Annotated in this window: 51 protein-coding genes, 7 tRNA genes and 2 pseudogenes; 7 read left to right on the plus strand and 53 right to left on the minus strand. The window is 67.9% G+C overall.

From position 1 onward, the window contains the following. Positions 1 to 702: 702 nt before the first annotated feature. The 14 genes from E3O54_RS02070 to pyrR all read right to left on the minus strand — a co-directional run bounded on the left by E3O54_RS02070 (position 703) and on the right by pyrR (position 17,771). The gene (locus tag E3O54_RS02070) at positions 703 to 2,151 is read right to left on the minus strand and encodes an RsmB/NOP family class I SAM-dependent RNA methyltransferase (protein ID WP_134400838.1); all 1,449 of its coding nucleotides are present in this window, start codon (positions 2,149 to 2,151) and stop codon (positions 703 to 705) included. Beyond that, on the minus strand, positions 2,148 to 3,065 hold the full coding sequence (gene fmt / locus E3O54_RS02075) for a methionyl-tRNA formyltransferase (RefSeq protein WP_104100522.1): 918 nt from the start codon (positions 3,063 to 3,065) through the stop codon (positions 2,148 to 2,150). Before fmt ends, E3O54_RS02070 begins: the two co-directional genes overlap by 4 nt. Beyond that, positions 3,066 to 5,156 carry a primosomal protein N' gene (locus E3O54_RS02080; protein WP_134400839.1) on the minus strand — a complete coding sequence of 697 codons (2,091 nt, stop codon included), beginning with the start codon at positions 5,154 to 5,156 and terminating at the stop codon, positions 3,066 to 3,068. A gap of 19 nt (positions 5,157 to 5,175) precedes the next feature. Continuing rightward, positions 5,176 to 6,369, minus strand: a complete 1,194-nt coding sequence (metK, locus tag E3O54_RS02085) for a methionine adenosyltransferase (protein ID WP_104100520.1) — start codon at positions 6,367 to 6,369, stop codon at positions 5,176 to 5,178. 167 nt (positions 6,370 to 6,536) lie between these two features. Then, positions 6,537 to 7,751, minus strand: a complete 1,215-nt coding sequence (coaBC, locus tag E3O54_RS02090; RefSeq protein ID WP_134400840.1) for a bifunctional phosphopantothenoylcysteine decarboxylase/phosphopantothenate--cysteine ligase CoaBC — start codon at positions 7,749 to 7,751, stop codon at positions 6,537 to 6,539. Between the two features lie 20 nt (positions 7,752 to 7,771). Then, positions 7,772 to 8,029, minus strand: coding sequence for a DNA-directed RNA polymerase subunit omega (gene rpoZ / locus E3O54_RS02095; protein ID WP_104100518.1), 258 nt, complete (start codon positions 8,027 to 8,029; stop codon positions 7,772 to 7,774). A 61-nt stretch (positions 8,030 to 8,090) separates the two neighbouring features. After that, on the minus strand, positions 8,091 to 9,011 hold the full coding sequence (gene gmk, locus E3O54_RS02100) for a guanylate kinase (protein WP_134400841.1): 921 nt from the start codon (positions 9,009 to 9,011) through the stop codon (positions 8,091 to 8,093). Then, positions 9,004 to 9,918 carry an orotidine-5'-phosphate decarboxylase gene (pyrF, locus tag E3O54_RS02105; RefSeq protein ID WP_174720170.1) on the minus strand — a complete coding sequence of 305 codons (915 nt, stop codon included), beginning with the start codon at positions 9,916 to 9,918 and terminating at the stop codon, positions 9,004 to 9,006. Before pyrF ends, gmk begins: the two co-directional genes overlap by 8 nt. Beyond that, positions 9,915 to 13,202, minus strand: coding sequence for a carbamoyl-phosphate synthase large subunit (carB, locus tag E3O54_RS02110; RefSeq protein ID WP_134400842.1), 3,288 nt, complete (start codon positions 13,200 to 13,202; stop codon positions 9,915 to 9,917). Before carB ends, pyrF begins: the two co-directional genes overlap by 4 nt. After that, positions 13,202 to 14,395 carry a glutamine-hydrolyzing carbamoyl-phosphate synthase small subunit gene (carA, locus tag E3O54_RS02115; protein ID WP_174720171.1) on the minus strand — a complete coding sequence of 398 codons (1,194 nt, stop codon included), beginning with the start codon at positions 14,393 to 14,395 and terminating at the stop codon, positions 13,202 to 13,204. Before carA ends, carB begins: the two co-directional genes overlap by 1 nt. After that, the gene (locus E3O54_RS02120; protein ID WP_134400843.1) at positions 14,379 to 14,912 is read right to left on the minus strand and encodes a hypothetical protein; all 534 of its coding nucleotides are present in this window, start codon (positions 14,910 to 14,912) and stop codon (positions 14,379 to 14,381) included. Before E3O54_RS02120 ends, carA begins: the two co-directional genes overlap by 17 nt. After that, complete coding sequence (locus tag E3O54_RS02125) at positions 14,905 to 16,254, minus strand: dihydroorotase (protein ID WP_134400844.1); 1,350 nt, start codon at positions 16,252 to 16,254, stop codon at positions 14,905 to 14,907. Before E3O54_RS02125 ends, E3O54_RS02120 begins: the two co-directional genes overlap by 8 nt. Further along, a complete protein-coding gene (locus E3O54_RS02130; protein ID WP_104100514.1) occupies positions 16,255 to 17,205 on the minus strand; it encodes an aspartate carbamoyltransferase catalytic subunit in 951 nt (316 codons plus the stop codon). After that, positions 17,205 to 17,771: a bifunctional pyr operon transcriptional regulator/uracil phosphoribosyltransferase PyrR gene (gene pyrR / locus E3O54_RS02135; RefSeq protein ID WP_104100513.1), complete on the minus strand. Its 567-nt coding sequence runs from the start codon at positions 17,769 to 17,771 to the stop codon at positions 17,205 to 17,207. Before pyrR ends, E3O54_RS02130 begins: the two co-directional genes overlap by 1 nt. Positions 17,772 to 17,941: 170 nt before the next feature. Here pyrR and E3O54_RS02140 point away from each other — a divergent pair, with 170 nt between their 5' ends. Beyond that, entirely contained in the window at positions 17,942 to 18,151 is a 210-nt protein-coding gene (locus tag E3O54_RS02140; RefSeq protein ID WP_134400845.1) for a hypothetical protein, read from the plus strand. A gap of 17 nt (positions 18,152 to 18,168) precedes the next feature. Here the strand turns inward: E3O54_RS02140 and E3O54_RS02145 are convergent, their stop codons facing one another. The 5 genes and pseudogenes from E3O54_RS02145 to cyoE form a co-directional block, all read right to left on the minus strand. Next, positions 18,169 to 19,158 (minus strand): DUF4190 domain-containing protein, encoded by a 990-nt coding sequence (locus E3O54_RS02145; protein WP_134400846.1) that lies wholly within the window; start codon positions 19,156 to 19,158, stop codon positions 18,169 to 18,171. 27 nt (positions 19,159 to 19,185) lie between these two features. Beyond that, a pseudogene (nusB, locus tag E3O54_RS02150) lies at positions 19,186 to 19,618 on the minus strand (transcription antitermination factor NusB). Then, positions 19,618 to 20,178, minus strand: coding sequence for an elongation factor P (gene efp / locus E3O54_RS02155; RefSeq protein WP_104100509.1), 561 nt, complete (start codon positions 20,176 to 20,178; stop codon positions 19,618 to 19,620). The pseudogene nusB and the gene efp overlap by 1 nt, the downstream one beginning before the upstream one ends. A 110-nt stretch (positions 20,179 to 20,288) precedes the next feature. Continuing rightward, a complete protein-coding gene (locus tag E3O54_RS02160) occupies positions 20,289 to 20,738 on the minus strand; it encodes a type II 3-dehydroquinate dehydratase (RefSeq protein ID WP_104100508.1) in 450 nt (149 codons plus the stop codon). Positions 20,739 to 20,784: 46 nt separating this feature from the next. Beyond that, complete coding sequence (cyoE, locus tag E3O54_RS02165; RefSeq protein ID WP_166784712.1) at positions 20,785 to 21,735, minus strand: heme o synthase; 951 nt, start codon at positions 21,733 to 21,735, stop codon at positions 20,785 to 20,787. 185 nt (positions 21,736 to 21,920) lie between these two features. On the opposite strand from cyoE, the gene E3O54_RS16175 reads away from it, so the two are divergent. Then, positions 21,921 to 22,097 (plus strand): DUF1508 domain-containing protein, encoded by a 177-nt coding sequence (locus E3O54_RS16175; protein WP_166784711.1) that lies wholly within the window; start codon positions 21,921 to 21,923, stop codon positions 22,095 to 22,097. A 128-nt stretch (positions 22,098 to 22,225) separates the two neighbouring features. Then, positions 22,226 to 22,960 (plus strand): signal peptidase I, encoded by a 735-nt coding sequence (lepB, locus tag E3O54_RS02175; protein WP_134400847.1) that lies wholly within the window; start codon positions 22,226 to 22,228, stop codon positions 22,958 to 22,960. A 455-nt stretch (positions 22,961 to 23,415) separates the two neighbouring features. On the opposite strand, the gene E3O54_RS02180 is transcribed toward lepB, so the two are convergent. The 14 genes and pseudogenes from E3O54_RS02180 to E3O54_RS02245 form a co-directional block, all read right to left on the minus strand. Beyond that, a complete protein-coding gene (locus tag E3O54_RS02180; RefSeq protein ID WP_134400848.1) occupies positions 23,416 to 23,916 on the minus strand; it encodes a histidine phosphatase family protein in 501 nt (166 codons plus the stop codon). 515 nt (positions 23,917 to 24,431) lie between these two features. Beyond that, a pseudogene (locus tag E3O54_RS16735) lies at positions 24,432 to 25,478 on the minus strand (aldehyde dehydrogenase family protein); the annotation flags it as partial. Between the two features lie 221 nt (positions 25,479 to 25,699). Continuing rightward, positions 25,700 to 26,479 (minus strand): hypothetical protein, encoded by a 780-nt coding sequence (locus E3O54_RS02190; RefSeq protein WP_134400849.1) that lies wholly within the window; start codon positions 26,477 to 26,479, stop codon positions 25,700 to 25,702. A 318-nt stretch (positions 26,480 to 26,797) separates the two neighbouring features. After that, positions 26,798 to 27,904 carry a 3-dehydroquinate synthase gene (gene aroB / locus E3O54_RS02195; protein WP_104100503.1) on the minus strand — a complete coding sequence of 369 codons (1,107 nt, stop codon included), beginning with the start codon at positions 27,902 to 27,904 and terminating at the stop codon, positions 26,798 to 26,800. Continuing rightward, positions 27,901 to 28,416, minus strand: coding sequence for a shikimate kinase (locus E3O54_RS02200; RefSeq protein WP_174720172.1), 516 nt, complete (start codon positions 28,414 to 28,416; stop codon positions 27,901 to 27,903). Before E3O54_RS02200 ends, aroB begins: the two co-directional genes overlap by 4 nt. A gap of 18 nt (positions 28,417 to 28,434) precedes the next feature. After that, complete coding sequence (gene aroC, locus E3O54_RS02205) at positions 28,435 to 29,640, minus strand: chorismate synthase (protein WP_104171053.1); 1,206 nt, start codon at positions 29,638 to 29,640, stop codon at positions 28,435 to 28,437. A gap of 5 nt (positions 29,641 to 29,645) precedes the next feature. Then, a complete protein-coding gene (locus E3O54_RS02210; RefSeq protein WP_241976722.1) occupies positions 29,646 to 30,566 on the minus strand; it encodes a shikimate dehydrogenase in 921 nt (306 codons plus the stop codon). Beyond that, positions 30,544 to 31,785 carry an endolytic transglycosylase MltG gene (gene mltG / locus E3O54_RS02215; RefSeq protein ID WP_134400850.1) on the minus strand — a complete coding sequence of 414 codons (1,242 nt, stop codon included), beginning with the start codon at positions 31,783 to 31,785 and terminating at the stop codon, positions 30,544 to 30,546. Before mltG ends, E3O54_RS02210 begins: the two co-directional genes overlap by 23 nt. Further along, positions 31,782 to 32,306: a Holliday junction resolvase RuvX gene (ruvX, locus tag E3O54_RS02220; protein ID WP_174720173.1), complete on the minus strand. Its 525-nt coding sequence runs from the start codon at positions 32,304 to 32,306 to the stop codon at positions 31,782 to 31,784. Before ruvX ends, mltG begins: the two co-directional genes overlap by 4 nt. A gap of 3 nt (positions 32,307 to 32,309) precedes the next feature. Next, on the minus strand, positions 32,310 to 34,964 hold the full coding sequence (gene alaS / locus E3O54_RS02225) for an alanine--tRNA ligase (RefSeq protein WP_134400851.1): 2,655 nt from the start codon (positions 34,962 to 34,964) through the stop codon (positions 32,310 to 32,312). A gap of 87 nt (positions 34,965 to 35,051) precedes the next feature. Further along, entirely contained in the window at positions 35,052 to 35,282 is a 231-nt protein-coding gene (locus tag E3O54_RS02230) for a hypothetical protein (RefSeq protein ID WP_104100499.1), read from the minus strand. Between the two features lie 131 nt (positions 35,283 to 35,413). Then, positions 35,414 to 35,791 carry a DUF948 domain-containing protein gene (locus tag E3O54_RS02235; RefSeq protein WP_134400852.1) on the minus strand — a complete coding sequence of 126 codons (378 nt, stop codon included), beginning with the start codon at positions 35,789 to 35,791 and terminating at the stop codon, positions 35,414 to 35,416. Between the two features lie 134 nt (positions 35,792 to 35,925). Beyond that, the gene (gene rpsD / locus E3O54_RS02240; RefSeq protein ID WP_104100497.1) at positions 35,926 to 36,555 is read right to left on the minus strand and encodes a 30S ribosomal protein S4; all 630 of its coding nucleotides are present in this window, start codon (positions 36,553 to 36,555) and stop codon (positions 35,926 to 35,928) included. 218 nt (positions 36,556 to 36,773) lie between these two features. Next, the gene (locus tag E3O54_RS02245) at positions 36,774 to 38,114 is read right to left on the minus strand and encodes a replication-associated recombination protein A (RefSeq protein WP_104100496.1); all 1,341 of its coding nucleotides are present in this window, start codon (positions 38,112 to 38,114) and stop codon (positions 36,774 to 36,776) included. Between the two features lie 175 nt (positions 38,115 to 38,289). Here E3O54_RS02245 and E3O54_RS02250 point away from each other — a divergent pair, with 175 nt between their 5' ends. From E3O54_RS02250 to E3O54_RS02260, 3 genes are all read left to right on the plus strand, one after another. Beyond that, entirely contained in the window at positions 38,290 to 39,090 is an 801-nt protein-coding gene (locus tag E3O54_RS02250) for a peptidylprolyl isomerase (RefSeq protein ID WP_134342471.1), read from the plus strand. Positions 39,091 to 39,179: 89 nt separating this feature from the next. Then, positions 39,180 to 40,412 (plus strand): DUF349 domain-containing protein, encoded by a 1,233-nt coding sequence (locus E3O54_RS02255; RefSeq protein WP_134400853.1) that lies wholly within the window; start codon positions 39,180 to 39,182, stop codon positions 40,410 to 40,412. A 105-nt stretch (positions 40,413 to 40,517) separates the two neighbouring features. Then, a complete protein-coding gene (locus E3O54_RS02260) occupies positions 40,518 to 41,147 on the plus strand; it encodes a hypothetical protein (protein WP_134400854.1) in 630 nt (209 codons plus the stop codon). On the opposite strand, the gene E3O54_RS02265 is transcribed toward E3O54_RS02260, so the two are convergent. The 19 genes from E3O54_RS02265 to E3O54_RS02355 all read right to left on the minus strand — a co-directional run bounded on the left by E3O54_RS02265 (position 41,134) and on the right by E3O54_RS02355 (position 55,566). Continuing rightward, on the minus strand, positions 41,134 to 43,407 hold the full coding sequence (locus E3O54_RS02265) for a bifunctional (p)ppGpp synthetase/guanosine-3',5'-bis(diphosphate) 3'-pyrophosphohydrolase (RefSeq protein ID WP_104100492.1): 2,274 nt from the start codon (positions 43,405 to 43,407) through the stop codon (positions 41,134 to 41,136). The genes E3O54_RS02260 and E3O54_RS02265 overlap by 14 nt on opposite strands. 103 nt (positions 43,408 to 43,510) lie before the next feature. Further along, positions 43,511 to 44,524, minus strand: coding sequence for a protein translocase subunit SecF (gene secF / locus E3O54_RS02270; protein WP_104100491.1), 1,014 nt, complete (start codon positions 44,522 to 44,524; stop codon positions 43,511 to 43,513). Then, positions 44,524 to 46,260 carry a protein translocase subunit SecD gene (gene secD, locus E3O54_RS02275; RefSeq protein ID WP_104100490.1) on the minus strand — a complete coding sequence of 579 codons (1,737 nt, stop codon included), beginning with the start codon at positions 46,258 to 46,260 and terminating at the stop codon, positions 44,524 to 44,526. The genes secF and secD overlap by 1 nt, the downstream gene beginning before the upstream one ends. Before the next feature lie 67 nt (positions 46,261 to 46,327). Continuing rightward, positions 46,328 to 46,714, minus strand: coding sequence for a preprotein translocase subunit YajC (gene yajC, locus E3O54_RS02280; protein ID WP_104100489.1), 387 nt, complete (start codon positions 46,712 to 46,714; stop codon positions 46,328 to 46,330). 97 nt (positions 46,715 to 46,811) lie between these two features. Further along, entirely contained in the window at positions 46,812 to 47,861 is a 1,050-nt protein-coding gene (ruvB, locus tag E3O54_RS02285) for a Holliday junction branch migration DNA helicase RuvB (RefSeq protein ID WP_369827955.1), read from the minus strand. 14 nt (positions 47,862 to 47,875) lie between these two features. Further along, positions 47,876 to 48,499 (minus strand): Holliday junction branch migration protein RuvA, encoded by a 624-nt coding sequence (ruvA, locus tag E3O54_RS02290; RefSeq protein WP_104100488.1) that lies wholly within the window; start codon positions 48,497 to 48,499, stop codon positions 47,876 to 47,878. Continuing rightward, the gene (ruvC, locus tag E3O54_RS02295) at positions 48,496 to 49,098 is read right to left on the minus strand and encodes a crossover junction endodeoxyribonuclease RuvC (protein ID WP_134400855.1); all 603 of its coding nucleotides are present in this window, start codon (positions 49,096 to 49,098) and stop codon (positions 48,496 to 48,498) included. The genes ruvA and ruvC overlap by 4 nt, the downstream gene beginning before the upstream one ends. Before the next feature lie 6 nt (positions 49,099 to 49,104). After that, the gene (locus E3O54_RS02300; RefSeq protein ID WP_134342474.1) at positions 49,105 to 49,869 is read right to left on the minus strand and encodes a YebC/PmpR family DNA-binding transcriptional regulator; all 765 of its coding nucleotides are present in this window, start codon (positions 49,867 to 49,869) and stop codon (positions 49,105 to 49,107) included. A 150-nt stretch (positions 49,870 to 50,019) separates the two neighbouring features. Further along, complete coding sequence (locus E3O54_RS02305) at positions 50,020 to 50,562, minus strand: DUF1697 domain-containing protein (protein WP_134371515.1); 543 nt, start codon at positions 50,560 to 50,562, stop codon at positions 50,020 to 50,022. A gap of 9 nt (positions 50,563 to 50,571) precedes the next feature. Beyond that, positions 50,572 to 51,165: a pyridoxal 5'-phosphate synthase glutaminase subunit PdxT gene (gene pdxT / locus E3O54_RS02310; protein ID WP_134371513.1), complete on the minus strand. Its 594-nt coding sequence runs from the start codon at positions 51,163 to 51,165 to the stop codon at positions 50,572 to 50,574. 10 nt (positions 51,166 to 51,175) lie between these two features. Then, positions 51,176 to 52,072, minus strand: a complete 897-nt coding sequence (gene pdxS / locus E3O54_RS02315; protein ID WP_104100483.1) for a pyridoxal 5'-phosphate synthase lyase subunit PdxS — start codon at positions 52,070 to 52,072, stop codon at positions 51,176 to 51,178. Positions 52,073 to 52,140: 68 nt separating this feature from the next. Continuing rightward, positions 52,141 to 52,704, minus strand: coding sequence for an HIT domain-containing protein (locus E3O54_RS02320; RefSeq protein WP_104100482.1), 564 nt, complete (start codon positions 52,702 to 52,704; stop codon positions 52,141 to 52,143). 1 nt (position 52,705) lies between these two features. Next, positions 52,706 to 54,628: a threonine--tRNA ligase gene (gene thrS / locus E3O54_RS02325; protein WP_233191359.1), complete on the minus strand. Its 1,923-nt coding sequence runs from the start codon at positions 54,626 to 54,628 to the stop codon at positions 52,706 to 52,708. 162 nt (positions 54,629 to 54,790) lie between these two features. Further along, positions 54,791 to 54,862: transfer RNA gene (locus E3O54_RS02330), tRNA-Val, on the minus strand. 25 nt (positions 54,863 to 54,887) lie between these two features. Beyond that, positions 54,888 to 54,961: transfer RNA gene (locus E3O54_RS02335), tRNA-Cys, on the minus strand. Positions 54,962 to 55,010: 49 nt separating this feature from the next. Beyond that, positions 55,011 to 55,082 (minus strand) — tRNA-Gly (locus E3O54_RS02340). A 178-nt stretch (positions 55,083 to 55,260) separates the two neighbouring features. Then, positions 55,261 to 55,332: transfer RNA gene (locus E3O54_RS02345), tRNA-Val, on the minus strand. A gap of 39 nt (positions 55,333 to 55,371) precedes the next feature. After that, positions 55,372 to 55,445 (minus strand) — tRNA-Cys (locus E3O54_RS02350). A 49-nt stretch (positions 55,446 to 55,494) separates the two neighbouring features. After that, positions 55,495 to 55,566: transfer RNA gene (locus E3O54_RS02355), tRNA-Gly, on the minus strand. Positions 55,567 to 55,721: 155 nt separating this feature from the next. Here E3O54_RS02355 and E3O54_RS02360 point away from each other — a divergent pair. Beyond that, a tRNA-Val gene (locus E3O54_RS02360) sits at positions 55,722 to 55,794 on the plus strand. Positions 55,795 to 55,870: 76 nt separating this feature from the next. Here the strand turns inward: E3O54_RS02360 and E3O54_RS02365 are convergent. Next, positions 55,871 to 56,032 carry a hypothetical protein gene (locus E3O54_RS02365; RefSeq protein ID WP_134400856.1) on the minus strand — a complete coding sequence of 54 codons (162 nt, stop codon included), beginning with the start codon at positions 56,030 to 56,032 and terminating at the stop codon, positions 55,871 to 55,873. Between the last annotated feature and the right edge of the window lie 54 nt (positions 56,033 to 56,086).

A 56,086-nucleotide genomic window follows, 5' to 3' on the forward strand; every position in this document is an offset into this window, starting at 1 on the left:
CTAGACAGTCAGAAACCTAGACAGGAAGCGGCGTGCGGCCGTTAAGGCGCTCCGAAACACCCACAGATGAAGCAGGAGAGCCAGAATCTCCGTCGAATTCGTTCGGGCTGCGACGGAGAAGGATGCGAGTGCCTGGACCTCACAAGCCCTGCCGCAGATCCGGCGCGCGTTGTGGCTTACGCAGGAGATCCGTCCGGCTACACCGGCATCCGAACTGGTCCCGTACTCGTCCGCGGCGGCTGGGCAGCCCGGACGACGGATGTCCTGAGTTGGCCACGCGACGCGCGGGCGCGGCCGGGGCGACGCCGGCCCGCCCGCATGCCGGCTGGCTGGCTGGCCGAGGCAGAGCCGCAGCCGCAGGAACGACGCATCCACCGGTTGCCGTCGGGCGGGCCGGACACTCGCCCCGCCCGCGCCAGAACCGCTGCGCATTCGTGAGTGTCGTGGTCAACTCAGGAGATCCCACCGGCCGGATTGGATATCTACCCCGGTGCCGCACTGACTCGCGGCACCGGTGAACGCGCGGGACGGATGTCCTGCCTTAGCCACACGCGCGGGCTCGGCCGGGCCATGCTCACGGAAGAACCAGGGGAGCCAGAATCTCCGTCAGATTGGGTCGAGGCCGGGGCCCGAATGCGCAGGGCCCGAATGCGCCGGGTCCGGGTGCGCGGGGCCCGGGTGCGCGGGGTCCGGGTGCGCGGGCTACTCCGTGCGCTCGAGCAGGGTGATGAACATAGCGTCAGTGCCGTGCCTATGCGGCCACAGTTGCACGCTGCCCCCGTCGCCGGGCAGGTCGAGCTCGGAGCTGCTCAGCCCCTGCAGCACGGATGCCGTGTCGAGAGTGCGCACACGGCCCTCCCATCTCTTGAGCGCGGTAGCCACGATCCCGCGGGTCTCCGCGATGTGCGGTGAGCAGGTGACGTAGGCCAGCACCCCGCCCGGCTTGAGCGCGCCAAGGGCCGCGTGGATCAGCCCGGACTGCAGATCGGAGAGCTCGGCGACGTCCTTGGGCTGCTTGCGCCAGCGGGCCTCCGGGCGCCGACGTAGCGCGCCGAGCCCGGTGCAGGGAGCATCCAGCAGGATCCGGTCGAACTCCTTCGGATGATCGTCTCCGAACCGGGTGCCGTCCTCCTCCCAGACAGGCACCTCTCCGGGCACGGCGGTCAGCGCCTTACGCACGAGGGCGGCCCGGGCCGGGACGAGCTCGTTGGCGACGAGGCTGGCCCCGCCGGCCAGCGCCTCGGAGGCAAGCAGGGAGGCCTTGCCGCCGGGGCCCGCGCAGAGGTCGAGCCAACGCTCTCCCGGCGCCACCGGGCGGGCCCGACTGAGCGTGAGGGCCGCCAACTGGGATCCCTCGTCCTGCACTCGAAGGCGTCCGCCGCTGTCCTGCATCAGGTGCACGGGGTCGCCGCCGGCCAACACAAAACCGATGGGCGAGAAGTCGTTGGCAACGCCGAGACCGTCGGTGTCTTCGGTGTTGCTGAGGCCGGGCAGAATGACCATGTTCACCTTGGGCGCGGCATTGTCGGCCGACAGCAGCTCCTCGAGCTCGGTCTCTCGGCACTCGAGGCGCAGCGACTGCCGGAACGCCCGCACCACCCAGATCGGGTGTGAGTACTCCGCGGCAAGGCGGTCATCATCACTGGTGGCTTCGGTGAGCACGCGTTCGCGCCACTCGTCGGCGCTGGAGCGGGAGATGGTGCGCAGCACCCCGTTGGTGAAACCGGTGGTGGCGCGGGAGCCCACCTGACGGGCGAGTTCGACGGACTCGTTCACGGCGGCGTGGGTGGCCACCCGGGTGGCGAGCAACTGGTGCGCACCAAGACGTAGCACGTCCAGGATGGCCGGGTCGATCACGGTGACGGGCCGACCGGCCGCGTCGGCGATCACCCGGTCGTAGAAGCCCTGCATACGCAGGGTGCCGTAGGTCAGCTCGGTGGCCAATGCGGCATCCGCGGTGCTGAGCGCCGCCCGCTTGATGCGGCTGGGCAGCAGCAGGTTCGCGTAGGCGTCTGATTCCCGCACGGCGGCGATGACCTCGTAGGCCACCCGCCGGGCCGGCTGCACGAAGTCGGTCTGCGGGCGCTCCAGGCCGCGGCCGCCCTGAGCACGGACGTCGTTCTTTCGCCCCTGGCGACGGTCGTCGCTCATGAGGCGACAACCTCCGTCCAATTCACTCCGCGCCACCAGTCGATTGCCTTCATCTGTGTCTTTCCGGCCGGTTGCACGGTGACCAGCTCGAGCGGCTCGGTCCCCGTTCCAATCAGCACTTTCTTGTCGATCTCACGGATCAGGCCGGCCGGTTGCGGCTCGGATCCCTGGGTCAGGGCAACGCCCTGGAGTTTGAGGCGGGCGTCGCCGAGCACCGTGAACGCGCCCGGCTCCGGGGTGACCCCGCGCACCCGGTTGCGCACCGAGACGGCCGGTTCGGACCAGTCGATACGGGCATCCGCGAGAGTCAGCTTGGGGGCCAGGGTGACCGGACCGGACTGCGGGGTCGCCTGGACGCCGCCGGCTTCGAGGGCGTCGATCACCTGCAGCAGCAGACGCGCGCCGCTGTCGCTGAGCGCCCGCAACAGGCTGCCCGCGGTGTCGTCCTCGACGATCGCCCGCGTCAGTTGCGCGAACACGGCGCCCGCGTCGAGTTCCGGAACCAGCTGGAATACGGCGGCACCAGTCTGCTCGTCGCCGGCCATGAGTGCGCGCTGCACGGGAGCGGCACCGCGCCAGCGCGGGAGCAGGGAGAAGTGCAGGTTGATCCAGCCGAGCCGGGGCACCGACAGGAGCGGTTCACGCACGAGCCCGCCGTAGGCGACGATGACGCCGAGGTCGGGTCGCAGTGCGGCGATCTCCACGGTCGCGGCCTCGTCGAGGCGATTGGCCTTGATCACGTGCAGCCCGTTCTCGACGGCGGCTCGCGCGAGCGGCGAGGGGGTGAGCACGCGTTTGCGGCCGAACGGGGCATCCGCCCGGGTGATCACGGCCGCGAGGTCGTGGTGGGACTGAGCCAGGGCGCCCAGGCTGGGCACGGCCGCCTGCGGCGTGCCGGCGAAGACGAGTTTCATTTAGAGCAGCTCCGGGTCGTCGAATCGTACTTTGAGTGTAGGCGCGGGGCGGAAGGCCGCCCCCTTCGGGCGCCGGCGGCGGGCGGCATTGCGCACGACCGCGGCCTTGAGCGCACGGGCCACGGCGTCACCGCTGGCGTAGGGCAGCCGCACGATCGCACGCACCAGGGGGTCCTCCGTGGTGACCGGGCCGAGTACATCGACGCCGTCCATCCCGGCCAGCTCTGCCAGGGCCAGGGCGACGTCGGCGTCGGTGCCGGTGACGGATGCAGCACGCACCGCGGGCGGGAATCGCAGTTGGCGGCGATCGGCCAGTTCCGACGCGGCGAGCATCTCGGGCTGCCAGGAGTTCAGCGCCCGGGCGACGAGCCCGCCCACGCCGACCAGGACCACAGCGGCACCTGGGGCCGCCAGGGATGCGGCGTTGGACCACCAGCGCAGGCAGTCCTCCCCGACCCGCAGGGATTCCCGGGCGAGCATCCGTTCGCCGTCGAGCAGCAGGATGGCTCGGTATCCACCCGTCGGGATGGGCTCCGCGCCGCGGGTGGCGATCACCAGGGCCGGGGCGTCGCCGAGGTGCTGCAGCGGATGGTCGCCGTCGGCGACGATAATGCGCGCGCCGGGGAACGCCCGGCCGAGTTCTTCGGCGGTTCGCCCGGTGCCGAGGGTGACGACCCGCAGGGCGCGCCCCTCGCAGTGCGTGCAGCTCCAGTTGGCGGCCAGCGCCCCGCACCAGCGACACGACGGGGTGGAGTCCTTGGAGGCCAAAGCGAGCGGCCCCTGACAGGTGGTGCAGCGGGCGGCCTTCTTGCAACTCTGGCAGGCGAGCATCGGGGCGTAGCCGGGGCTGGCCACCTGCACCAGCACGGGGCCGTGGGCCAGCGCCTCCTTGGCGGCCCGCCACGCGGCCGTCGGGATGCGCGCGGCGCGGGCCTGCTGGTCGGGCTCGGACTGGAAGTCGGTAGGGATGATCCGCGGATGCCGGTTCTGCGCGGGGTGCACCGCAGTGAGCCAGCCCAGCTCGACCAGGCGCTGCACCTCGACGGTGCGGGTATGGCCGAGGAAGACGAGGGCGCAGCCGGACTGGCCCTGGCGCACGAGCGCGGCGTCGCGGGAGTGCGCGTAGGGGCTGAGCGGTTCGCCGTGCAGCGGGTCGCCGTCGTCGAAGAGCGCGATCAGACCGAGGTCGTGGGCCGGCGCGTAGACGGCCGACCGATTGCCGAGCACGATCCGGGGTTCCGGGGCAAGGGCGGCCAGGAAGGCCCGATAGCGTTCCGGGTTGGGCTGGCGTGCATCGACGCGGCTGACCGAGTCGGCCGGGGCCAGCAGGTCGAGGGCGGCCTGAAGCTGGTCCTGGTCGCGGTAGTCCGGCACGACGAGGATGGCGCTCCGCCCGGCGGCCAGGCCGGCCACCGCGAGCTCGGCCAGGGTGATCGCCCACTTCCCGATGGTCTGCCCGTCCGGCAGCCGTTGCAGCTCGGGCACCGCGGCCACGCAGAGGCGCGCCCCCGTGGCGACGGCCGTGTCGAGGGTGCCGGCCGGGTAATCGGCACAGGCCGGCCCGGCGGGGGTGGCGGGGTCGGCCACATCGCCAGGCTCGGCCACGGTGGCAACACCGGCCGTCCCGTCGGCCGGGGCGGAAGCATCCGCTGTTCGCGCCGCCAGCCAGGTTTTCTCCACCCGGACCTGGCGCGGGGGCACGGCGAGACGGATGATGTCGCTCGCGTTCCCCGAGGCCCGGTCGGCGACCCGACGGGCGAGCTCCCAGACCTCGGGGGTGAGCACCTGGGCGGCGGAGACCACGCTCTCGATCGGGCTGAGCGCGCCCCGGAATTCGGTGCCAGCCTCGAGACCCGGCAGCGCCTCCGGGCCTGCGGCCGGTCCGACCGCACCGCGCCCCTCGGCCGCACCCAACACCTCGATCAGGTATCCGTCGGCGACGCGACCGGCCGAGCGCAGCGGCACCCGCACGCGCACGCCGGGCCGGGCGATGCCGGCGAGCTCATCGGGAATGCTGTAATCGAACAGGTGGTCGAGCTGCGGCAGCGGCGAGTCGATGAGCACCCGGGCCACGAGGCCGGAGCGGGTCATCGGCGCCGCGCCTGCCCGGTCACAGTCCGGCAGCGCTTCTCAGCTCGTCGACCCGGTCGAGGCGCTCCCAGGTGAAGTCGGGAAGCTCGCGGCCGAAGTGGCCGTAGACGGCGGTCTGCGCGTAGATCGGGCGCAGCAGGTCAAGGGAATGGATGATCGCGGCCGGGCGCAGGTCGAAGACCGCGCGGATCGCCGCGGTGATGTCCCGGTCGGCCATCACCCCGGTGCCGAAGGTCTCCACGTAGAGCCCGACGGGCGAGGCCTTGCCGATGGCGTAGGCCACCTGAATCTCGAGACGGTCAGCCAGCCCGGCGGCCACGGCGTTCTTGGCCACCCAGCGCATCGCGTACGCTGCGGAGCGGTCGACCTTCGACGGGTCCTTGCCGCTGAACGCACCCCCGCCGTGCCGGCTGGAACCGCCGTAGGTGTCGATGATGATCTTGCGCCCGGTGAGGCCGGCGTCGCCCTGAGGGCCGCCGATCTCGAACCGCCCAGTCGGGTTGATCAGCGTATTCAGTTCAGACGAGTCCAGTTCCACGCGGTCGAGCACCGGGCGGATGACGAGTTCCTCGACCTCCGCACGCAGCTGCTCGTTGGACACCTTCGGCGAGTGCTGGGTCGACAGCACGACGGTCTCGACCGAGCGCGGCGTGATGCCGTCGTAGCCGATGGTGACCTGGGTCTTGCCGTCGGGCCGAAGGTAGTCGAGTTCGCCGGACTTGCGCACCTCGGCGAGGCGTTCGGCGAGGCGGTGTGCGATCCAGATCGGGATCGGCATCAGCTGGGGGGTCTCCCGGGTGGCGTATCCGAACATGATGCCCTGGTCGCCGGCGCCCTGGCGGTCGAAGTCCTCGACACTGGACTCTTCCCGACGCTCGAAGGCGTTGTCCACGCCCTGCGCGATGTCGGGCGACTGGCCGCCGATGGAGATCTCCACGCCGCAGGAGCGGCCGTCGAACCAGACGTCCGAAGAGTCGTAGCCGATATCGGTGATGCACTTGCGCACGATTGAGGGGATCTCGACGTAGGCCTCGGTGCTGACCTCGCCGGCGACGTGTACGAGCCCGGTGGTGACGAGGGTCTCGACGGCGACCCGGCTGTGCGGGTCTTCCGTCAGGAGCGCATCCAGAATGCTGTCGGAGATCTGGTCGCAGATCTTGTCGGGGTGACCTTCGGTTACCGACTCCGAAGTGAAAAGGCGTAGATCGCGCATCTTGCCCGTCTCTGTTGCAGAACAACGTGTAGAAGAAATGAACGTGAAAAATTCTCCGCTGAGACCGGGCCGAGCCGACCGGGCACCCGGTCGTGCCGGTCGGGAAGCGCCGGAGACCCTGCCCTTGCCGGCGACGGCAACCCAGGTGACCGGATGCCCGAGCGGTCTCAGCCGATCAGGTCAAGGATGCGCCCGGCCACCGACATTTTGGTTCCGGAGACCTCACACACTATATCTCCGTCGTGATCGAGCACCGTGATCGCGTTACGGTCCGAGGCGAAACCCTCCGCCCAGCCCACGCGGTTGACCACCAGGAAGTCGCAGCCCTTGCGCGCCATTTTCTCGCGACCGAGTACAAGCAGGCGAACCGGATCCGGCTCCGTCTCCGCGGCGAACCCGATCAGTACCTGGCCCGTGCGCTTCGTCCGGGCGAGCCCGGCGAGGATATCGGGATTGCGGGTCAGTTCGAGCAGCAGGGTGTCGCCGGTCTCGTCTTTCTTGATCTTGCCGGCGCTCACCTGCACCGGCCGGTAGTCGGCGACCGCGGCCGCCATGATCACGGCGTCGGCCCCGGCGGCGGCATCCGTGACGGCCGCCTCGAGCTCGAGCGCGGTGCCCACGAGCCGCAGTTCCACCGCTGTTGGTGCGGCAACCTCGAGATTCGCGGCGATCAGGGTCACGGACGCACCCCGAGCCAGGGCGGCCTGCGCCAGGGCGACCCCCTGCTTACCGCTGGAACGGTTGCCGAGGAAGCGCACGGGGTCGAGGGGCTCGCGAGTGCCGCCAGCGGTGATCACGACGTGCTTGCCGACTAGGTCGGGCCCTGGCCCATCGGTGCGGTCGGCCAAGGCAAGGGCGGCGAGGGCCGCGGCGACGATGGTGTCGGGCTCTTCCATCCGGCCGGCTCCGGCGTCGGCGCCGGTGAGCTGGCCGACCCCAGGCCCGACGACGATGACGCCGCGGGCGCGGAGGGTGGCCACATTGGCGACCGTGGCCGCGTTGTTCCACATCTCCGTGTGCATCGCCGGGGCGATCACGAGCGGGGCGGTGCTGGCCAGGATGGTGTTGCCGAGCAGGTCGTCGGCGAGGCCGGTGGCGAGCTTCGCGATGGTGTTCGCGGTGGCCGGGGCCACGACGATCAGGTCGGCGGATTGGCCGATGGCCACGTGCCGCACCTCGGCGACGCCCTCATAGAGATCCGTGTGCACGGGGTTGCGGGAGATAGCCTCGAGGGTGGGCTTGCCGACGAATCGCAGCGCCGCCGGCGTCGCCACGACGTGCACGCAGTCCCCCCGCAACACGAAAGCGCGCACGACGTTCACGGCCTTGTAGGCAGCAATGCCGCCGGTTATCCCGACGACGATCGTGCGACCTGACGACATCCTGCGCGCTTGTGGGTGCGTTACTCGGCGATGGGGCGGGAGGTGAGCTTGTCTTCGTTGATCTCGCGGAGGGCGACGGACAGCGGCTTGTCGTCGACGGTCGAGTCGACGAGCGGGCCGACATTGTCGAACAGGCTGCCTTCGTGCAGGTCCGCATAGTAGTCGTTGATCTGACGCGCGCGCTTGGAGGCGAAGACCACGAGGGCGTACTTGGAATCGGCCTTGGTGAGCAGGTCGTCGATGGGCGGGTCAATGATGCCAGTGAGCTTGGTAGCCATTGGTGTCACTCCTTCAGAGCGGTTTGTGCTGCGGGACGCGCAGAATCACGGAAAACGGGCGCTACGGCAGCAACGGCGCCGTACGCAGATTCATCAAGTCTACGACCTCGCGCGCCGCTTCGCCCACGTCGTGGTTTACGACCCGATAATCGAACTCCCCCTGGGCGGCCAATTCGAGTTTGGCCGTCTCGAGCCGGCGAGCCTGTTCGGCGGGCGCCTCGGTGTCCCGGCCGATCAGCCGGCGCACCAGTTCGTCCCAGCTCGGCGGAAGCAGGAAGACCAGTCTGGCCTCCGGCATGGCCCGGCGAACGGCCCGGGCTCCTTGGATGTCGATCTCGAGGAGCACGCTGTGACCCTCGTTCAAGGCCTCCGTGACTGGACCCCGCGGGGTGCCGTAGCGGTGCGCGTTGTGCACGGTCGCCCACTCGAGCAGGTCGCCGGCCGCGACCATCCGGTCGAATTCGGCGTCGTCGACGAAGAAGTAGCTCACGCCCGCGGTCTCGCCTGGGCGAGGTGCCCGGGTCGTGGCCGACACCGACAGGTGCACGCCCGGGTGATGCTGACGGATGTGCGCCGCGACGGTTCCCTTGCCGACCGCGGTGGGACCGGCCAGCACGACAAGCTTCGCGGAGGAATCGCCGCGCTTCGCGACGGTGCGCGTGGTGAGAAAATCTCGCAACCGATCGCGTTGGTGCTTGCCCAGCCCCCCCAATCGCTTCGACGGCGAGATCTCGAGCCGCCCCATGATTCGGTGCATCTTGGTGACGCCGATCGCCGGAATGCTGATCAGGAACTCGGTCACCCGCAGGCGCCCTTCGACGCCGTCCGGGCTCTCGGTCGCGGCGGACAACACGTCGAGCGCGCTACGTTTTCCGCGCGCAATCTGGCTTTTAACTGCGGCGCGTGCGCGGCGAGCCGCCACGGCGGCGCGCGAGGCGGCAACCCGATCGACGTCGGGTGGGGTGGGGCGATTCTCAGCCACGGGCAGCTCCTGCTTCAACTACTCGGCGCGCAATCGCTTGTTTGATTCGGTCGGGGCCGACCTCTAGAACGCTGCGCGATTCACTCACGATAACGCCTTCCGCGTACCCCCCGTACAAGTTCTTCAGATCGGCGACCTGCGCGCCCTGGTGGCCGAAGCCGGGAGCGAGGATGGGGGTGAGACCGCGGGCGGGCGCCACGGAGAGGTCCAGTCCGAACGTGGCCAGGTCCAGTGTGGCGCCGAGCACCACCCCGACCGAGCCGAGAGAGGAAGCCCCGGACCGGGCATTCCGCTCGGTCACAGCGCCGAAGACGGATTGGGCGACGCTTTGGCCGGTCTGATTCCCCTCGGCGATCACGGCCCGCTGAAGCGCCGCCGCCTCGGGGTTCGAGGTGGCGGCCAGCACAAAGATCCCCTTGCCGGTCTGGGCTGCAAGGCGGAACACCGGTTCCAGCGACCCGACGCCCATATACGCGTTCACGGTGATGGCGTCGACCTCCAGGGGGGACTCCTCGCTCAGCCAGGCCTGGCCGTACGCCTCCACGCTGGTACCGAGGTCGCCGCGCTTGACGTCCGCGATCGTGAGCAGTCCGGCGGCGCGGGCATCCGCCAGCACCCGTTCCAGGGCGAGGTACCCGGCGGAGCCGAAACGCTCGTAGAAGGCCACCTGGGGCTTCACCAGGCCGACCTGGCCGGCAGCGGCGGCCACGACCTGGCGGCCGAAAGACTCCGCCCCGGCGGCCGTGTCCGGCAGACCCCAGTCGGTCAGGAGCCAGGTGTGCGGGTCGATGCCGACGCAGACTTGTCCCCGGACCGAGAAGACATCACCCAGCCGGTCGCCGAAGGCGGCCGGTGCGGCCGGGCCGACCGCTGCGGTCGACCCGTCCTGTTCGTGCGCGCGGCTCACAGGGCCGCCGTCCGGGTGAGGGCGTAGTCCTGCAGCGAGGTCACCTCGAAGCCGCCGCGAATCGCGTCGATCGAGGCCACTGCGGCGCTCAACTCGGCGATGGTGGTGAACAGCGGCAGGTCCGCGGCGACCGCGGCCGCGCGGATCTCGTAGCCGTCGGCTCGGGCGGTGCGACCGCCGGGGGTGTTGATGACGATCTGCACCTCTTCGCGGCGGATCAGTTCCACGATCGACACGTCCGCCTCGTCGGCCTTCTCACTGAACTTGGTGACGATGGCGGCGCGGATGCCGTTGCGTTGCAGAACTTCGGCGGTCCCCTCCGTGGCGGTGATCGAGTAGCCGAGCTGCTGGAGGCGCAGCATGGGCAGGATGATCGCGCGCTTGTCCCGGTCGGAGACCGACACGAACACGGTGCCGGTGAGCGGGATTCCGCCGTAGGCGGAGAGCTGGCTCTTGGCGAAGGCCCGCGGGAAGTCGCGGTCGATGCCCATGACCTCACCGGTTGAGCGCATCTCCGGGCCGAGCACGGAGTCCACGACGAGACCCTCGGGCGTGCGGAACCGGTTGAACGGCAGCACGGCTTCCTTCACGGCGACCGGAGCATCCATCGGCACCCGCGAGCCGTCGATCAGAGGTAGCTTGCCCTCGGCCTTGAGTTCGGCGATGGTCTTGCCGACCATGATCAGCGCGGCGGCCTTGGCCAAGGTGATGCCAAGGGCCTTGGCCACGAACGGCACCGTACGCGAGGCGCGCGGGTTCGCTTCGAGCACGTAGAGCACGCCGGCGCCGATCGCGAACTGCACGTTGAGCAGGCCGCGCACGCCGATGCCGCGGGCGATGCCCAGCGTCGCCTCGCGCACGCGGTCGATCTCCGCACGGCCGAGGGTGACCGGAGGCAGGGTGCAGCTCGAGTCGCCGGAGTGGATCCCGGCCTCCTCGATATGCTCCATCACGCCGCCGATGTAGAGCTCGGTGCCGTCGTAGATGGCGTCCACGTCGATCTCGATGGCGTCGTCGAGAAACCGGTCCACGAGCAGCGGATGCGACGGGCCGATGATGCCCTGTCCGGCCATCCGGTTGAAGTAGTCGGCCAACGCTGCGGAGTCGTAGACGATCTCCATGCCGCGGCCGCCGAGCACGTAGCTCGGGCGCACGAGCACGGGATAGCCGATCTCCTCGGCAACGACCACAGCGCCGGCGTAGTCGGTGGCGACGCCGTTGCGGGGGGCGAGCAGGCCGGCCTGGTCGAGGATGCCGGAGAAAAGTCCGCGCTCCTCCGCCAGGTCGATGGCCTCCGGGGTGGTGCCGAGTATCGGGATGCCCTCGGCCTCGAGGCCCTTGGCGAGGCCGAGCGCGGTCTGGCCTCCCAGCTGCACGACCACGCCGACGAGCTCGCCGCTCTGGCTTTCTGCGTGAATGACCTCGAGCACGTCCTCGAGGGTGAGCGGCTCGAAGTAGAGCCGGTCGGAGGTGTCGTAGTCGGTCGAGACCGTCTCCGGGTTGCAGTTGATCATGATGGTCTCGTAGCCAGCCTCGGAGAGGGCAAACGAGGCGTGCACGCAGGAGTAGTCGAACTCGACGCCCTGGCCGATGCGGTTCGGGCCGGAGCCGATGATGACGACCTTTTTGCGGTCACTGGGCACGACCTCGGTCTCCTGGTCGTAGCTGGAGTAGTGGTACGGCGTGAGTGCGGGGAACTCCCCCGCGCACGTGTCGACGGTCTTGAAGACCGGGCGCACGCCGAGGATGTGGCGCACCGTGCGCACATCCGCTTCGCCGAAGCCGCGAAGCTCGCCGATCTGGGCGTCGGAGAAGCCGTGGTCTTTGGCGGTGCGGAGGATGTCTGTGTCGAGGCGCTCGGCGGCGGCGATCTCGTCCGCGATCTCGTTGATCAGCACGATCTGGTCGATGAACCACGGGTCGATCTTGGTGGCGTCGAAAACCTGCTCGGTGGTGGCACCCTTGCGGAGCGCCTGCTGCACGGTGACGATCCGGCCGTCGGTGGGTACTTCGGCGACCGTGAGCAACTCGTCGACCGTGCGGGTCTCGGCTCCCCAGTGGAACGACGAACCGCGCTTCTCGAGCGAGCGGAGCGCCTTCTGCAGCGCGGAGGCGTAACTGCGGCCGATGGCCATCGCCTCGCCCACGGACTTCATGGTGGTGGTCAGGCGCTGGTCGGCGGCGGGAAACTTCTCGAACGCGAACCGGGGTACCTTGACCACGACGTAGTCGAGGGTGGGTTCGAAGCTGGCCGGGGTGACACCGGTGATGTCGTTCGGGATCTCGTCGAGCCGGTAGCCGAGCGCGAGCTTCGCGGCGATTTTGGCGATCGGGAAGCCCGTCGCCTTGCTCGCCAGGGCGGAGGAGCGGGACACGCGCGGGTTCATCTCGATCACGATGATGCGACCGTCGGCCGGGTTGATCGCGAACTGGATGTTGCAGCCGCCGGTGTCCACTCCCACGGCGCGGATGATGTCGATGCTGATGTCGCGCAACTTCTGGTACTCACGGTCGGTCAGGGTCAGCGCCGGGGCGACGGTGATCGAGTCGCCGGTGTGTACGCCGACCGGGTCGACGTTCTCGATCGAGCACACGACGACCGTGTTGTCGGCCGTGTCGCGCATCATCTCGAGCTCGAATTCCTTCCAGCCGAGGATGGATTCCTCGAGCAGGACCTCGCTGGTGGGGCTCTGGTGCAGCCCGTCGCCGACGATGCGGCGCAGTTCCGGCTCGGTGTAGGCGAAGCCGGAGCCGAGGCCGCCCATGGTGAAGGAGGGGCGCACGACGAGCGGGTAGCCGAGGTCCTCGGCGAAGCCGACGGCCTCCTCGACCGTGTGGGCGATGTAGGACCGGGCGACGCCGGCGCCCGTGTCCAGCACCAGTTGCTTGAAGATCTGGCGGTCCTCACCCTTCTGGATGGCGTCGAAGGAGGCACCGATGAGTTCGACGTCGTACCTGGCCAGGATGCCGCGCTCGTGAAGCTGGATGGCGGCGTTCAGCGCTGTCTGCCCGCCGAGGGTCGGCAGAATCGCGTCGGGGCGTTCCTTGGCGATGATCGTCTCGAGGATCTCCGGGGTGATCGGCTCGATGTAGGTGGCGTCGGCGAAGTCGGGGTCGGTCATGATCGTGGCCGGGTTGGAGTTGACCAGGATGACCCTGACCCCCTCGGCCCGCAGCACCCGGCAGGCCTGAGTTCCGGAATAGTCGAACTCGCAGGCCTGGCCGATCACGATCGGACCCGATCCGATGACGAGAACGCTGTTGATGTCGTCGCGCTTGGGCATTACTTGGCGTCTCCTGCTCCGGTGGCCGCACGATGCGCGACCACCACATCCCTGAACCGATCGAAAAGGTACTCGGCGTCGTGTGGGCCGGCCGCCGACTCCGGGTGGTACTGCACAGAGAAAGCGGGGATATCGAGGCAGCGGATGCCCTCGACCACTTGGTCGTTGAGGCTGTAGTGGCTCACCTCCACCCGGCCGAAGCCGGTGCGGGACTCATGCACTCCCTCGATGGGCATGTCCACGGCGAACCCGTGGTTCTGCGAGGTGATTTCCACCCGGCCGGTGGTCTTGTCGAGCACGGGCTGGTTGATTCCCCGGTGCCCGAAGGGCAGCTTGTAGGTGCGGAAGCCGAGGGCGCGGCCGAGCAGCTGGTTGCCGAAGCAAATCCCGAAGTAGGGCACACCGGCTCGCAGCACCTCCTGTAGGAGGTTCACGTGTAGGTCGGAGGCTGCCGGGTCGCCGGGGCCGTTGGAGAAGAACAGGGCCGACGGGGTGAGGGACAGCACGTGCTCGGCGGTGACCGACTGGGGCAGCACCAGCACCTCGAAGCCGCGCGCGGCGAGGTGGCCCAGGGTGGAGGTCTTGACCCCGAGGTCGAGCACGGCGACCGAGCCGATGCGCTCGCCCTGCGCGGGCACCGAGAACGGTTCGACCGTGGAGACCTCATCGGACAGGTTGCGGCCACGCATGCCGGCGCCGGCACGCACCAGCTCGAGCTGCTCGCCATCGGAGAGGCCGAAACGGTCGCCGGAGAAGATCCCGCTCTTCATGGCCCCGGACGAGCGGATGTGACGGGTGATCGCACGCGTGTCGACACCGCTGATCCCGACCACTCCCCCGCCCGTCAGGTCGTCATCGAGGCTGCGGGTGGACCGGAAGTTGGAGGCCATGCGGGCAGGCTCGCGCACGACGAAGCCGGAGACCCAGATGCGGCGGGATTCCATGTCCTCGTCGTTGGCACCCGTGTTGCCGATGTGCGGCGCCGTCATCAGCACGATCTGCCCGGCGTAGGACGGGTCGGTGAGGGTCTCCTGGTAGCCGGTCATGCCGGTGGCGAAGACGATCTCGCCGAGGGTCTGCCCCACGCTGCCGTAGGAACGGCCTTCGTAGCGGCGGCCGTCCTCGAGTACGAGCACGGCAGGAGTCGGTCGGTCGGGGGTCGTTGCGTTGCTCACGCTACGCCTCGCTTTCATCGCGCGCGGCCGGGCGCCGGGCGTCGGCCGCAATGGTTCGAATGGCGTCGTTCACGCTGACGCGGTCGGATGGGTCAAGGATTCGGAAATAGCTGTCGACGATCTGTCTGTCGGCGCCGGGCAGCCGCCAGCCGAGCAGCAGCAGGCCGTCGGTCTCGACGGCGCGGTCGATTGCCACGGTGGCGTCTTCCAGCACGGCGATGGCCGAGGCAGGGATGAACACCGCCTCCTCGCCGGCCAGGGCCAGGAACAGACCCGCGTCGGTCACGGTCAGGCGGGCCCGGGCCCGGAAACCCAGGCCAGGGATGTTCAGGCGTTCGAGCGGCTGGGCGCGGAGGGTCGTGGCGACGTAGAACACGGCGGCGGAGGCCAGCTCTAGTGCCGCGTCGACGGGCAGCGGGTAGCCGGCCGGCAGGGCGGCGTCCCGGCGGCTGCGGCCCCGCCAGCTGCGCAGCATGAGGCCGAGCAGGCCGAGCAGCACGGCGACGGTGATGACGGTGGCGATGGTCCTAGCCATGGGTTCGCTCCTCGAGTGCCGCGACCTCGTCGACGGGCCGCAGCGCACCGTCCAGAACCGTGGCGTAGCCCCGGTGGAATGTGGCCAGCACCCGACCCGGCAGGGTCATCGCCAGGTAGGGCGAGTTGGCGCTCCTGCCGGCCAGGTTGCCGCGCTCGAAGACGCGGCTCGCGGCGGGATCGTAGAGGGTGAGCTCGGCGGGAGCCCCGACGAGCAGACCCTGGCCCTGGCCGGCGAGCCGGCCGATCCGGGCGGGGCTGCTGGAAAGCACGCGAGCGATGTCCGTCCAGTCGAGCAGCCCGGTGTTGACGACGGCCGCGTGCACCACGGAGAGGGCGGATTCGAGGCCGACCATGCCGTTCGCCGCGGCGTCCCACTCGCAGTCCTTCGCCTCGACCGGGTGCGGGGCGTGGTCGGTGGCGACGATGTCGATGGTGCCGTCGGCGAGGCCGGCGCGCAGGGCTTCGACGTCTTCGCGGCGGCGGAGCGGCGGGTTGACTTTGAACCGGGCGTCGTAGCCGACGACCAAGTCCTCGGTGAGCAGCAGGTGGTGCGGGGTGGCCTCGGCGGTCACCTGGATGCCGCGGGCCTTGGCCCAGCGGATGACGTCGACCGAGCCGGCCGTCGACACGTGGCACACGTGCAGACGCGACCCGACGTGCTCGGCGAGCAGCACATCGCGGGCGATGATCGACTCCTCGGCGACCGCGGGCCAGCCGACCATCCCGAGTTCGCTTGAGAGTGCCCCCTCGTTCATCTGCGCCTTCTCGGTCAGGCGCGGTTCCTGGGAGTGCTGGGCGACAACGCCGTCGAACGCCTTCACGTACTCGAGGGCCCGGCGCATCAACAGCGGGTCGGAGACGCAGAAGCCGTCGTCGGAGAAGACCCGAACCCGGGCACGACTGGTGGCCATGGCGCCCAGTTCGGCCAGGCGCTCCCCCGCAAGCCCGACGGTGACGGCGCCGATCGGCTGCACGGTGACATAGCCGGCGCGCTCACCGAGGGCGAGAACCTGGTCGACGACGCCGGCGGTGTCCTGCACGGGCGAGGTGTTGGCCATCGCAAACACGCTGGTGAAGCCGCCCACGGCCGCGGCCTGACTGCCGGTCAGGATGGTTTCACTCTGTTCGAAGCCCGGTTCGCGCAGGTGCGTGTGCAGGTCGACCAGGCCGGGCAGAGCGATCAGGCCGGCCGCGTCGACGACGGTTGCGCCGGCACCAGAAAGCCCGGAACCGATCTCCACAATCTTGCCGTCGGCGAGGACAAGGTCAGTGCGGGTGCCGTCCGCGAGTGTCGCACCTCGAATCAGGTACGGCGTGCTGGCCGCGCTGTCGCTGGACATCTATGAATCCTCCCGATCGCCGGACAACAGCAGGTACAGTGCCGCCATCCGCACTGAAACCCCGTTTGCGACCTGTTCGCGCACGGTTGAGCCGGCCGAATCGGCCGCCGCTGAAGATATTTCCAAGCCGCGATTCATGGGGCCGGGGTGCATCACAATGGTAGTCGGGGCCAGACGGCCGAAGCGCTCATCGTCCAGGCCCCAGCGGCGCGAGTACTCGCGGCTGTTCGGGAAGAAAGCGGCGTCCATGCGTTCCTGCTGGATGCGCAGCATCATCACCACGTCGGGCCCGGCGTCGATGGCCGCGTCCAGGTCGAAGCCCGACTCGGCCGGCCAACCGCTCATGTCCATCGGCAGCAGGGTAGGCGGAGCGATCAGGCTCACGTGCGCGCCGAGCGTGGTGAGCAGCCAGAGGTTCGAGCGGGCCACCCGGGAGTGCAGGATGTCACCGACGATGGTGACCGTGACGCCGTCCAGGTCCCGACCGCGCGCGGCACCCTGGTGCAGCCGACGACGGATGGTGAACGCGTCCAGCAGCGCCTGGGTCGGATGCTCATGGGTGCCGTCGCCCGCGTTGATGATGCCGGCGTCGATCCAGCCGCTTTCGGCCAGCACGTGGGGTGCCCCGGAGGCCGGATGGCGGATGACGACCCCGTCGGCACCCATCGCGGCGAGGGTTTGAGCGGTGTCCTTGAGGCTTTCGCCCTTCGACACGCTCGAGCCCTTGGCGCTGAAGTTGATCACGTCCGCGCTCAGCCGTTTCGCGGCGGCCTCGAAGGAGATCCGGGTCCGCGTCGAATCCTCGAAGAACAGGTTGACCACGGTCTTGCCGCGCAGGGTGGGCAGCTTCTTCACCTCGCGGTTGGCGACATCAGCCATGTCCTCGGCGATGTCGAGCAGCAGGATCGCCTCGTCGCGACTCATGCCCTTGGTCGAGAGGAGGTGCCTCATCACCCGACCCCCTCGTCAGCGCCTTCGAGGGGTCCGCCGTCGATGCTGACGAACTCGTCGCCGTCGACCTCGAGCAAGTGCAGGTTGATGCGTTCCGCGGTGGAGCTGGGCAGGTTCTTGCCCACGAAGTCGGCCCGGATCGGCAGTTCGCGGTGGCCGCGGTCCACGAGCACGGCCAGGCGCACGACGGTCGGCCGCCCGTGGTCGCCGAGTGCGTCGAGGGCGGCGCGGATGGTGCGGCCCGAGTAGAGCACATCGTCGACGAGCACCACCGTGACGCCGTCGACGCTGCCGGGCACCAGGGTGCGGGTCGGCGTGCGGGTGCGGGTGTGGCCGAGGTCATCGCGGTACATGGTGACGTCGAGGGAGCCGACCCGGACATCCGTCGCCGTGGGCTCGATGCGCGCGATGGTCTCGGCGATGCGCCGGGCCAGAACGACCCCGCGAGTGGGGATGCCGAGGATCACAAGGTTCTCGGCGCCTCGATTGGACTCCAGGATCTCGTGGGAGATCCGAGTCAACGCTCGAGCGATATCAGCCTGGTTCAACACGGTGCGTGCCATCAACCCGACCTCCTTCCCCGCCTCACCGGACGGCTGTTAAAGGATGTCATTTCCGGGTCTTACACTAGCACCCGACGCGGGCTCCCTCGTGCTGGGCCTAACCGCCCCCAGGGGCGCCGAAGTGGCTGCCGACCTTGATTGGTTGCCGGCCCCAGGCGAGGGAGGACGACGCCATGTCGCCCCATGGCAGCGAGAAGAACATCGAGAGGTCCCCGGGCCCATCCCCGTCCGCGTCCGAGGTGAGCGCCCCGGCCGTCAGCAGCCAGCGGTGGGCATTCACGGACCTCGACGTCACCCTGCAGCTGCAGGGCACCACCCCTATGCGCTCGGCCTGGCCATCCTTCATCGCCGGCACCGTTACCGGCATCACGGTCTCCACCTGAGACCTTCGCGGCTGAGCTCAGCCGACCGAGTTGCTACTGAGGAAGTCCAGGAATTCCGCCGGGTCGGTCAGTCCGCCGTAGTAGACCCTGCCGTTGACGAGCACGGTCGGCGTGCCCCGGATCCGGGTGATCTCGGCATCCGCAATCACGCCGTTCAGGGCTTGCTCGGTGTTGGCCCGGGACCAGGCCTGGTACTCGCCGGCCGCGAGGCAGTCGTCGATGTCGACGGGGTTGTCGACGAGGGCCGCAAGCTCCGGATCGCCGAGCCCCGCGGTGTTCTCGGCGGGCTGGTTCGCAAACAGGGCCGCCTGGTAGGCGAGCAGGTTCTCCGGGTTGAGGGTGGCCTGGCAGGTAAGCGCGGCGGATGCCCTGGTCGAGTAGGCCGTTCCCTGCGAGACCCGGTCGAGGAAAGTGAGCGAGTGCAGCCGCAGGGTGATGGTCCCGTCAGAGGCGAGGGCAGCCAGCTCGCCGCCGTTCGTCTCCTCGAACTGCCGGCAGTACGGGCACATCGGGTCGAAGTAGACGTCGACGAGCGCGGCGCCGGTGCCGACCGACAGGTAGCCGTCGTCGAAGTGGGCCGCACCGACGGTGCCGGTGGGCAGGGCTTCCTGCGACGCATCCCCGTTCGCCTCATCCGCCCGCGGCTCGCTCGTGGACGAACTCCACGGCTGGTCGCCCACGGCTCCGTTCACGGCCGCCACGATGAGCGGAATCACGGTCGCGGTGACGACGAGGGCGATCACGAGCGCCAGGGTGGTGGCGGCGATGCCCACGTAGCCGAGAACGAGCCCGGTGATCGCCAGACCCCGGCCGCCCTCATGGGTGCGCCTGATCTGCCCCAGGGCGAGGTGCCCGGTGATCACGGCCGCCAGGGACACGAAGAACGCCGACACCAGGGAGATGATCGCCAGTGTGTTCGTCTTCGGCGCCGCCGGGAAGGGCGACTGTCCGTAGGCCGGCGGATACGGCTCCGGGGCGCGGGGCGGGGCGGGCTCGGTGTTGGTCATGCGTTCCCCCCCCCCTGGCAGAACGGATTACGCGGATGGTGCGGTCTGGGCGATGCGCCCGAGGAGTCCGTTCACGAATCCGGCCGAGTCATCCGTCGACAGGATTTTGGCGGCCTCNTTTGGCGGCCTCGACCGCCTCGTCGATGGCGACAGCGTGCGGGACGGCGTCGTTGAAGAGGATCTCCCAGATGCCGATGCGCAGGATGGCGCGGTCGAGGACGGGCATGCGAGCCAGCGTCCAGCCCTGCGAGTACGTCTCGATGAGTTCGTCGATCTCCTCGCGGTGATCCACGACGCCGTCGATGATGTCCCGGGCGTAGAGCCAGGAGGCCATCCGGGCCGGCTCGCTCGCGGCGCGCTGCGCCTCGAGGGCGAGCGACTCCGGGATGGTGCTCTGCCGCACGTCTGCGGCATACAGGATGTCGATCGCACGCTTGCGCGCCTTGGTCCGAGCGCTCACTAGTTGACGCGGCCCAGGTAGTCCCCGGTGCGGGTGTCGACCTTGACTCGGGTGCCCTGCTCGAGGAACAGGGGAACCTGGATCTGGAAGCCCGTTTCGACGGTGGCCGGCTTGGTGCCGCCGGTTGAGCGGTCGCCCTGAAGGCCCGGCTCGGTGTAGGTGATTTCGAGAACGACGGAGGCCGGCAGCTCGACATAGAGGGGGTTGCCGTTGTGCAGGGCGATCGTCACGTTCTGGTTCTCGAGCATGAAGTTGACGGCGTCGCCCACAACGACGGCCGGAACGTGCAGCTGATCGAAATCGGACACGTCCATGAAGACGTAGGAGTCGCCGTCCGCGTACAGGTACTGGAAGTCCTGGCGGTCGACGTTCTCGGTCTCGATCTTCGCGCCGGCGTTGAAGGTGCGGTCGACGGTCTTGCCCGTCACGACGTTCTTCAGCTTGGTGCGGACGAAGGCGCCGCCCTTGCCCGGCTTGACGTGCTGGAAATCGGTGACTGCCCACAGCTGGCCATCGATGTTGAGCACGACGCCATTCCGGATATCGGCGGTTGATGCCATGAAAATGTGTTCCGTTCACTGGGTTCAATTAGAAAGGTGCGCGGCCGAATCGGCCATCATCGAGTGTAGTTGCCCGCAGCCCGCGCACCAAAGGCGCGAGACCCGGCCGGTCAGGCGGTCGCCGGCACCGACCTCGCGATGAAGTCCAGGGCCAGACGGTAGGAATCGAAGCCGAACCCGGCGATCACCCCGGTGGCCACGGCGCTGACGACGCTCGTGTGGCGGAACGTTTCCCGGGCGTGCGGGTTGGACAGGTGCACCTCGACCAGGGTGACGCCGGCCTTCGTCACGAGAGCGGCGGCATCCCGCAGCGCGTAGCTGTAGTGCGTGAACGCCGCCGGGTTCAGGATGACGGGGATGCGCTCGTCGACGGCCTCGTACAGCCAGTGGATGAGCTCGGCCTCGTCATCCGTCTGGCGCACGTCGACCGTCGTCCCCGCCGGGGCGGCCCGCGTCAGCATCGCGCGCAGCTGATCGAGATCGGCCGACCCGTAAACGTCGGGTTCGCGACTGCCGAGCCGCCCCAGGTTCGGGCCGTTCAGAACGAGAACTGTACTCATTCCCACAGCCTAAGGGAGTACGCGGGCGCCGAAGGCCAGGGCAGGATCAGGGCAGGATCGGCCCGACCGAGATCATCACGCAGTACACCAGGATCATCACCAGCGAGTAGCGGAACATCCGCCTGGCCCAGGCGGCGGGATCGGCGGCGCGCAGACCGATGACACCCAGCCAGATCCAGTAAGCGCCGAGCACACCCATGACCGCCGTATAGACGTAGCCCACGTAGCCGAATACCGACAAGAGGAGGGTGGAGACAACGAATCCGACCGTGTAGACGAGGATCTGAACTGTGGTGTTCGGGACGCCCCGCACCACGGAAATGACGGGCACGCCGGCACGGGCGTATTCGTCGTGGCGGTAGATGGCGATGGAGTAGAACTCGGGCATCTGCCAGAGGAACACGGCCAGGAAGGCGAGCACGGCTGCGATGTCGATGGCGCCGGTGACGGCGACGTAGCCGGCCAGAATGGGCGCTGCGCCCGAGACGCTGCCGACCAGGGTGCCGTGGATCGACATGCGCTTGGACAGCATGCCGTAGAGCACGACATAGACGAGGAAGCCGACCAGGCCGACGGCGACGACGAGCCAGTTCGTCCAGGCGATGAGCGTCGCCATGCCGAAAACGAACAGCAGGCTTGAGAAGGTGACCGCGTTCCGCACGCCGATGCGGCCGGTGACCGTGGCCCGCTTCTTCGTGCGTTCCATCACCGTGTCGATGTCGCGGTCGAGTACGTTGTTGAGCACGGTGGCCGAAGCAATCACGAGCGTGGTGCCCAGGCAGAGAGCCGCGAACAGGAAAAGATCCACCTGGCCCCGGGCCGCGAGTAGAAAGCCCGCCGCGGCTGTCAACGCGTTGCCGTAGAGAACGCCGGGTTTGGTCAGGGAGTAGTACAGCGTGACCGTGTCACGGATGCCCGTGCCGTCGGCCCGGCCGGCGAGAGCCCCGTCGGTGCCGTCCACCCGATTGCGAACGAAGAATGGTACGCGCGCAGTCATGCGGAAAGGGGTCCCATCGGGTCGTCGGTCGTGATCAATCATATGCCGCCGAATCTGTGCACGACCCGTGCCGGCCGACATCACACTGGCGCGCGTCGCGGCGCCTCTATCCGGCGCTGATCCAGGGCGGTAGGGTGTCGAAGCCGGTCGTTTGGTCGGCGCCAGGCCAAGAACAAGGGTGTGACATGGCCGGAAGATTCACCATCTATCGGGACCAGTCGGGCCGCTACCGATTCTGTTTCTCCGCGGACAACGGGCAGAGCATCCCGTCGCCGGAGACCTATTGCACGGAGGACGAGGCCCGGAAAATGGTTGACTCTCTGCGCTCCAACGTCAGCCCACGCAGCCGCCGCACGCACTGAGGCCAGCGCCTGTCTCCGAACCGTCATCCCCGTGGCGACAGGGGTGCAACCGCGTTCTGCTCACCCTGGCCTTGCAGTCGCCCTGCATCGGTCGAATTGGCCCACCACGCGTCACGTCAGGGGAGAAATTGACAGACCACGAAAGCGCGGGTCGTCGGCCCCGCGCCGCCTGGCGAGGATCTGCGTCGGGTAGCGCCAACGCCCGCACACCACGGAGGCGTCGCGTCCTCCGAAACCTCCTCGTCATCCTGGCCAGCGCCCTGGTCGTCTCGTTTCTGACCGAGGCCTTCCTGATCCGCACGTTCTACATCCCGACCGGATCGATGCAGGACACCCTGCAGATCGACGACCGCATTATCGTGAACGAGCTCGTCCCCGACGTCGTCGACATCGATCGCGGCGACATCGTCGTTTTCAGGGATCCCGGCGGATGGCTCGGTCCGGTCGCTCCGGCCCCGATCGAGGCAGGGAACACCGTTGTCGACGGCATCCAGTGGCTCGCCGCTGAGGCCGGCCTCCGGGTTCCGGATTCCGATGACCACCTCGTGAAACGCGTCATCGGCCTCCCCGGCGACGATGTGGCCTGTTGCGACGCGGCGGGCAGCACTACCGTCAACGGCGAGCCGATCACCGAGCCCTACCTCAAGCTTCCGCCCGGGGCCATCCGAACGTCGGAGTACGACTTTTCCGTGACCGTGCCGGCCGGCGGTCTCTGGGTCGAGGGCGACAACCGTTACAACTCGGCGGACAGCCGGCTGCACACAGACACACCCGGCAACGGATTCGTGCCCGTCTCCCATGTGGTCGGCCGGGCGTTCGTGATCAACTGGCCGCTCAGCCACTGGTCCTGGCTCGGCGGCTGACCCGCCGCCCCGACACCGCCCCCGCCGTTCCCGTTCCCGCCCCCGCCCCCGCCCCCGCCCCAATACCAGACCCCCAGTCTCGGGCGAATTCGACGGAGATTTTGGCCCCACGCGTCCCAAACCGGCCAAACCGTGCCAGATTGCGCAAAATCCACGTCGAATTCGTTCGTTCCATTCGGCCGCGCTGCGTGGGACTACGTCGGCGAAAAAGCGCCCTCTGGCCAGCGTCGCACAAGCCGGATACGACGAGACGACGAGTCAAAAGCAGATGCCAGCGCTGGCACCCTCGAGTGCCTCCCGGCGCGAGAGCACCGGCATCCGTTGGCGCGCTCCCCAGCGCTTCCCGACGCTCCGCAACGCCCTGGAACGTCGTGGCGTGCCCCGCGGCCTGACCACGGGATCGGTTGCCGCCGCGGTCGTTCTCTTTCTCGGCGCGTTCAGGCAGCCCTGCACCGCTAGCGAGGAGGCGCGTTCACCTTGGGCGGCCGGCCCTGGGCCAGGAGGGCCGCCGGGGACTCTCCGGCGGACGACCAGGGACCCTCCCAGCCGATCACGGCGAAAGCCGAGGTCGGCAGGGACACGGTCGTGCCGGCGAGAGCGGTGGCCAGATCCTCGAGGCCGGGATTGTGGCCCACCAGGACGACGGTGTGCATGGTGCCCGGCAGCGCCCGAACAATGCTCTGCAGTTCGCCGGCCGAGGTGGCATACACCGCATGTTCGACACGGATCGGCGGAGTGCTCTCGAACTCGGCCGCCACGAGGTCCCAGGTGGCCCGCGCGCGCTCCGCCGGTGACACGACCGCGAGATCGATGCGGTAGCCGCTGTGGGACAGCCACGCTCCGGTGAGCGGCGCCTGCCGTACCCCACGTTTTGCCAGCGGCCGGTCGACGTCGGCCTGGCCGCCCGCCCAGTCCGACTTGGCGTGCCGCAACAGGATCAGGGTGCGTTCAGGCATCGCCCGGCCCCGCGCCCACCCGGCCGGCAACACAGACGTTGACACTTTCCAATCGCTCACCGCTGATCATCATCCTGTCAGTCTGCCACTGCATCCACGCCGGTGGCCGGGAGTTCGCAGACGCCCTCGTCGTGGGCGACGAACATGCCCGTGATGCGCACCACTTTGCCGAAGGATTCGGCGAGTTCCCGGGCCCAGGCCTGGTCGGGCGCGGTCAGCGCCGCGGTGCCCGGTCGCTCGAGGGTGAGGATGACGCTGCCGCACGGGCCGTGCTCGGACAGGAGCCGACCGACCGCCGCGGCCATGACGGCGGCACCGCCGGGTTTCGGACGGAGCGGGATGTCGTCGACGGGAATCAGCAGGGGAATCTGCCGCCCGCAGGCGTCGAGCAGCATGAACCAGAGCTGGCGGCTAATCGCGTGGCCGACGAGGTCGGCCACCCGGTCTCGCGCCTGCTCGGTCGTGGTCACTGGGGCAGCGTCTTCGACGCGCAGAGGGGTTGTCATGCCACCCAGACTGGACGCGCGGACATCCGTCGCGGTCCCCGTCCACAGGGCCGGGCTCGGGAGGGAGCGGTGGAGGAGAGTGAACTCGACGGCGTCGCTCAGGGAGTCATCGTAGATCGGCTTCTGCAGCACCGCCCGGCTGGGCGCGGTGCACACCTCGCCCTGGTTGAACGCGAAGAGCACGAACCCTTCCAGGGCCTTGTCGTAGAACGCATCCTTCTCCTGGGCGACGTCGCCGAAGAAGATGTTGGGGCTCTTTCTGCCGAGCTTCATGGTCGACGGGATGATATTGGAGCTCGCGTACTGCATGATCCGACGCCCGGTCGAGGTCTCTCCCATGAACGCGATCTTGCGGATACGGTTGGACGACGCGAGCGGCTTGCCGGCCTCGATGCCGAAACCGTTGACGACGTTGAGCCCTCCCGTCGGCAGCACATCGCCGATCAGTTCGATCAGCACGAGGATCGACACCGGGGTCTGATCGGCCGGCTTCAGCACGATCGCGTTGCCGGCGGCCAGGGCCGGGGCCAGCTTCCAGACGGCCATCAGGAGTGGGAAGTCCCACGGGATGATCTGCCCGACGACGCCGAGCGGCTCGTGGAACTGGTCGGAGACCATGTCGCCGCCCAGCTCGGCGTGGTCGCCATCCTAGGCGCGGATGGAGGCAGCGAAATAGCGGAAGTCGTCGGAACAGAGCGGGATGTCCGCGTTCAACGTCTCGCGCACCGGCTTGCCGTTCTCCCAGGTCTCGTCGACCGAGAGCAGGTCGAGGTTCGCACCGATGATGTCGGCGATCTTGTTGAGCACGGCCGCGCGCTCGGTCGACGAGGTCTTGCCCCACACCGGCGCTGCACTATGCGCGGCGTCCAGGGCCAGTTCGATATCCTCCGCGGTGCCGCGGGCCACCTCGGCGAACGGCTTCCCGTTGACGGGTGAGATGTCTTCGAAGTACTGGCCCCTGACGGGCTTGACCCACTCGCCGCCGATCCAGTTCTCGTAGCGGGGCTTGAAGGTGACGAGGGCGCCCGGTGTTCCGGGGTTGGAATAGACGGTCATGATGTCTCCTCGTCGACGACGTCGTCGGTGTGGAACCGCGGGACGCGGACCTGGACCTTGATCCGAGGAAGGAGAACGTTGCTTCAGCGTTGCGGGATATTGCGGGCGGGGCCGCGGAGCCGTCGCGGCGCAACTCGTCCGCGATCCGGTTCAATCGGGCGACCACGGATGCCCGCTTCGGCGACCGCGCCGGCAGCAGTTCGAGGCACGCGCGCCAGACCTCAGCGTCGTAGGTCGCCTCGTCGGTGCGGGCGAACTCCAGCAGGAGTTCGGCGGACGCGTCGCTGAGCATGGCCTGCCGCAGCCGCGCAGAGATCCCGGCGCGGATCTGGACGATTCCCGGCGCGGTCGAGCTCGGTAGCACGGGCCCCCGGTAGGCCCCCAACGCCACCCGGTGCGTGCCGGGCTCCAGGGATGCCAGCACGCGCTGGGCGTCCAGTTCGACGGATGTCTCGAGCCGGTAGGGCCGCGAGGCGATGCCGCCACGGGGGCTGGTCTGCTCGAGCACCCCGCGCAGCCGCACCATCTCGGCACGCAGGTTGTCGACCGCGTTGGTTTGGTCGGTGAGCAGCAGCGAGTGCCGGTCGTTGGATGCGCAGTTCCGCTTCCAGGGCCGCGACGGCCGCCTCCACGAGCGGGAGAGTCTGCGGGGCCACCGCCTCGTCGCCGCCCGTGATGTCGATGACGCCGAGGATGGAGCCGGAATGCGGGTCGGGGATGCGCACGGCCGTGCAACTCCACGGATGCGCCAACTGGTTGAAATACTCGGCCCGCTGAATCTGGATTCCGTGATCGAGGGCCAGGGCCGTGCCCGGCGCGCTCGTGCCGACCCGGCGCTCGGACCAGTCCGACCCCTCGACGAACAGCATCCCCTCCGCCTTACTCCGCACGGTTCGGTCACCGTCGATCCAGAGCGGGCGACCGAACTCGTCACCGATGGCCACGATCAGGCCGGAGTGAAAGGCGTGCCGGATGAGCAGGTTGTGCACGACCGGGAGCACGGCGGCCAGCGGATGCCGGTCGCGCAGCTCGTCGGAGCTGAGTTCGTGTTAGTGGACGAGCCTCAGCGAATCAAGGCTGAGGGCGAGCGACCGTTGCCAGGACTCCTGCACCAGCTTGCGCACGCCCGGACCGACGAACCGTTCCGTGACTGCCGCCTCCTGGGCCGCCGTCAGGTCCGCGAAGTCTCCGCCTCCGCTCTCGCCGGCCGCACGGACGATCCACGGACTCGTCCTGAAGCCTCCGAACAGCTTCGGTCAGCGGCGACCGGCTGCGCCGGTCTGGGAATCAGTCTGGGCCCACGGATGCGGCGCGAATGGTTAGGAGCCGATCTCCTGGTAGGCGGCGAACAACAACGACGAGTCCGGTCCTTCGAGCACGGTCGGCTTCCCGATGTCGTCGAGCACGATGAATCGCAGCATGCCGCTGCGGGTCTTCTTGTCGCGCTGCATGGTGGCGAGCAGGGTGCTCCAGCGGCCGACCGGATAGGTGGTGGGCAGGGTGAGCGATTCGAGGATGCGACGGTGCCGGTCGACGGCCTCGTCCGAGAGCCGGCCGCTCAGCCGGGCGACCTCCGCCGCGAACATCATGCCGACGGCAACGGCCGCCCCGTGCCGCCAGCCATAGCGTTCGGCGTGCTCGACGGCGTGGCCGAGGGTGTGCCCGTAGTTCAGAATCTCACGCAGGCCGGACTCCCTGAAGTCTTCCCCCACGACCCGGGCCTTCATCCCGATCGCGAGTTCGAGCACGCGCCGGAACTGCGGGGTGTGCGGGTCGGTGACGGCCGTGACATCCGCTTCGACGATGTCCAGGATCTCGGGCAGCTGGATGAACCCGGCCTTCACGATCTCGGCGAAGCCGGCCAGGATCTCGTTACGCGGCAGGTCGTCGAGCACGTCCAGGTCGCAGATGACGGCGGCGGGCGCGTAGAAGGTGCCGACAAGGTTCTTGCCCTCGGCGGTGTTGATGCCGTTCTTGCCGCCGACGGCGGCGTCGACCATGCCGAGCACGCTGGTCGGGATCTGCACCAGGCGCACGCCACGGAGCCAGGTCGCGGCGACGAAGCCGGCCAGGTCGGTGACGGCGCCGCCGCCGAAGCCGATCACGGCATCCGTACGACTGAAGTCGGCCTGACCCATGACCTGCCAGCAGAACGCGGCCACCTCGACGCGCTTGGCAGCCTCGGCGTCGGGCACCTCGGCGATCAGCACCTCGAATCTGCCGAGCAGGCTCTCGCGCAGGGCGACGGCGCGGGCGCCCAGGTGTGAGGTGTGCACGATGAGCACCTTCGCCACCTTCGGGCCGAGCTGTTCGACGACGTCGTCGACGAGGCCGCGACCGATCAGAACGGGGTAGCTGTCGGCGCCGGCAACCGTGATAACGGTGGTGGCGGGCTCGGTGGAATCAGGCACAGGTGCTCCGGTCATGATCTTTTCTTGGTCCATTTCACGACGTCATCAGCGATGGCGCCCAGGGGACGGTGCGAGGTGTCGAAACGGATGCCGGCCAGCGCCTCATAGATCGGGCGCCGGAGGGCGTAGATGCGCTTCCAATCGGCGATTCCGCCCGTGAGCAGCGGCCGTTTCGCCCCGCCGATCCGGGCCCCGACGGCTCGAGCGGACACGCTCAGGTACACCACGGAGCACTCAGCAAGGTCGGCCTGAGTCTCCTCGTCGAGCACGGCTCCCCCGCCGAGCGAAACCACGGCCTGCTCGGTGAGGGCCTGCACCACGGCCTGGCGTTCGAGCACCCGGAAGTGCTCTTCACCGTGCTGCCCGAAGAGGTCCGTGATCGGCCCGTGCAGGGCGACGATCCGGTGGTCGGTGTCGATGAACGGCACATCGAGGGACTTCGCCACTTTCCGGCCGATCTTGGTCTTGCCGGCGGCCATGGGACCGATGAAGACGAGGGGCAGGATCGGATGCGTCGGCGCGGCCATTGTGATTCTCCGGCGCCTCTAAAGGGAAGCGTCGCTGGACGCGCCCGTCTGGAGATTCGCCGGCATTCCGGCCAGGTAGGAATCCAGGTTGCGGCGCGTCTCCACGATGGAGTCACCACCGAACTTCTCCAGGACCGAGTTGGCCAGCACCAGAGCGACCATGGCTTCCGCGACCACGCCGGCGGCCGGCACGGCACAGACATCCGACCGCTGGTGGTGCGCGGGGGCAGCCTCGCTCGTGGCCACGTCAACCGTGCGGAGGGCGCGCGGGATCGTGGAGATGGGCTTCATGCCGGCGCGCACGCGCAACACGGTTCCGGTGCTCATGCCGCCTTCGGTGCCGCCGGCCCGGTCGCTGACCCGCTGGATGCGACCGTCGGCCTGCACAAGCTCGTCGTGCGCCTCCGAGCCGCGCCGGGTGGTGGTCAGGAAACCGTCCCCGACCTCGACCCCCTTGATGGCCTGGATGCCCATCAGCGCGGCCGCCAGCTGCGAATCGAGGCGGCGATCCCAGTGCACGAAAGAACCGAGTCCGGGAGGAAGGTTGTAGGCCAGCACCTCGACGACCCCGCCGAGGGTGTCGCCCTCCTTGTGGGCCAGGTCGACCTCGGCCACCATCCGGGCGGAGGTGACGGCGTCGAAGCAGCGCAGCGGGTCGGCGTCGAGGGCGTCGACGTCGCCGGGTAGCGGTAGCGGGGCGTCGACGGGCACGCGAACCGGCCCGATCGACAGGGTGTGGCTGACCAGGGTGATGCCGAGCTCGGCCAGGAACGACCGGGCGACGGCGCCGAGCGCGACGCGTGCCGCGGTCTCCCGGGCGCTGGCGCGCTCCAGTACCGGGCGGGCCTCGCCGAAGCCGTACTTCTGCATGCCGACCAGATCGGCGTGGCCGGGCCGGGGACGGGTCAGGGGGGCGCCGCGTCCGCGCGCGGACGTGGTCTCCACCGGTGCGGGACTCATCACCTCGGCCCACTTGGGCCATTCAGTGTTGCCGATCCGCAGGGCAACCGGTCCGCCCATGGTGAGGCCGTGGCGCACGCCGCCCGAGATGTTCAGTTCGTCCTGCTCGAACTTCTGGCGCGCGCCTCGGCCGTAGCCGAGTTTGCGGCGTGCCAAGTCGAGGCGGATCGCATCTAGAGTAACCGGGATTCCAGCGGGCAAACCCTCGACAATGGCGATGAGTTCGGGGCCGTGGGACTCTCCGGCGGTGAGCCAACGAAGCATGACCACTATCCTGTCACAGCCTTCCCGGTCAGGGCGCCGCGCATGGCGTGCAGCACCACGTCCTCATTCGGGAGCGGCTCGAACGGGTTGCCGGAGACGAAGATGCGCACCTGGATCAGGGCCTGGTGCAGCAGCATCCCCTCTCCGGACACCGCGATGCCGCCCACCGACGACCAGGACCGGGCGAGGGCGCTGGGCCAGGGGGAATAGCTGACGTCGAACAGGAGCGCCTGCCGGCGCAGCCCGGCGGGAAACTCGGCGCCCGGGTCGCTGCCCCCGGGCAGGGTGCTGATCACCAACTCGCTGACGCGGGCAGGGTCGGGCAGGTCGGTGAGCGGGTATACCCGTACCACGACCCCGAGGCTCTGCCCCAGTTCGACCAGATCGGCCGCCTTCGCCGGGGTACGCACGAGCACGTCGACCAGCTCCGCGCCCAGCTCAGCCGCGGCGACCAGGGCGGATGCCGCGGTGGCGCCGGCGCCGAGCAGGCACACGTGCACCGCGCGGCGCACTCCGCCTTCGGCAAGGGCACGCACCAGGCCGGTGACGTCCGTGTTGAAACCCTGCAACGTTCGCCGGCCGTCGGCTTCACCGAACAGCACCGTGTTGACGGAGCCGGTCTGAGCGGCGACCCGGTCGATGCCGTCGAGCTGCGCCTGGACCTCGTGCTTGAGGGGCATCGTGAGGGAGAGGCCGCGCCAGTCTGCGCCCCGGGACGCGAGGAAGTCCGGCAGTCCGCCCGCCGGCACCCGCACGGCGTCGTAGCGCCAGTTCAGGCCGAGCGCCTGGTACGCGGCCCGGTGCAGTGCCGGGGAGAGGGAATGCTCGACGGGCGAGCCCAGCACCGCGAGACGGCGCACGCGGGCAGAGTCACGGGCGGGGGCCGGCACGGATGCGTCGGGCTCAACCATATTCGGGGTGCTCATCCATCCAGGCCAGCCATTTGTTCACGGCGGCGTCGTGCTCCGCGATCGTGGTGGAGAAGATCGTCTCCCCCGTGTCGAGGTTCCAGGACACGAAGTACAGCCAGGTGCCGTCGGCGGGGTTCACGGCAGCGTCGATCGCGATGTCGCCGGGGTTCGAGATCGGCCCCACGGGAAGCCCGGGGTGCACATAGGTGTTGTAGGCGTTGGCGGCGTCGGCGCGTTCGGCATCCGTTGTCTTCACCCGGTCGGTCGCCCCGGTCCCGTAGGCCACGGTAGCGTCGGACTGCAGGAGCCCGCTCTGCCACTGCGCCGGGTCGAGCCGGTTCAGGAACACGCGCGAAACCTTGTAGAAATCCTCCGTGAGCCCCGCTTCGCGTTGGATCAGGGCCGCGACAACGATGGTCTTCCAGCGGTTCTCGGGCGCGACCTCGGCAGCGTCGAGAGCCTCGAACTGTCGGTCGACGAGCGTGCGGATGGCCTCGGGCGCCGTGGTCTCCGGGGGGAACGTGTAGGTGGCCGGGAACAGGAACCCCTCGAGGGTGGTTGCCTCGCCCGGCAGGCCGTAGGGCTCGACGTCGGCGGCCGCGGCCTCGAGATCGACCAAGGGAATGCTGGTGCCCTCGCTGATCAGCTGGAGCACCGAGGCAGTCGTGGTTCCCTCGGGTATCACCACGGTCTGTTCGAGCTTGTTGTCCGGGTCGAGCAGGGCGTCGAGGGCGGCACGGCCGCTCATCTTGCCGGCCAAACGATAGGCGCCGGGCTGGAAGACGGGTGCCGGGCTCTCCGCGCGGAGCACCTCGTAGAACGCGTCGTAGCTCTTCACCACGTCCTGGGCGAGGAGGGAGTTCGCGACGTCCTGACCGGTTTCACCGTCGTGGATCATCACGATGACCTCGTCGCCTCCGGCGCCGTCGTAGTCCGCCGGGCCCTGCACCATGCCGATCACGGTACCGATCGGCTCCTGGAGCAGGAGGGCGGCGGCACCGGCGAGTCCGGCCAGGATCAGGAAGACGATCAGGCAGCCCCAGGCGCCCCGGCGGCCCCTCTTCTGCGGCACCGGAGCGGAGTCCAGCAGGGCGCGACGACTGGACCGGGTGCCTTCGCCCCGTGACTCACGGATGGCCCGACGCGAACTGAGAGGGTCCGCCGGGTCGATGGGGCTTGTCGGGTCGCCCGGCTCGGCCGGGGCTCCGGTGCTGTCGGCGGGAGGCGGTGTCATCGTTGAGGCTGCCCTTCATTCGGTGCGGCAGCTGGCGGGGACCCGGCTGGAAACTGGTCGCGCACGAGATCGACGGCGGTGCCGGCGGGTGTGCCCAGGGTGCGTTCGGTGTCGAGGGCATGCTGGAGGATGATGACCGCGGCGACTTGGTCGATCACGGGTTTTTGGGTTTTGGCCTTCCGCCCCGCGGAGCGCAGGACCGACTGCGCCGCGACGGTGGAAAGGCGCTCATCGACCAGGCGAACCGGAACGGCCAGGGACCGGGCCAGCAGCTCGGCGAACCCCACCGCATCGTTGGTCGACGCCGTGCGGTTGCCGGAGAGCGCGAGCGGCAGCCCGACCACCACCTCAACGGCGTCGAGCTCGGCCACCACGGCCACGATCCGGGCCACGTCCAGGCTGCCGGAGTGGTCGCGGCCCACGGTCTCGACCGGGATTGCCAGCAGGCCGTGCGCGTCGCTGCGGGCCAGGCCGATCCGGGCTTTCCCGACGTCGACTCCCACCCGCACACCGTGACGCATGGTTCAGCCTGCTACGGCGGATCGAACGGCCGCGAGAGCGTTCGGGATGGCTGCTGCGTCGGTGCCGCCGCCCTGGGCGAGGTCGTCCTTGCCGCCGCCGCCGCCGCCGAGGATGCCGGCGACCTGCTTCGCCAGGGCTCCCGCACGCTGGCCGGCCTCCCGGGCCGCGGGGTTGGTGGCCACGATGACGACGGGCTTGTCGGCGACCACGGCCGCGAGGGCTACGACCGCCGGCGTGCTGCCGAGCTGCGTGCGGGTGGCCGTGACCAGCATCCGCAGGTCGTCAGCGGAGCCCAGCGTGCCGACCTGCTCGGCCACGACATTGACGGAACCGGCCAGCTTTGCCGAGGCGACGAGGGCCGGCACCCTGTCGGAGAGGGCCCGCGCCTCGAACGCGGCGATCTTCTTCTCGGCGGCCTTGAGGCTCTGCACGAGCTCGTTGATGCGCTCTGGCAACTGCTCCCGCGGCGTCTTCAGGTGTGAGGTCAGCTGGGAGACGAGGGCGCGCTCGGCGGCCAGGTCGCGGAAGGCCTCGAGGCCGACCAACGACTCCACCCGGCGGTTCGTGGAACCGACAGAACCCTCGCTGACAAGGTTGATCATGCCGATCTCGGCGCTGGAGGCGACGTGGGTTCCCGCGCAGAGTTCGCGAGACCAGGGGCCGCCGATATCGACGACGCGCACTCGGTCGCCGTACTTCTCGCTGAACAGGGCCATCGCGCCGAGCGCCTTCGCCTCGGCCAGGGGCAGCTCCCGGGTGAGCACGGGCAGGTTGTCCCGGATGGCGTTGTTGGAGATCTCTTCGATCTCACTTCGGGTTGCCGGGGACAGTGCCTGGTTCCAGGAGAAGTCGAGGCGGAAGAAGCCTGCCTTGTTGTACGAGCCGGACTGGTGGGCGTTCGGGCCGAGCACCTGGCGGAGGGCGGCATGCAGCACGTGCGTGCCGGAGTGCGCCTGCCGGGCACCGCGGCGCCAGTCGGGGTCGACGACGCTGGTGGCGGAGTCCCCGACGCCGACTTCGCCGGTCCGCACCTGAACCTTGTGACTGATCAGGCCCTTGACGGGCTTCTGCACGTCGAGCACCTCGAGCTCGTAGCCGGTTCCCACGATCAAACCGGCATCGGCCTCCTGGCCGCCGGACTCCGCGTACAGGGCCGTCTCGGCGAGGATCACCTCGGCGATGTCACCGGAGACGGCGCGGTCGACGGAGAGACCGTTGACGATGATCCCGAGCACGCTGGATTCGGTCTGCAGGGCGTCGTAGCCCGTGAAGACGGTCTCCCCCGCCGCGCGGAATGCGCTGTAGACCGACAGGTCGGCGAGGTGCGTCTTCTTGGCCTTGGCGTCGGCCTTGGCCATCGCGCGCTGCTTGGCCATCAGCGTGTCGAAGGCCTCGCGGTTGACGCTGAGCCCGGCCTCCTCGGCCATCTCGAGGGTGATCTCGATCGGGAAGCCGTAGGTGTCATGCAGGAGGAACGCCGTGTCGCCCGGCAGAACGACCTTGTCGGCCTTTTTGGTCTTCGCGACGGCGAGGTCGAGCACGGCGCTGCCACCGGCGAGGGTGCGCAGGAAGGTCTCCTCTTCGGCATACGCAGCCTGGCTGATGCGGGCGTAGTCCGCCTTGATCTCGGGGTACGCGCCGGCCATGGCGTCGCGCGAGGCCGGAAACAATTCGGGAAAGGTCGCGGCGTCGACGCCGAGGAGGCGCATGGCGCGCACGCTGCGGCGCATCAGGCGGCGCAGGATGTACCCGCGGCCCTCGTTGGACGGCATCACTCCGTCGCTCATCAGCATCAGGGACGACCGCACATGGTCGGCGACGATGCGCATCCGCACGTCGTCGTCGTGAACGGCCCCGTAGCGGCGACCGGACAGTTCCGCGGCCCGGTCGAGGACCGGGCGCACCTGGTCGATCTCGTACATGTTCTGAACGCCCTGTTTGAGGAAGGCGACACGTTCGAGCCCCATGCCGGTGTCGATGTTCTTCTTCGGCAGGTCGCCGAGGATGACAAAGTCGTTCTTGCTGGTGCCCTCGCCGCGGAGGTACTGCATGAAGACGAGGTTCCAGATTTCGACGTACCGGTCGTCGTCGGTGGCCGGGCCGCCGTCGATGCCGTAGGCCGGGCCGCGGTCGAAGAAGATCTCGGAGCAGGGTCCGGCGGGCCCGGGCTGACCGGTCGACCAGTAGTTGGAGTCCATGCCGAGACGCTGGATGCGGTGCTCGGGCAGGCCGAGGGCGCGCCAGTACCGAAAGGCCTCGTCGTCGTCCTCGTAGACGGTGACCCAGAGGTCCTTCTCGGCGAAGCCGTAACCGCCGTCGGCATCCGAGCTGGTGAGCAGTTCCCAGGCGTAACCGATCGCCTGTTCCTTGAAGTAGTCGCCGAACGAGAAGTTGCCGTTCATTTGGAAGAAGGTGCCGTGACGCGGGGTCTTGCCGACCTCTTCGATGTCGTTGGTGCGGATGCATTTCTGAACACTCGTCGCTCGCGGGTAGGGGGGCGGCACGAGACCAGTCAAATACGGTACGAACGGAACCATCCCGGCCACCGTGAACAGGAGTGTGGGGTCGTCGCTGACAAGCGAAGCGGAGGGGACGACGGTGTGACCGCGATCGGCGAAGAAGTCGAGCCAGCGCCCGCGAATTTCAGCAGTCTGCATTAGTTCCGTAGTTCGTTGTAGTGAAAAAGATATGGATGATACCTACCTGGCGAGCGCGTACTTGGCGAGTACTTACTTGGCAAGTACTTACTTGGCAAGTTTTTCGATCGTGATTTCGGTCTCCGACTCGATGTCGCCGATGGCATCCCGCAGCTCGGCCTCCCGCTTGCGGTAGCCGTCCGAGATGGCCTCACCGAATTCGCGCGCCTTGGTGTCCAGATCGGCGAAGAATTGCTTCCCCTGACGCGTCTTGCCGGCTTCGCGGGCGATGAGCAGCCCCGTGGTGACACCGACGACAAACCAGATGAAATTCTTCATAGCAATGCTCCCTGAATATGTGTGGAGACCCTGAAAAGTGGTGAAAAGGTCGGTTCACGGCGGTTGAACGTCTGGAACGACCGTCTGACCGGCGAATCCCTGACGGGCCGGCTCCATTCCAGAGTACCCGACTACCTGTGGCGGCGGCGGCGGGTGCCGCCCGGGCGGGCAGCCCCCAGCGCCGCGCGAACCCCCGCGGAGAAGCCGGCCAGTTTGACCAGCGGGCCGCCGACGGTCGACGCGACGAGGGCGACCAGGGCGGAGACGTTGCCCGTGACATCCGCCACGTTCGAGGTGATGGTGTCCACCCGGGCCAACTGCGCGTTGGTCTCCTGAATGGTCTTGGTGGATTCCTCGAGCAGTGGGGTGACGGTGTGGGTCAGGTCGCGGATGGCCACGGTCGTCTCGTCGAAGACGCGGCCGAGCTTGACCAGGGGCAGGGCCAGGAACCCGACCAACATCAGGAAGGCAGCGGCGAACACGAGCCCGACAATATCTCCACCAGACATTGACCAACCATCCATTCCAGATTCGACATTCACGAGCTTGGTGCGCGTACGCAAAGAGCGGACCACCCCAGGGTGATCCGCTCTCCAGCGTAGTTCAGTTGCAGCGCCTGACGGCGGTGCGGGTGAAAAGGAGCCTAGCGGGCCGCGTAGTACTCGACGACGAGCTGGACTTCACAGGTCACGGGGATTTCGATGCGCTTCGGGCGGCGCACGAGGCGGGCCTGCAGCTTGTCGATCTCGACCTCGAGGTAGGCGGGGAGCTTGGGCAGAACGTCGACGTGACCGCCGGCGGCTGCGACCTGGAACGGCTCCATGGCCTCGCTCTTGGGCTTGACGTGGATGAGCTGTCCCGGCTTCACGCGGAAGGAGGGACGGTCGACCAGCTGGCCGTCGATCAGGATGTGACGGTGCACGATCATCTGACGGGCCTGGGCGGTGGTGCGGGCGATCGCGGAGCGAACGAGAAGAGCGTCGAGACGGGTCTCGAGGATCTCGACGAGGTTCTCACCGGTCAGTCCCTGGGCGCGGCGAGCTTCCTCGAACGCGATCTTGAGCTGGGCTTCGCGGATGCCGTACTGGGCGCGTAAGCGCTGCTTTTCGCGGAGGCGGACAGCGTAGTCGGAGTCGGTCTTGCGCTTGGTGCGACCGTGCTCGCCCGGGGCGTACGGACGCTTCTCCAGATAGCGCGCGGCCTTCGGGGTCAGGGCGATGCCCAGGGCCCGCGAGAGGCGGGTCTTACTGCGGGTACGTGACTTGGTAGACACGGTGTCCTTTCGATGGAACTGCAAACAAGGGGAAACCAGGGCGGCGGCCGCGCGATGAGACAGCACGGGCTCAACGTCATGGGAGTTCAGAGGGGTGGTGCCACGGGACGCCCGGCTACAGGGCGAAACCATCAAATCCGGAATCGGACGCAGCCGCATACCGATTCCATTTGTAGGCCGCGTTCAGGTTAGCACATCGGGTTGTTCGGCCGTTCCGTTCAGCGGGCACGGATGATCTTGCGCAACTTGGCGAGGCGGGCCGAGACCTCGCGCTCGTGGCCATGCTCGGTGGGCTCGTAATAGCGCACCTCGGCGAGCTCGTCCGGCGGGTACTGCTGGGCCAGCACGCCGAGGGCGTCGTCGTGGGGATACTTGTAGCCCTTGCCGTGGCCGAGGCGTTTGGCGCCTGGGTAGTGCGCATCCCGCAACGGTTTGGGCACCCGGCCGGTCTTGCCGTTCCGCACGTCGGCGATCGCCGCATCCAGGGCCATGTAGGCCGCGTTGGACTTGGGTGCGGTGGCCAGGTGCACGACGGCCTGGGCGAGCGGGATGCGGCCCTCGGGCATGCCGATGTATTGCACGGCGTCGGCGGCGGCGATGGCGATCACCAGCGCCTGCGGGTCGGCCATGCCGATGTCTTCGGAGGCCAGCACGATGATGCGGCGGCAGATGAACCGGGGATCTTCGCCGGCCTCGATCATGCGCGCGAGATAGTGGAGGGACGCGTCGACATCCGAGCCGCGTACCGATTTGATGAAGGCGCTGATGACGTCGTAGTGCTCGTCGCCGTTGCGATCGTAGCGCAGAAGCGCACGGTCGACAGCGAGGGCGACCACCTCGGTGGTGATGACCGGCTTCGCGTCGGACTCGGCGTCGACGGAGGACGCCGCCGCCACCGACCCAGCTTCCAGGGCGGTCAGCGCCCGTCGGGCGTCACCGGACGCGAGCCGGATGATCGCGGCCCTGGCTTCGGGGTCGAGCACGAACCGGTCGGCCAGGCCGCGCGGGTCGACCACGGCCCGGTCGACAACGACAGCGAGGTCGTCGTCGCTGAGCGTTTCGAGGGTGAGCAGTAGGGAGCGGGACAGCAGCGGCGAGATGACGGAGAAGGACGGGTTCTCGGTGGTGGCGGCCACGAGGATGATGACCCCGTTCTCCACCCCGGGCAGGAGAGCGTCCTGCTGCGCCTTGCTGAACCGGTGGATCTCGTCCAGGAAGAGCACGGTGGAGAGTCCGTAGAGGTCCCGGCTGGTGCGCGCCTCTTCCATTACCTGGCGCACGTCCCGCACTCCGGCCGACACGGCGGACAGCTCGACGAACCGGCGGCCCGAGCTGCGCGCGATGGCCTGGGCCAGGGTGGTCTTGCCGGTGCCGGGCGGGCCCCACAGGATGACGGAGATCGCGCCCTGCTCCCCTGTCTTGTCACTGGCCAGGCTGACCAGCGGGGAGCCCGGTGTGAGCAGATGCTTCTGACCGGCGACCTCCTCGAGGCTCGTCGGGCGCATCCGTACGGCGAGGGGTGTGGCCCCGCTGCGCAGTCCCGGTTGTGAATCCACCATGGGTCCAGCGTAGTTTGTGCCGGTGACCGGGCCGATCCTGAACCGGTGCTGCCCGGAGCGGATGTTTGTTTGCCCTCTCCGGGTTGCGTAGAGTTCAACATGGTTCGGGCGCCAGACGCTGGAGCCGTCCCCGTTCGATCGGGCCTTCCGATGGAGGCCGCCTGGAGGCTACGACGTGGTACCGAACAAGAAGCAAGAACGTGAAGCCCGCGAGGCGCGCGTGCGTGTACGCGCCTTTCAGGCCCGGCGTTCGGTGAATGCGCACCAAGTGAAGCGGCGACGGCGGGACAACCTCATCGCCGGCGTCAGCGTGGCCGTGGTCGTGGCGCTGGCCGTCGGCGCCCAGGTGCTGTTCTTCACCGGAGGCCCCGGCAGCCCGGCACCCTCCGTGGCCGACACCGCTTCCCCCTCCGCGTCGGCCGCACCGTCCGACAGCGCGAACAGCGGCGAGGTGCCGCCCAGCACCCTGGCGGAAGACCGCACCTGGACCGGCACGCTGGCCCTCAACGGCATTCCGCTCGAGATCGAGCTCGATGGAGCCCTCGCCCCTCAGGCGGTGTCCTCGACCATCAACCTGATAACCACCGGCTTCTACCAGGACGTGACCTGCCACCGGCTCACCGACGGCGGTTTCTTCGTGCTGCAGTGCGGGGACCCGACCGGAACGGGATCGGGTGGCCCCGGCTACAGTTATGGACCGATTGAAAACGCCCCGGCCGACGATGTGTACCCGGCCGGCACACTGGCCATGGCCCGACAGGGCGGCAACGCCTACAGTATGGGCAGCCAGTTCTTCATCGTCTACGACGACACGACCATCCCCGCCGACGCGGTCGGCGGCTACACGGTGCTCGGCCGGGTGACCGATGGACTGGACGAAATCAAAGCGCAGATCACGGCTGCCGGCGTCGCCGACGGCTCTTCGGACGGCACCCCTCAGGTGCCGACCAGCATCACTCAGGTATCAGTTCAGTAGAACAGACGAACAGCGCGCGGGCTTGCAATAGGCTTGACCGGGTATTGGCTCACTTGTGAGCACACAACGACATCGATAAGGTGAGGCTCTTGACTACGACAGATCAGCAACCATGGGGTCGCGTAGACGAAACCGGCACGGTTTACGTGCGCGAAGCGACAGGCGAGCGCGCCGTGGGACAGTATCCCGATGCGACGCCGGAAGAGGCGCTTGCCTACTTCGAACGGAAATACGTTGAGCTCAACGGCCAGGTCACGCTTCTCGAACAGCGCGCCAAGGGTGGCGCACCTGCCGCAGATATCGCGAAGTCCGTCAAACATCTGACCGAGGCCGTGGCGAACGCCAACGCGGTCGGCAACCTGGCAGCCCTGGCCACCCGCCTGGGTGCCCTCGGCGGCGCGGTGACCGAGCTCACCGAGCAGCAGGGCGCCGAAGCGAAGGCTGCAGCGACCGCCGCCGTCGCCGAGCGTGCCGCGATCGTCGCCGAGGCCGAGGCTCTCGCCGCCGAAGACCCGGCTAAGACGCAGTGGAAGCAGACCAGCGCTGCTCTGGAAGCCCTGTTCGCGAAATGGCAGGCCCACCAGCACGATGCTCCGCGCATTCCCAAGGGCGAGGCCAATGACCTCTGGAAGCGGTTCCGCGCGGCCCGCACCACGATCGAGCAGAACCGCAAGGCATTCTTCGCCGAGTTGGACAGCGCCCACAAGGACGTTCGCAACCGCAAGCAGCACCTGATCGAACAGGCCGAGGCCCTCGCCCCCAAGGGCGCCGATGGCATCCCGGGCTATCGCAATCTGCTCGACGAGTGGAAGCTCGCGGGTCGCAGCGGCAAGAAGCAGGACGACGCCATGTGGGCCAAGTTCAAGGCAGCCGGCGACGTGCTTTACTCGGTCAAGTCCGAAATCGACGCGCACGACGACGAGGAGTTCGCGGGAAACCTGACTCTTAAGGTCGAGCTGCTCACCGAAGCCGAACTTCTGCTGGCCGAGACGGACCGCGCCAAGGCGCGCAGCGCGCTGAGCTCCATCCAGCGCCGGTGGGACGCCATCGGCAAGGTTCCGCGCGACTCGGTCAAGTCCATCGAGGACCGCATGCGCAAGGTTGAGGCAGCCGTGCGCAAGCTCGACGACGACCACTGGAAGCGCAACAACCCGGAGACCAAGGCTCGCGCCGAGGGTCTGGCCGGCCAGCTGAACGATGCCATCGTCAAGCTCGAGGCCGAACTGGCCGCGGCGCAGGCCGGCGGGGATGCCGCGGCGATCACGGAAGCCACCGAGGCTCTCGAGACCCGCAAGGCGTGGCTGAAGGCCATCGGCCAATAGCCCGGCCGTCCACAGCACGACCAGCGGGGATCTGTCCACAGATCCCCGCTTTTTGTGGGCGGGAGAACACACCCGGCGCACGCTGAGTCGATGAACCCACAATCGATGAACTCACGCCTTCCCGTGGTGCTCTCTGCCCAGGACCTGCCGCTTGCGGAGCTGTGCGGCGCCCGTCTCGACGGGGAACTCTTCACCCTGGGCGACTTTTGGTGCCCGGTCGACGAGGTCGATGACCGGGTGCGACGCGCCCGAGCCGTCGGGTTGCTGCTTGCGTCCCCAAGGGCCATCGCCGAGCGGATGACCGCTGCCTGGATCTACGGTCTGGCGCCGGAACCTCGCCGCCACCACTTCTGCGTGCAGAGTTCCGCCCGAATGAAACTGGTCCCGTCGCCCCGAATGCAGATCCGCGAGGTGAGCTGCCCGTCCGACCAGCTTCAGGCGATCTCCGGCCTCCGGGTCACGCTGCCCCTGCGCACCGCCGTCGACCTCGTCCGCTGGCACGACGAGCCCACCAACGGTGACCGGGTTGCCCTGATCGCCGCCCTGCTGCGCCTGGCCGGCTGCACCAGCACCGACCCGGCGAGTCGCCTATGCGCGGCACCCAACCTGCCGTTCAAGGCTCCGGCCCTCACCCGACTGCGGGAGGTGCAACGGTACCTCGACGAGCATCCGCGCCCACCTGATGTCTCTACCGGGAGGCCAATGCGAGCTGAATGGCCGCTCAGCCCTCGTTGACGCGATAGACGTCATAAACGGCGTCGATACGGCGCACCGCATTGAGCACGCGATCGAGGTGCGTGGTGTCGCCCATCTCGAAGACGAACCGGCTGATCGCGAGTCGGTCGGAGGAGGTGTGCACCGTCGCCGACAGGATGTTGACGTGATGCTCCGACAGCACCCGGGTGACGTCGGAGAGCAGCCCGGAGCGGTCGAGAGCCTCGATCTGGATCTGCACCAGGAACAGGCTCTTGGAAGTGGGCGCCCAATCGACGTCGATCATGCGCTCGGGTTCCTTGAGCAGGGACTGCACGTTGCGACAGGATGCCTGGTGCACCGATACCCCAGCGCCGCGCGTGATAAACCCCACGACTTTGTCGCCCGGCACGGGAGTGCAGCACCGGGCAAGCTTCACCAGGATGTCGGGGGCGCCGCGCACGAGGATGCCCGAGTCGCTGTTGCGGAGCGTCTGGGTGCGGCCGTGGGGCGCGAACGGCAGGTCCGTGGCGTCGCTCTCCTCGACGCTCTGCAGGGTGGCAACCACCTTCTCCAGCACCGACTGCGTCGACACATGCCCCTCGCCGACGGCGGCGTACAGCGCAGAGACGTCTTCATACTTCATCACCGCGGCAACCTCGGCGAAGGAGTCCTGGTTCATCAGTTTCTGCAGCGGCAGGTTCTGCTTGCGCATAGCGCGTGCGATGGCGTCGCGGCCCTGCTCGATCGCCTCGTCGCGGCGCTCCTTGGTGAACCACTGGCGGATCTTGTTGCGAGCCCTGGGGCTCTTGACGAAGTTCAGCCAGTCCTTGCTCGGCCCGGAGTCGGGATTCTTCGACGTGAACACCTCGACGACGTCACCGGTGACGAGAGGGCTCTCCAGCGGGACGAGGCGCCCGTTGACCTTGGCGCCCATGGTGCGATGGCCGACCTCGGTGTGCACGGCGTAGGCGAAGTCGACCGGGGTGGCGTCGGCCGGCAGACCGATCACCCGGCCCTTGGGGGTGAAGACGTAGACCTCTTTGGCGCCGATCTCGTAGCGCAGCGAGTCGAGGAACTCTCCCGGGTCGGCCGTTTCGGCCTGCCAGTCGGAGATGTGGGCGAGCCAAGCCATGTCGGTGTCGCTCTGCGGGCCCGGACCGGAACTCTTGCCGGTGGTCTGCTCCTTGTACTTCCAGTGCGAGGCCACGCCGAATTCGGCGCGCTGGTGCATTTCCTGGGTGCGGATCTGGATCTCCACGGCGCGCCCGCTCGGGCCGAGAACCGTGGTGTGCAGCGACTGGTACAGGTTGAATTTGGGGGTGGCGATGTAGTCCTTGAACCGGCCGGGAAGCGGCGTCCACCGGGCGTGGATTGCGCCGAGAACCGCGTAGCAGTCCCGCACCGAGTTGACGAGAACTCGAATGCCGACCAGGTCGTAGATGTCGTCGAACTCGCGCCCGCGCACGACCATCTTCTGGTAGATCGAATAGTACTGCTTGGGCCGGCCGGCGACCTTGCCCCGGATGCGGGCGGCCTTCAGGTCGTCGACGATCGAGTCGATGACGTGCTGCACGAACTCTTCGCGCTGCGGAGTGCGCTGCTTGACAAGACTGTCGATCTCGGCGTAGAGCTTGGGGTACAGCACCGCGAACGAGAGGTCTTCGAGCTCCCACTTGATGGCCTGGATGCCCAGGCGATGCGCGAGCGGCGCGTAAATCTCCAGCGTCTCGGTCGCCTTCCGAACCGCGGACTCGGCAGGCACGAATCCCCACGTGCGCGCGTTGTGCAGCCGGTCGGCGAGCTTGATGATCAGCACACGAATGTCCTTAGACATAGCCACGATCATCTTGCGCACGGTCTCGGCCTGGGTGCTGTCGCCGTACTTGACCTTGTCCAGCTTGGTGACGCCGTCGACCAGCATGGTGATCTCGTCGCCGAAATCGTGCCGCAGCTGGTCGAGAGTGTACTCGGTGTCCTCCACGGTGTCGTGCAGCAGTGCCGCCGAGACGGTCTTGGGGCCGATGCCCAGATCCGCCAGGATCTGCGCGACCGCGACCGGATGTGTGACGTACGGCTCTCCGCTGCGGCGAAACTGGCCCTCATGCGCCTGCTCCGCGGTGACGTAGGCCCGCTCGATGATCGAGAGGTCCACCTTGGGATGGTGCATCCGCACGGTCTTCAGCAGCGTGTCGACCGCGCCGACCGGCTGGGCCCGGGAAAAGATCCGAGGCACGAGGCGCCGCAAGGATGCCGGCGGGAGCGGAGCCGGGTAGGCAGGAGGAGTCGTCAGTTCGGTCATCTGGCCACCTCCATCCGCTTGATCAATTATTACTGCTCCCGAGCCGGATCGGGTACCACTTCCGGCTCGGGTGCGGGCCTCCTCCGGCGGTGATCGGGGCCGACTAGGTGCTGACTTCGGCGGCCACCTTCAGCGCGGGGCCGGCCTTCGCCCGCTGGGCGAGAACCTTCTGGTCGGCCCGGCGCACGGCCGGCTCCGCGGAGCGGATTTGAGCGTACAGCGGCGACGCGATGAAGATCGTCGAGTAGGCGCCGGCGACGATGCCGATCAGAAGTGCCAACGAGATGTCCCGAAGGGTTCCTGCCCCGAGCACGAGCGTTCCGATGAAGAGGATCGAGGCGACCGGCAGCACCGCGACGACGGAGGTGTTGATCGAGCGCACCAGGGTCTGGTTGACGGCCAGGTTCACGGATTCGGCCAACGTGCGCGTCTCGGCGCCCGCCTCCGAGGTGTTCTCGCGGATCTTGTCGAAGACCACGACCGTGTCGTAGAGCGAGTAGCCGAGGATCGTGAGAAATCCGATCACGGCGGCCGGGGTGATTTCGAAACCGGTGATGCCGTAGATCCCGGCGGTGATGACGAGGTCGTGCATCAGCGCGGTCATGGCCGCGACCGACATCTTCCAGGTGCGGAAGTACAGTGCCATGCCGATGGCGGCGAGCACGAGGAAGATGAGGAGTCCGCGCACGGCCTGGCCGGTGATGTCCTGGCCCCAGACCGGACCGATGAAGGACGCGGTGACCTGCTCGATCGGCACGGCGTAGGCATCCGCCAGCGCGGCGCGAATCTCCCGAGTCTCGTCGCTGGTGAGCTGGTCGGTCTGCACGCGGATGCCGGTGGTGCTGACGCTCGACACCCTGGGCGTCGCCAACGGGACGACCTCGGTCACGGCATCGGCGGCAGCTCGCTGGTCCTGGTCGGCGACCTGGGAGATCTTGAACTCGGAGCCTCCCGTGAACTCGATGCCGAAGACGAAGCCGCCACGCAGCTGGGGAACGACGATGGCCACGAAGAGTGCCACGACCGCGACCAGGTACCAGGTCTTGCGCCGCCCGACGATGTCGAACGAGCGCTTGCCGGTGTGCAGGTCGTTGCCGAACTGGGAAAAGCTAGCCATTAGGAATCCTTCCCGTCGGTCGTTCGATCCGCACTGGAACCGACGAGTTCTGACGCCTTGCGCTCGGCGATGGTCTGGCGCTTGGCTGCCTCACGGCTGGCCGAGGACAGTTTGGCGGAAGGGAGGTCATCCGAGGGACGGAATTTCGCCCGCCCGCGGTAGGTCGCGCCCAGGGCCCGCGGGTCGAGGCCGCTGAACTTGTGTCCGTCGCTGAAGAACTTCGTGCGCGCCAGCAGCTGGAGCATCGGGTGGGTGAAGAGCATGACCACGAGCACGTCGACGAGGGTGGTCAGCCCCAGGGTGAGGGCGAAGCCCTTGACGTTGCCGACGGCGACGATGAACAGGACGCCGGCGGCCAAGATGTTGACCGCGTCGGAGGCGAGGATGGTGCGCAGGGCGCGCTTCCAGCCGGCCTCGACGGAGGATTCGAGCCCTCGTCCGTCCCGCAGCTCATCACGCACCCGCTCGAAGTAGACGATGAAGGAGTCGGCGGTGATGCCGATCGCGACGATCAGACCCGCGACGCCGGCCAACGACAGCCGGTAGCCCTCGCGCCAGGACAGGATCGTGATCAGCAGGTAGGTGATGATCGCGGCGACCGTGAGCGACGCCACGGTGACGAGGCCGAGCAGGCGATACTGGATCAGCGAGTAGAGCACGACCAGTACGAGTCCGATCAGGCCTGCGATCAGGCCGCCGGTGAGCTGGCTCGAGCCCAGGGTCGCCGAGATGGTGTCCTGGCTCTGCACCGTGAAGCTGATCGGCAGGGCGCCGAACTTGAGCTGGTCGGCGAGGGCCTTCGACGAGTCCTGGTCGAAGTCACCGCTGATCTGCGCGTTGCCGTCGGTGATGGCCGCCAGGGTGCGCGGGGCCGAGATGACGTTGCCGTCGAGCACGATCGCGAACTGGTTCTGCGCTGCGGTGAGCGCATTCAGCCGGGTGCTGACGTCGGCGAAGGCCTTGGTTCCGGTTCCGTCGAAGGTGATGTTGACGACCCATTCACCGGTCGTGGCGCCGCTCTGCGTGGTCTGCTGGCCGTTGGTCGCGTCGGAGACGTTCTCGCCGCTGACTTCGACCGGGCCGAGGATGTACTTGATGGAGCCGTCGGCCTCACAGGTGACAAGCGGCTCCGCCGCCGGTGCCACATTGGTGGTATCGATCTTGCTGCAATCGAAGGCCTCGTACTGGGCCTGGAGCGCGGGGGTGATCCAGTTCAGGTCGCTCCCGTCGGTGGGCACCGCGGTCGGGGTGCTTTCCAGACTCGGGTCGACCGTGGGGGTCGGTACCGGGGTCGCGACCCCGTCCTCTCCGACAACGTTTTCACCGACGCTGGCCGCGGACGGGGCACCGGCCACGAGCACCGGGCGGAACTCGAGCTTGGCTGAGGACTCGATTCGGTTGATCGTCGCGTCGTCCGGCACGCCGGGGATGGACACGACGATGTTCTGGCCGCCCTGGGTGTTGATCTCCGCCTCGGAGACGCCTGCCGAGTCGATGCGCTGCCGAATGATCTTCACGGCCTCGTTGAGCTGCTCCGAGGAGACGGACTGCCCGGACTCGAGCTTCGGCGCGAGGATGATCTGCGTGCCGCCCTCGAGGTCCAGGGCCAGCTTGGGCGTCCAGGATCCGCCGCCGGTGAGCACGCCGGCCGTGTTGAGCGCAATCAGGCCGACGATGATCACACCCAGCCACGTGAGGGAACGCCAGGCCTTCTTGGCCGGAGACGACTTTGCCACCAGAGAACTCAGCTTTCTATGCTCATGCTCATGCCCGCGCCGAGGCGCGGGCATGGAGAGGGATTGGTTAGGCGTCGCCCTTTTTAGGCTCTTCGTCGGTGTCGGCGACGCGCTGACCGAAGTCAGGTTCGCCCATAACGGTGGCGCTGCCCTGGTTCAGCTCGGCGACGCCCTCATCTTCGGGCTCGGCCACGATCGGTTCCACCACGCGGGCGATGGTCTGACGGTGCAGCTGCACGACGGTTCCCGGAGCGATCTCGAGGGCAACCTTGTTCGCCTCCTCGTCAATCGCGAGAATGGTTCCGTACATGCCGAAGTTGGTCATGACCTCGGCGCCGACGACCATCTGGGCCTGCAGGGCAGCGAGGTCCTTCTGGCGTTTGCGGCTGTTGCGGAACATGAAGAACACGAGCGCCGCGAGAACGGCGAGCATGACGAGAGTCAACGGATCCATAAAACTGTGGGACCTTCCGGTTGCGGCGCGAGGGCCGAAGTCTGTGCGTCTGGCTCGGGGGAACCAGCACGAGTGGTTCGAAGCGAACCAACTCGAATTATAGGTCATCCAGCATAAGAGGGATTGGCGGCCCGCCCACCAGAGGCGCCGTCAGGCCGAAATGCCGCCACGCTTCCGCGGTCGCCACCCGGCCGCGCGGGGTGCGCATCAGGAAGCCGATCCGCACCAGGAACGGCTCCACGACGGCCTCGATGGTCTCGGACTCCTCCCCCACGGACACCGCGAGCGTGTTCAGACCCACCGGCCCTCCCCCAAAACGGGTCAGGATGATGCGCATCACCTCCCGGTCGAGCCGGTCGAGCCCGATGGCGTCGACGTCGTACAGCTCGAGAGCCGCGTGCACCGCGGCCACATCGGCGTCTCCACCGTGCACCAGCGCGTAGTCCCGCACCCGCCGGAGCAGGCGGTTGGCGATTCTGGGCGTGCCGCGGCACCGACCGGCGATCTCGGCGGTGGCGGCCGTGTCGATCGACAGGTCGAGCAGCTTGGCTGCCCGGCCGAGCACCTGCTCGAGTTCGTCGTCGGTGTAGAACTCGAGGTGGGCGGTGAAGCCGAACCGGTCGCGCAGTGGGTTGGGCAGCAGTCCGGACCGGGTCGTGGCGCCAACCAGGGTGAACGGTGCCAGGTCGAGGGGAACCGAGGTGGCGCCGGCGCCTTTGCCGACCATGATGTCGATGCGGAAGTCCTCCATCGCCAGATAGAGCATCTCCTCGGCGGAGCGGGCCATGCGGTGGATTTCGTCGATGAACAGCACCTCGCCGGGCACCAGCGAGGAGAGTACCGCCGCCAGATCACCGGCGTGCTGGATGGCCGGGCCGCTGGACATCCGCAGCGGGCGGTTGCCCTCGTAGGCGATGATCATGGCCAAAGTGGTCTTGCCGAGTCCGGGCGGGCCGGCCAGAAGGATGTGGTCGGGAGTGCGGCTCTGCATGGTAGCGGCGGTCAGGAGCAGCTGCAGCTGCCCGCGAACCTTCTGCTGGCCGACGAACTCGCCGAGGCTGCGCGGACGGAGGGCACCCTCGAAGGCGAGTTCGGCGTCGCCCCCGAGTTCCGGCTTGGTGAGCTCCACGCCGGGATCTCCGGCCAGACCCTGTGCGCCGGTCACGGGCGACGCTCCGATGCCTGCTGGGCCGGGCCGAGCCTGACGAGTACGAGGCGAAGGAGCGCTGCGACGCCGACCTGCCCGGGTTCCACGGTCTCCGCGAGGGTCTCGTCGACGGCCTCGGCGGCCACCTTCTCCGACCAGCCGAGCCCGATCAGGGCGGCCTGCACGTTCGCCGACGCGCTGGTGGGCTCCGGGCGGGCGGATGCCGCGGCCGTGACGGTCACGAACACCTTGCCGGCCAGGGAGAGCACGATCAGTTTGGCCGTTTTCGGGCCGATGCCGCTGACCTTGCGGAAAGCGCCGTCGTCTTCTGCCGAGACGGCCTGCGCGATCTGGACGGGGCTGAGCACCGCGAGTACGCCGAGGGCCGATTTCGGGCCGACCCCGGTGACGCCGACCAAAAGCTCGAAGACCTCGAGTTCGTCGGCGGACGGGAATCCGAAGAGGGTGAGCGAGTCCTCGCGCACGATAAGGGTGGTCGAAAGCCGGGCCTCCGTGCCGACGCGCAGGGAGAGCGCAGTGGCCGGGGTGACCTGTACGGCCAGACCGACTCCCCCGACCTCGATCACGGCCGTGGAACCCACGGCAGACAGGACAAGGCCACGAACGGAAGCAATCACCGCTTCAGACTACGGGGCACCGGCGACACTGCGCTGCGCTCGGCGGTGCGCCACGCCTTCTGGGCCGGGGTCAGGGTGCCGGGGACCACGTCGGCGCTGGTGGGCAGGGTGCCGCCGGCCGCCCCGGTGCGCCAGGCATGGCAGATCGCGATGGCCAGCGCGTCCGCGGCATCCGCGGGCTTGGGCACCTCGGCCAGGCCCAGCACCCGCGCCACCATGGCGCCGACCTGGGCTTTGTCGGCGGACCCGTAGCCGGTGATGGCTGCCTTGACCTCGCTCGGGGTGTGCAGGGTGACCGTCAGCCCACGCTGAGCGGCCAGGAGCAGCGCGACGCCGCTCAGCTGGGCGGTGCCCATCACGGTGCTGACATTGTCCTGAGCGAACACCCTCTCGATGGCGACGACCGCCGGCTTGTGCCGGTCGAGCAGGTCTTCCAGGCCCCGGCTGATCAGCAGGAGCCTCTGCTCGAGCGGCAAGTCCGGCGAGCTGCGCAGCACGGTCACGTCGACCAGGGACGCGGATCGGTTGGCGGCGACGTCTACGATTCCGACGCCGCAGCGGGTCAGCCCGGGATCGATGCCCAGAACCCGGACCGACACAGCGCGCTACTCGGCTTCGGCCTGAAGCTCCGCGACGACCTCGGGCGACACGTCGTAGTTACTGTAGATGTTCTGCACGTCGTCAAGTTCTTCGAGGGCGTCGATCAGTCGGAACACCTTGCGGGCGGTTTCGGCGTCGACCTCTACCTTGAGCTGGGGCACGAACGCGATGTCGGCGGAGTCGTAGTCGATCCCGGCGGTCTGCAGGGCGGTCCGGGTCGGGACGAGATCGTGCGCTTCGCTGAAAACCTCGAACTTCTCACCGTCGTCGACGACCTCTTCGGCGCCCGCGTCGAGCACGGCGAGGAGCACGTCATCTTCGCTGAGGCCGTTGCTCTTCGGCACGACGACGATGCCCTTGCGGTGGAAGTTGTACGCGACGCTGCCGGGGTCGGCCATGTTGCCGCCGTTTCTGGACATGGTGGTGCGCACCTCGGCGGCCGCGCGGTTCTTGTTGTCGGTCAAACACTCGATCATGACGGCGACGCCGTGCGCGGCGTAACCCTCATACATGATGGTGGTGTAGTCGACTACTTCGCCAGACAGGCCGGCGCCGCGCTTGACGGCACGGTCAATGTTGTCGTTGGGAACAGAGGTCTTCTTGGCTTTCTGGATCGCGTCGACCAGGGTCGGGTTGCCCGACAGGTCGGCGCCACCCATGCGGGCCGCGACTTCGATGTTCTTGATCAACTTGGCGAAGGCCTTGGCCCGACGCGAGTCGGTGACCGCCTTCTGGTGCTTTGTTGTCGCCCACTTGGAATGTCCGGACATGAGTCTCCCGTTGTCTTTGGCTGTCGTGACGTGGCTGTCGATTGGCGCGGGGGTACCGCCGCCGTGCTGGTCGCTGCACTACTGGTGCCATTGGCCGTTGCACCGTGGGGTGCATCTCATTCTAACCCGCGATGCCTGATGGGCCGGGCTTCACGCGCCCGGGGCCGCGGCGATCAGTTTGTTCAGGGTGCGGAGGTTGCGGGTGGTGGTCGTCGACCGGTAGCGGGCCTTGCCGCTCAGCTTGCTGAACGGACTGTTGATGCCGATGCTTCGGCGCACCTGCCAGTAGAGCACGCCGGTTCCGGGCCGAACCTGCTCCGTTTCCGGGTCCGGTTCCCCAGCCGCCTCGAGCAGTTCCTCGAGCGCGGTCCGCGCCGATCCGAACACGACATACGGATGCCAACCGTCCCGCTCCGCATCGAATGGGAACGCCCGCGCCACCCTGTCGAGTGCGTCAACGCCGAGCAGCACGATCCACGCCTGATAACCGAAGTTGTCGGAGAGAGCGCGTTCGATTGTGGCCTTGAGGGCCGCGGCATCCGTTTCGCCCGCCGTGAAGAGCACGTTACCGCTGGCCAGAACCGTGCGGACATCCGTGTAGCCGAGCCCGCGGAACACGGCCCGCAGGTCCGCCATCGTGATCGTGATCCCGTTGACGTTGATTCCGCGCAGGAGCGCCACCCAGCCGGCCATGACCGGAGCCTAGTAGCGGAAGCCGGCGGCGGCCACCTTCTGCAGGAAATAGTCGTGGAACCGGTGCTCCCCGGTGATCTCGGGGTGGAATGAGGTTCCGAGCAGGTTGTCCTGCTCGACCGCGACGCAGCGCCCGTCCGAGAGCGTGGCGATCGCGCGGGCCCGGGTCCCGACGGACTCCACCACGGGGGCGCGGATGAAAATGGCGTGCACCGGCGGCTCACCGAGCACCGGCACGTCGAGGTCGGTCTCGAAAGAGAGCGTCTGCGAACCGAAGGCGTTGCGACGCACGGCGATGTCGAAGCCGCCGATGCTCTGCTGCCCTTCGATCCCGTCGATGACGGTGTCGGCGAGCATGATCAGGCCCGCGCAGGTGCCGTAGACGGGCAGGCCGGCCCGCACGGCCTCGGCCAGCGGTTCCGCCACGCCGAACGCGCGGGCCAGTTTGTCCATGACGCTGGATTCGCCGCCGGGGATCACGAGCCCGCTGATGCGGTCCAGTTCCTCTGGGCGGCGGATGAGTTCGACTTCGGCGCCGAGGGACCGCAGTACCTCGGCGTGCTCACGAAAGTCACCCTGCAGGGCGAGAACTCCAACGCTCACGAACGGGTATCTACCAGCCGCGCTCTGAGAGGCGGTGCGGCGCAGCCAGATCGGACACGTTGATGCCGACCATGGCCTCGCCGAGTCCGCGCGAGACGGATGCGATGACGCTGGGGTCGTCGTAGAAGGTGACGGCCTTGACGATGGCGTTGGCGCGGGCCTGCGGGTTGCCCGACTTGAAGATGCCGGAGCCGACGAATACACCGTCCGCACCCATCTGCATCATCAGGGCCGCGTCGGCGGGGGTGGCCACGCCACCCGCGACGAAGAGCACGACGGGGAGCTTGCCGGTGGCGGCGATCTCGGCGACGAGTTCGTACGGCGCCTGCAGTTCCTTCGCGGCGACGTACAGTTCGTCCTTGGTCAGAGCCGACAGGCGGGCGACCTCACCCTTGATGGTGCGGATGTGCTTCATGGCCTCCGAGACGTCGCCGGTGCCGGCTTCGCCCTTGGACCTGATCATGGCCGCGCCCTCGTTGATGCGGCGAAGCGCCTCACCCAGGTTGGTCGCGCCACAGACGAACGGGACCGTGAAGTTCCACTTGTCGATGTGGTTGACGTAGTCAGCCGGGCTCAGCACCTCGGACTCGTCGATGTAATCGACGTTCAGGGCCTGAAGGATTTGAGCTTCGACGAAGTGGCCGATGCGCGCCTTGGCCATCACCGGGATGGATACCTCGGCGATGATGCTGTCGATCAGGTCGGGGTCGCTCATGCGGGCAACGCCACCCTGGGAACGGATGTCGGCGGGAACGCGCTCAAGGGCCATGACGGCGACAGCACCGGCGTCCTCGGCGATGCGAGCCTGCTCGGCGTTGACGACGTCCATGATGACGCCGCCCTTCATCATGTCGGCGAGACCACGCTTGACGCGGCTCGAACCAAAGGCGGAAGTGGTTTCAGTCATAGCTTTGATTCTATTCCTTGGGTGGTGTCGATTCCGCCCGGCGGGTGCCGGTGGAGGGGTATATACGGCTAGTTGCCATCCTGGGGCCAGCCCTCGGCGACTTCGCGCCGCACATCGCCCAGAAGACGGGGAATCGCCTTCGTTCCGGCGATGATCGGGAAGAAATTCGAGTCGAGCGCCCAGCGGGGAACGATGTGCTGGTGTAGGTGCTCGGCAATGCCCGCGCCGGCAATTCGGCCTTGGTTCATGCCGATGTTGAAGCCGTCGCAGTGCGACACCGCCTTGAGCACACGCATGGCCACCTGGGTGAGACTGCCGATCTCGGCGACCTCCTCCGGACTGGCCTCATCGTAAGTCGCGACGTGCCGGTACGGACAGACCAGCAGATGCCCGCTGTTATACGGGAACAGGTTCAGCAACACGTAGGCGTGCGTGCCGCGGGCCACAATCAGTGCCTTCTCGTCGGTCATGCTCGGGGCCAGGCAGAAGGGGCAGTCATCCGGGTGCGGCTGCTGGCCGTCCTGGATGTAGACCAGGCGGTGCGGGGTCCATAGCCGTTGGAAGGCATCCGGAACCGCGGCGAACTCGGACGACTGCTCGAGCCCCTCGAACTCGTCGCTGTGCGTGTCCATCTCAGACCTGGCCCTGGGTCGTGACCTGCGCGCGCGCATGGATCGCGGCGATGATGCGACGGATGGCCTCGTCGGCCGGTACGCCGTTCTCCTGGGTGCCGTCGCGGAACCGGAAGCTCACCGAGCGATTGGAGCGGTCATCCTCGCCGACGATCAGCTGGAAGGGCACCTTCGCCTTGGTGTGGTTGCGGATCTTTTTCTGCATGCGGTCGTCGGAGTGGTCGACCTGGGCGCGCACGCCTGCCGTCTCGAGCCGGCCGATGATTTCGTCGAGGTATGGACCGTATTGCTCGGACACGGGGATGCCGACGACCTGCACCGGGGACAGCCACACCGGGAACGCCCCGGCGTAGTGCTCGGTGAGCACGGCGAAGAAGCGTTCGATCGAACCGAACAGGGCCCGGTGGATCATCACCGGGCGCTGGCGGGAGCCGTCGGAGGCGGTGTACTCGAGGTCGAACCGTTCCGGCAGGTTGAAGTCCAGCTGGATGGTGGACATCTGCCAGGTGCGGCCGATCGCGTCGCGGGCCTGCACGGAGATCTTCGGGCCGTAGAAGGCGGCGCCGCCCGGGTCGGCCACGAGTTCGAGACCGGATGCTTCGGCGACTTCGCGCAAGGTGTCGGTCGCTTCCGCCCAGGCCTCGTCGGTGCCGACGAACTTCTTCGGGTCCTTCGTGGAGAGCTCGAGGTAGTAGTCCTCGAGGCCGTAGTCGGCGAGCAGCTTGAGCACGAAGTTGAGGGTGCTGGTGAGCTCCTCTTTCATGCCTTCGCGGGTCGTGTAGATGTGCGCGTCGTCCTGGGTCATTCCGCGCACGCGGGTGAGGCCGTGCACGACGCCGGACTTCTCGTAGCGGTAGACCGAGCCGAATTCGAACAGGCGCATGGGCAGGTCGCGGTAGCTGCGGCCGCTGGAGCGGAAGATCAGGTTGTGGAACGGGCAGTTCATCGGCTTGAGGTAGTAGTCGACGCCCTGACGGGTCATGTGGCCGTCGGCGTCGTACTCCGCGTCGAGTTTCATCGGCGGGAACATGCCATCGGCGTACCAGTCGAGGTGACCGGACGTCTCGAACAGGTTCGACTTGGTGATGTGCGGCGTGTAGACGAAGTCGTAGCCGGCCTCGGTGTGGCGCTTGCGGGAGTAGTTCTCCATCTCCTGACGGATGATGCCGCCCCTGGGGTGGAAGACGGGCAGACCGGAGCCGATCTCCTCGGGGAAGCTGAAGAGGTCGAGTTCGGCGCCGAGCTTGCGATGGTCGCGCTTGGCGGCCTCCTCCTGGCGGGCTTGGTAGGCCCGCAGTTCGTCCTTGGTGGCCCAGGCGGTGCCGTAAATGCGCTGCAGCTGCGGGTTCTTCTCGGACCCGCGCCAGTAGGCGGCGGCCAAACGGGTCAGGGAGTAGCCGTTGCCGATCATGCGCGTGTTCGGCAGGTGGGGACCGCGGCAGAGGTCTTTCCAGAGCGTCTCCCCCGTCTTCGGGTCCACGTTGTCGTAAATGGTGAGTTCGGCGCCGCCGACCTCGACCGACTCGTTGTCGACGGTCTCGGCGGCCCCGCCCTTGAGCCCGATCAGTTCGAGCTTGTACGGCTCGGCGGCGAGTTCGTCTCGGGCCTGGTCGTCGGTGACGACGCGGCGCACGAACCGCTGGCCCTGGCGGATGATGCGGTCCATGGCCTTCTCGAGCGACTTGATGTCCTCGGGGGTGAATGCCTCTTCAACGTCGAAGTCGTAGTAGAAACCATCGGTGACGGGCGGGCCGATGCCCAGGCGCGCCGCCGGGTTCACGGTCTGCACGGCCTGTGCGAGCACGTGCGCGGCCGAGTGGCGCAGGATGCTGAGGCCGTCGGGCGAGCCGATGGTCACCGGTTCGACGACATCCGTCGGAGTCACCGTCGTGGCGAGATCCTTGAGCTCGCCGTTGACGCGCATTGCGACAACGGACCGGTCGGTGAATAGCTCAAAGCCGTCAGCCACGTGTATTACTCCTTCAGTATTGTTCGAACCCCAATAACTTTAGCGGCGCGCCTCGACCACGACGGGCACGGCCATTTTGGGCAAAGAAAAACCCCCGAGTTACCGGGGGTTTGCCTGTGGGCGATACTGGGATCGAACCAGTGACCTCTTCCGTGTCAGGGAAGCGCGCTACCGCTGCGCCAATCGCCCATTCTCTGAAAAGACAATCCAGAAGTGGAGGTGGATACGGGATTCGAACCCGTGTACACGGCTTTGCAGGCCGCTGCCTCGCCTCTCGGCCAACCCACCACATACGATTCGTACCAAAAAGAACCGGCTTTGCGGCCGATTCCATTCGAGCGGATGACGAGATTCGAACTCGCGACCCTCACCTTGGCAAGGTGATGCGCTACCACTGCGCCACATCCGCACTTGTCAACGTTTCCGCTGACTTGAAAGACTCTAGCCGATTCCGGCCGAACCCGCCGCACCCTCCCCGGCGATTCATCGCGGCGAGCCCGAGGAAGGCCCGACTGCACCTGGATTTCCGGTGCTGTGCGGGCAAAAAAACCCCCGCTTTACCGGGGGTTATCTGTTTCCCAACTCTGTGGGCGATACTGGGATCGAACCAGTGACCTCTTCCGTGTCAGGGAAGCGCGCTACCGCTGCGCCAATCGCCCATTTCCTGAAAATCATTCCTGCATTGCGACTTCCGGGATTGGAGGTGGATACGGGATTCGAACCCGTGTACACGGCTTTGCAGGCCGTTGCCTCGCCTCTCGGCCAACCCACCACTTGGAATTCGTACCGAAAGAAACCGGCCTCGCGGCCGATCCCATTCGAGCGGATGACGAGATTCGAACTCGCGACCCTCACCTTGGCAAGGTGATGCGCTACCACTGCGCCACATCCGCAACTGCCCGCATTTCTGCGCGCTTGGAAGACTCTAGCCGATAGTCCTCTTCATATTCAAACCGAGTCGTTCCGGCGTGTTGAGGCCCCCACGATGTGCGCCTTCCACCCGGTCTGGGTTAGTATCGAGACTTGTGGCTACAGTACGAGGCCACAGGGGCGATTGGCGCAGTTGGTAGCGCGCTTCCTTCACACGGAAGAGGTCATCGGTTCGAGTCCGGTATCGCCCACAGCCAAGAAAAAGCCCCGAAAGCCGGGGCTTTTTCTTTTTCTCGGTACGGGTTGGAGACCACCTGCGCGGCCCGGTCAGGCCCGCTTCCCGGAGATCACCCGGGCAAGCCAGACGATCAGCGCGATCACGACGAGCACGATGCCGACCCAGATGAGGAAGTTGAGCGACTCGACGAACCCTCCGGTGAACAGAAGCGCGATGGCGATGATGGCAACAATGACGAGGAGTACGTTCATCCTGCTCGCCGTCCTTTCTTTTGATTGACGTGCACTGATGGTGTGGAGATGCGG

Source organism: Cryobacterium sp. TMT2-4 (assembly GCF_004402575.1).
Taxonomy (GTDB): domain Bacteria; phylum Actinomycetota; class Actinomycetes; order Actinomycetales; family Microbacteriaceae; genus Cryobacterium; species Cryobacterium sandaracinum.

Bases quoted from the DNA above. Each gene is read 5' to 3' on its own strand.
- E3O54_RS02070 (WP_134400838.1), bottom strand. From the start codon at position 2,151: ATGAGCGACGACCGTCGCCAGGGGCGAAAGAACGACGTCCGTGCTCAG.
- E3O54_RS02265 (WP_104100492.1), bottom strand. From the start codon at position 43,407: ATGACCGAACTGACGACTCCTCCTGCCTACCCGGCTCCGCTCCCGCCG.
- E3O54_RS02180 (WP_134400848.1), bottom strand. From the start codon at position 23,916: ATGCCTGAACGCACCCTGATCCTGTTGCGGCACGCCAAGTCGGACTGG.
- E3O54_RS02130 (WP_104100514.1), bottom strand. From the start codon at position 17,205: ATGAGGCACCTCCTCTCGACCAAGGGCATGAGTCGCGACGAGGCGATC.
- carB (WP_134400842.1), bottom strand. From the start codon at position 13,202: ATGCCCAAGCGCGACGACATCAACAGCGTTCTCGTCATCGGATCGGGT.
- E3O54_RS02140 (WP_134400845.1), top strand. From the start codon at position 17,942: ATGTCGCCCCATGGCAGCGAGAAGAACATCGAGAGGTCCCCGGGCCCA.
- pdxS (WP_104100483.1), bottom strand. From the start codon at position 52,072: ATGACTGAAACCACTTCCGCCTTTGGTTCGAGCCGCGTCAAGCGTGGT.
- E3O54_RS02145 (WP_134400846.1), bottom strand. From the start codon at position 19,158: ATGACCAACACCGAGCCCGCCCCGCCCCGCGCCCCGGAGCCGTATCCG.
- aroB (WP_104100503.1), bottom strand. From the start codon at position 27,904: ATGACCGGAGCACCTGTGCCTGATTCCACCGAGCCCGCCACCACCGTT.
- cyoE (WP_166784712.1), bottom strand. From the start codon at position 21,735: ATGACTGCGCGCGTACCATTCTTCGTTCGCAATCGGGTGGACGGCACC.
- E3O54_RS02120 (WP_134400843.1), bottom strand. From the start codon at position 14,912: ATGGCTAGGACCATCGCCACCGTCATCACCGTCGCCGTGCTGCTCGGC.
- E3O54_RS02160 (WP_104100508.1), bottom strand. From the start codon at position 20,738: ATGAGTACAGTTCTCGTTCTGAACGGCCCGAACCTGGGGCGGCTCGGC.
- mltG (WP_134400850.1), bottom strand. From the start codon at position 31,785: ATGACACCGCCTCCCGCCGACAGCACCGGAGCCCCGGCCGAGCCGGGC.
- coaBC (WP_134400840.1), bottom strand. From the start codon at position 7,751: ATGTCGTCAGGTCGCACGATCGTCGTCGGGATAACCGGCGGCATTGCT.
- yajC (WP_104100489.1), bottom strand. From the start codon at position 46,714: ATGGATCCGTTGACTCTCGTCATGCTCGCCGTTCTCGCGGCGCTCGTG.
- E3O54_RS02245 (WP_104100496.1), bottom strand. From the start codon at position 38,114: ATGGTGGATTCACAACCGGGACTGCGCAGCGGGGCCACACCCCTCGCC.
- secF (WP_104100491.1), bottom strand. From the start codon at position 44,524: ATGGCTAGCTTTTCCCAGTTCGGCAACGACCTGCACACCGGCAAGCGC.
- E3O54_RS02305 (WP_134371515.1), bottom strand. From the start codon at position 50,562: ATGGCCGGCTGGGTGGCGCTCCTGCGCGGAATCAACGTCAACGGGATC.
- metK (WP_104100520.1), bottom strand. From the start codon at position 6,369: ATGCGCGATCTACGCCTTTTCACTTCGGAGTCGGTAACCGAAGGTCAC.
- E3O54_RS02300 (WP_134342474.1), bottom strand. From the start codon at position 49,869: ATGTCCGGACATTCCAAGTGGGCGACAACAAAGCACCAGAAGGCGGTC.
- E3O54_RS02260 (WP_134400854.1), top strand. From the start codon at position 40,518: ATGAACTCACGCCTTCCCGTGGTGCTCTCTGCCCAGGACCTGCCGCTT.
- E3O54_RS02200 (WP_174720172.1), bottom strand. From the start codon at position 28,416: ATGGCCGCGCCGACGCATCCGATCCTGCCCCTCGTCTTCATCGGTCCC.
- fmt (WP_104100522.1), bottom strand. From the start codon at position 3,065: ATGAAACTCGTCTTCGCCGGCACGCCGCAGGCGGCCGTGCCCAGCCTG.
- E3O54_RS02230 (WP_104100499.1), bottom strand. From the start codon at position 35,282: ATGAAGAATTTCATCTGGTTTGTCGTCGGTGTCACCACGGGGCTGCTC.
- rpoZ (WP_104100518.1), bottom strand. From the start codon at position 8,029: ATGGCTACCAAGCTCACTGGCATCATTGACCCGCCCATCGACGACCTG.
- aroC (WP_104171053.1), bottom strand. From the start codon at position 29,640: ATGCTTCGTTGGCTCACCGCCGGAGAGTCCCACGGCCCCGAACTCATC.
- E3O54_RS02235 (WP_134400852.1), bottom strand. From the start codon at position 35,791: ATGTCTGGTGGAGATATTGTCGGGCTCGTGTTCGCCGCTGCCTTCCTG.
- ruvX (WP_174720173.1), bottom strand. From the start codon at position 32,306: ATGCGTCACGGTGTGCGGGTGGGAGTCGACGTCGGGAAAGCCCGGATC.
- E3O54_RS02210 (WP_241976722.1), bottom strand. From the start codon at position 30,566: ATGAGCACCCCGAATATGGTTGAGCCCGACGCATCCGTGCCGGCCCCC.
- E3O54_RS02320 (WP_104100482.1), bottom strand. From the start codon at position 52,704: ATGGACACGCACAGCGACGAGTTCGAGGGGCTCGAGCAGTCGTCCGAG.
- efp (WP_104100509.1), bottom strand. From the start codon at position 20,178: ATGGCATCAACCGCCGATATCCGGAATGGCGTCGTGCTCAACATCGAT.
- E3O54_RS02365 (WP_134400856.1), bottom strand. From the start codon at position 56,032: ATGAACGTACTCCTCGTCATTGTTGCCATCATCGCCATCGCGCTTCTG.
- carA (WP_174720171.1), bottom strand. From the start codon at position 14,395: ATGAAAGCGAGGCGTAGCGTGAGCAACGCAACGACCCCCGACCGACCG.
- alaS (WP_134400851.1), bottom strand. From the start codon at position 34,964: ATGCAGACTGCTGAAATTCGCGGGCGCTGGCTCGACTTCTTCGCCGAT.
- E3O54_RS02125 (WP_134400844.1), bottom strand. From the start codon at position 16,254: ATGTCCAGCGACAGCGCGGCCAGCACGCCGTACCTGATTCGAGGTGCG.
- E3O54_RS16175 (WP_166784711.1), top strand. From the start codon at position 21,921: ATGGCCGGAAGATTCACCATCTATCGGGACCAGTCGGGCCGCTACCGA.
- E3O54_RS02080 (WP_134400839.1), bottom strand. From the start codon at position 5,156: ATGACCCGCTCCGGCCTCGTGGCCCGGGTGCTCATCGACTCGCCGCTG.
- thrS (WP_233191359.1), bottom strand. From the start codon at position 54,628: ATGCGCGTCAACGGCGAGCTCAAGGATCTCGCCACGACGGTGACTCCG.